The 57,671-nt window shown below is 40.3% G+C and carries 52 protein-coding genes, 1 tRNA gene and 1 pseudogene (1 of these 54 running past the window's edge); 20 read left to right on the top strand and 34 right to left on the bottom strand.

The window, feature by feature from the left end; genetic code table 11:
• The 6 genes from CLV48_RS16615 to CLV48_RS16590 all read left to right on the top strand — a co-directional run.
• Positions 1-390 carry the 3' portion of a VOC family protein gene (locus CLV48_RS16615; RefSeq protein WP_106568413.1) on the top strand. It extends 33 nt beyond the left edge of the window, so only the last 390 of its 423 coding nucleotides appear in the window; its start codon lies off the left edge, out of view; its stop codon occupies positions 388-390.
• Positions 391-671: 281 nt separating this feature from the next.
• The gene (locus tag CLV48_RS16610) at positions 672-1,484 is read left to right on the top strand and encodes an alpha/beta fold hydrolase (RefSeq protein ID WP_106568492.1); all 813 of its coding nucleotides are present in this window, start codon (positions 672-674) and stop codon (positions 1,482-1,484) included.
• A 3-nt stretch (positions 1,485-1,487) separates the two neighbouring features.
• Positions 1,488-2,585, top strand: a complete 1,098-nt coding sequence (locus CLV48_RS16605; RefSeq protein ID WP_106568412.1) for an efflux RND transporter periplasmic adaptor subunit — start codon at positions 1,488-1,490, stop codon at positions 2,583-2,585.
• A 2-nt stretch (positions 2,586-2,587) separates the two neighbouring features.
• Positions 2,588-5,650, top strand: a complete 3,063-nt coding sequence (locus CLV48_RS16600) for an efflux RND transporter permease subunit (protein WP_106568411.1) — start codon at positions 2,588-2,590, stop codon at positions 5,648-5,650.
• Positions 5,650-6,996 (top strand): TolC family protein, encoded by a 1,347-nt coding sequence (locus CLV48_RS16595; protein WP_106568410.1) that lies wholly within the window; start codon positions 5,650-5,652, stop codon positions 6,994-6,996. The genes CLV48_RS16600 and CLV48_RS16595 overlap by 1 nt, the downstream gene beginning before the upstream one ends.
• Before the next feature lie 157 nt (positions 6,997-7,153).
• On the top strand, positions 7,154-8,554 hold the full coding sequence (locus tag CLV48_RS16590; protein WP_106568409.1) for an MltF family protein: 1,401 nt from the start codon (positions 7,154-7,156) through the stop codon (positions 8,552-8,554).
• 48 nt (positions 8,555-8,602) lie between these two features.
• Here the strand turns inward: CLV48_RS16590 and CLV48_RS16585 are convergent, their stop codons facing one another.
• The 6 genes from CLV48_RS16585 to CLV48_RS16560 form a co-directional block, all read right to left on the bottom strand.
• Complete coding sequence (locus tag CLV48_RS16585; RefSeq protein WP_106568408.1) at positions 8,603-9,325, bottom strand: SAM-dependent methyltransferase; 723 nt, start codon at positions 9,323-9,325, stop codon at positions 8,603-8,605.
• Positions 9,326-9,349: 24 nt separating this feature from the next.
• A complete protein-coding gene (locus CLV48_RS16580; RefSeq protein WP_106568407.1) occupies positions 9,350-10,111 on the bottom strand; it encodes an alpha/beta fold hydrolase in 762 nt (253 codons plus the stop codon).
• Positions 10,112-10,342: 231 nt separating this feature from the next.
• Positions 10,343-11,101 carry a ThuA domain-containing protein gene (locus CLV48_RS16575; protein ID WP_106568406.1) on the bottom strand — a complete coding sequence of 253 codons (759 nt, stop codon included), beginning with the start codon at positions 11,099-11,101 and terminating at the stop codon, positions 10,343-10,345.
• Positions 11,102-11,142: 41 nt separating this feature from the next.
• Positions 11,143-11,913, bottom strand: a complete 771-nt coding sequence (locus CLV48_RS16570; RefSeq protein WP_106568405.1) for a M15 family metallopeptidase — start codon at positions 11,911-11,913, stop codon at positions 11,143-11,145.
• A 3-nt stretch (positions 11,914-11,916) separates the two neighbouring features.
• On the bottom strand, positions 11,917-12,678 hold the full coding sequence (locus tag CLV48_RS16565; RefSeq protein WP_106568404.1) for an SDR family NAD(P)-dependent oxidoreductase: 762 nt from the start codon (positions 12,676-12,678) through the stop codon (positions 11,917-11,919).
• Between the two features lie 39 nt (positions 12,679-12,717).
• On the bottom strand, positions 12,718-13,539 hold the full coding sequence (locus tag CLV48_RS16560; protein ID WP_106568403.1) for an NAD(P)-binding domain-containing protein: 822 nt from the start codon (positions 13,537-13,539) through the stop codon (positions 12,718-12,720).
• Positions 13,540-13,639: 100 nt separating this feature from the next.
• On the opposite strand from CLV48_RS16560, the gene CLV48_RS16555 reads away from it, so the two are divergent.
• Positions 13,640-14,059, top strand: a complete 420-nt coding sequence (locus CLV48_RS16555) for a hypothetical protein (RefSeq protein ID WP_106568402.1) — start codon at positions 13,640-13,642, stop codon at positions 14,057-14,059.
• A gap of 64 nt (positions 14,060-14,123) precedes the next feature.
• Here the strand turns inward: CLV48_RS16555 and CLV48_RS16550 are convergent, their stop codons facing one another.
• The 3 genes from CLV48_RS16550 to CLV48_RS16540 form a co-directional block, all read right to left on the bottom strand.
• Positions 14,124-14,768, bottom strand: coding sequence for a sterol desaturase family protein (locus CLV48_RS16550; RefSeq protein WP_106568401.1), 645 nt, complete (start codon positions 14,766-14,768; stop codon positions 14,124-14,126).
• Positions 14,769-14,914: 146 nt separating this feature from the next.
• A complete protein-coding gene (gene bshA / locus CLV48_RS16545) occupies positions 14,915-16,060 on the bottom strand; it encodes an N-acetyl-alpha-D-glucosaminyl L-malate synthase BshA (protein ID WP_106568491.1) in 1,146 nt (381 codons plus the stop codon).
• A gap of 96 nt (positions 16,061-16,156) precedes the next feature.
• The gene (locus CLV48_RS16540; RefSeq protein WP_106568400.1) at positions 16,157-19,135 is read right to left on the bottom strand and encodes a serine hydrolase domain-containing protein; all 2,979 of its coding nucleotides are present in this window, start codon (positions 19,133-19,135) and stop codon (positions 16,157-16,159) included.
• Positions 19,136-19,298: 163 nt separating this feature from the next.
• Between CLV48_RS16540 and CLV48_RS16535 the strand changes: the two genes are divergently transcribed.
• Genes CLV48_RS16535 through CLV48_RS16520 form a run of 4 tightly spaced genes read left to right on the top strand, consistent with a single transcriptional unit; the run spans position 19,299 to position 23,319 of the window.
• Entirely contained in the window at positions 19,299-19,709 is a 411-nt protein-coding gene (locus CLV48_RS16535; protein ID WP_106568399.1) for a hypothetical protein, read from the top strand.
• On the top strand, positions 19,706-21,586 hold the full coding sequence (gene mutL, locus CLV48_RS16530) for a DNA mismatch repair endonuclease MutL (protein ID WP_106568398.1): 1,881 nt from the start codon (positions 19,706-19,708) through the stop codon (positions 21,584-21,586). Before CLV48_RS16535 ends, mutL begins: the two co-directional genes overlap by 4 nt.
• A 3-nt stretch (positions 21,587-21,589) precedes the next feature.
• Positions 21,590-22,381 carry a rhomboid family intramembrane serine protease gene (locus CLV48_RS16525; RefSeq protein WP_106568397.1) on the top strand — a complete coding sequence of 264 codons (792 nt, stop codon included), beginning with the start codon at positions 21,590-21,592 and terminating at the stop codon, positions 22,379-22,381.
• Between the two features lie 5 nt (positions 22,382-22,386).
• Positions 22,387-23,319, top strand: a complete 933-nt coding sequence (locus CLV48_RS16520; protein WP_106568396.1) for a rhomboid family protein — start codon at positions 22,387-22,389, stop codon at positions 23,317-23,319.
• Between the two features lie 36 nt (positions 23,320-23,355).
• On the opposite strand, the gene CLV48_RS16515 is transcribed toward CLV48_RS16520, so the two are convergent.
• The 4 genes from CLV48_RS16515 to CLV48_RS16495 all read right to left on the bottom strand — a co-directional run bounded on the left by CLV48_RS16515 (position 23,356) and on the right by CLV48_RS16495 (position 29,031).
• Positions 23,356-23,832 carry a hypothetical protein gene (locus CLV48_RS16515; protein WP_106568395.1) on the bottom strand — a complete coding sequence of 159 codons (477 nt, stop codon included), beginning with the start codon at positions 23,830-23,832 and terminating at the stop codon, positions 23,356-23,358.
• A 64-nt stretch (positions 23,833-23,896) separates the two neighbouring features.
• Positions 23,897-26,611: a TonB-dependent receptor plug domain-containing protein gene (locus tag CLV48_RS16510; RefSeq protein WP_106568394.1), complete on the bottom strand. Its 2,715-nt coding sequence runs from the start codon at positions 26,609-26,611 to the stop codon at positions 23,897-23,899.
• Between the two features lie 222 nt (positions 26,612-26,833).
• Entirely contained in the window at positions 26,834-27,895 is a 1,062-nt protein-coding gene (rlmN, locus tag CLV48_RS16505; protein ID WP_106568393.1) for a dual-specificity RNA methyltransferase RlmN, read from the bottom strand.
• Between the two features lie 182 nt (positions 27,896-28,077).
• Positions 28,078-29,031, bottom strand: a complete 954-nt coding sequence (locus tag CLV48_RS16495; protein WP_106568391.1) for a sugar phosphate isomerase/epimerase family protein — start codon at positions 29,029-29,031, stop codon at positions 28,078-28,080.
• Between the two features lie 127 nt (positions 29,032-29,158).
• On the opposite strand from CLV48_RS16495, the gene CLV48_RS16490 reads away from it, so the two are divergent.
• On the top strand, positions 29,159-30,274 hold the full coding sequence (locus CLV48_RS16490) for an App1 family protein phosphatidate phosphatase (RefSeq protein WP_106568490.1): 1,116 nt from the start codon (positions 29,159-29,161) through the stop codon (positions 30,272-30,274).
• Here CLV48_RS16490 and CLV48_RS16485 read toward each other — a convergent pair.
• Both CLV48_RS16485 and CLV48_RS16480 read right to left on the bottom strand, forming a co-directional pair.
• Positions 30,250-31,389: an acyltransferase family protein gene (locus CLV48_RS16485; protein ID WP_245889590.1), complete on the bottom strand. Its 1,140-nt coding sequence runs from the start codon at positions 31,387-31,389 to the stop codon at positions 30,250-30,252. The two genes, CLV48_RS16490 and CLV48_RS16485, sit on opposite strands and share 25 nt — an antisense overlap.
• 92 nt (positions 31,390-31,481) lie before the next feature.
• On the bottom strand, positions 31,482-32,372 hold the full coding sequence (locus CLV48_RS16480; protein WP_106568390.1) for a LytR/AlgR family response regulator transcription factor: 891 nt from the start codon (positions 32,370-32,372) through the stop codon (positions 31,482-31,484).
• 59 nt (positions 32,373-32,431) lie between these two features.
• On the opposite strand from CLV48_RS16480, the gene CLV48_RS16475 reads away from it, so the two are divergent.
• Both CLV48_RS16475 and CLV48_RS16470 read left to right on the top strand, forming a co-directional pair.
• Entirely contained in the window at positions 32,432-33,364 is a 933-nt protein-coding gene (locus CLV48_RS16475) for a dihydrodipicolinate synthase family protein (RefSeq protein WP_106568389.1), read from the top strand.
• Between the two features lie 7 nt (positions 33,365-33,371).
• Positions 33,372-34,847: a sodium:solute symporter family protein gene (locus tag CLV48_RS16470; protein ID WP_106568388.1), complete on the top strand. Its 1,476-nt coding sequence runs from the start codon at positions 33,372-33,374 to the stop codon at positions 34,845-34,847.
• Here the strand turns inward: CLV48_RS16470 and CLV48_RS16465 are convergent.
• The 6 genes from CLV48_RS16465 to CLV48_RS16440 all read right to left on the bottom strand — a co-directional run bounded on the left by CLV48_RS16465 (position 34,844) and on the right by CLV48_RS16440 (position 43,157).
• Positions 34,844-36,079 (bottom strand): purple acid phosphatase family protein, encoded by a 1,236-nt coding sequence (locus tag CLV48_RS16465; RefSeq protein ID WP_106568387.1) that lies wholly within the window; start codon positions 36,077-36,079, stop codon positions 34,844-34,846. The genes CLV48_RS16470 and CLV48_RS16465 overlap by 4 nt on opposite strands.
• 234 nt (positions 36,080-36,313) lie before the next feature.
• Entirely contained in the window at positions 36,314-37,840 is a 1,527-nt protein-coding gene (gene treF / locus CLV48_RS16460) for an alpha,alpha-trehalase TreF (protein WP_106568386.1), read from the bottom strand.
• Positions 37,837-39,069 carry an MFS transporter gene (locus CLV48_RS16455; protein ID WP_106568385.1) on the bottom strand — a complete coding sequence of 411 codons (1,233 nt, stop codon included), beginning with the start codon at positions 39,067-39,069 and terminating at the stop codon, positions 37,837-37,839. The genes treF and CLV48_RS16455 overlap by 4 nt, the downstream gene beginning before the upstream one ends.
• Positions 39,070-39,282: 213 nt before the next feature.
• Positions 39,283-40,869: a M1 family metallopeptidase gene (locus CLV48_RS16450; protein ID WP_106568384.1), complete on the bottom strand. Its 1,587-nt coding sequence runs from the start codon at positions 40,867-40,869 to the stop codon at positions 39,283-39,285.
• A 63-nt stretch (positions 40,870-40,932) separates the two neighbouring features.
• The gene (locus CLV48_RS16445) at positions 40,933-42,135 is read right to left on the bottom strand and encodes a THUMP-like domain-containing protein (RefSeq protein WP_245889589.1); all 1,203 of its coding nucleotides are present in this window, start codon (positions 42,133-42,135) and stop codon (positions 40,933-40,935) included.
• Positions 42,136-42,167: 32 nt separating this feature from the next.
• Positions 42,168-43,157, bottom strand: a complete 990-nt coding sequence (locus CLV48_RS16440; RefSeq protein WP_106568487.1) for an aspartate-semialdehyde dehydrogenase — start codon at positions 43,155-43,157, stop codon at positions 42,168-42,170.
• Positions 43,158-43,338: 181 nt separating this feature from the next.
• On the opposite strand from CLV48_RS16440, the gene CLV48_RS16435 reads away from it, so the two are divergent.
• The 4 genes from CLV48_RS16435 (at position 43,339) to scpB (ending at position 47,971) form a co-directional block, all read left to right on the top strand.
• On the top strand, positions 43,339-46,677 hold the full coding sequence (locus CLV48_RS16435) for a lamin tail domain-containing protein (RefSeq protein ID WP_106568383.1): 3,339 nt from the start codon (positions 43,339-43,341) through the stop codon (positions 46,675-46,677).
• Positions 46,678-46,745: 68 nt separating this feature from the next.
• Entirely contained in the window at positions 46,746-46,895 is a 150-nt protein-coding gene (locus CLV48_RS20595) for a hypothetical protein (RefSeq protein ID WP_170069044.1), read from the top strand.
• 121 nt (positions 46,896-47,016) lie between these two features.
• Positions 47,017-47,400, top strand: coding sequence for a TraR/DksA family transcriptional regulator (locus CLV48_RS16430; RefSeq protein WP_106568486.1), 384 nt, complete (start codon positions 47,017-47,019; stop codon positions 47,398-47,400).
• A 1-nt stretch (position 47,401) separates the two neighbouring features.
• Positions 47,402-47,971 (top strand): SMC-Scp complex subunit ScpB, encoded by a 570-nt coding sequence (scpB, locus tag CLV48_RS16425; protein ID WP_106568485.1) that lies wholly within the window; start codon positions 47,402-47,404, stop codon positions 47,969-47,971.
• Here the strand turns inward: scpB and CLV48_RS16420 are convergent.
• The 4 genes from CLV48_RS16420 to era form a co-directional block, all read right to left on the bottom strand.
• The gene (locus CLV48_RS16420) at positions 47,968-48,591 is read right to left on the bottom strand and encodes a SprT-like domain-containing protein (RefSeq protein WP_106568382.1); all 624 of its coding nucleotides are present in this window, start codon (positions 48,589-48,591) and stop codon (positions 47,968-47,970) included. The two genes, scpB and CLV48_RS16420, sit on opposite strands and share 4 nt — an antisense overlap.
• Before the next feature lie 70 nt (positions 48,592-48,661).
• On the bottom strand, positions 48,662-48,850 hold the full coding sequence (locus tag CLV48_RS16415; protein ID WP_106568381.1) for a hypothetical protein: 189 nt from the start codon (positions 48,848-48,850) through the stop codon (positions 48,662-48,664).
• Positions 48,851-48,930: 80 nt separating this feature from the next.
• The gene (gene der, locus CLV48_RS16410) at positions 48,931-50,244 is read right to left on the bottom strand and encodes a ribosome biogenesis GTPase Der (RefSeq protein WP_106568380.1); all 1,314 of its coding nucleotides are present in this window, start codon (positions 50,242-50,244) and stop codon (positions 48,931-48,933) included.
• 12 nt (positions 50,245-50,256) lie between these two features.
• Positions 50,257-51,147, bottom strand: a complete 891-nt coding sequence (gene era / locus CLV48_RS16405; protein WP_106568484.1) for a GTPase Era — start codon at positions 51,145-51,147, stop codon at positions 50,257-50,259.
• A 307-nt stretch (positions 51,148-51,454) separates the two neighbouring features.
• Between era and CLV48_RS16400 the strand changes: the two genes are divergently transcribed.
• A tRNA-Met gene (locus tag CLV48_RS16400) sits at positions 51,455-51,527 on the top strand.
• A gap of 276 nt (positions 51,528-51,803) precedes the next feature.
• Here the strand turns inward: CLV48_RS16400 and CLV48_RS16390 are convergent.
• From CLV48_RS16390 to CLV48_RS16360, 8 genes are all read right to left on the bottom strand, one after another.
• A complete protein-coding gene (locus CLV48_RS16390; protein ID WP_106568378.1) occupies positions 51,804-52,106 on the bottom strand; it encodes a DUF5681 domain-containing protein in 303 nt (100 codons plus the stop codon).
• Between the two features lie 76 nt (positions 52,107-52,182).
• Positions 52,183-53,118 (bottom strand): phage/plasmid replication domain-containing protein, encoded by a 936-nt coding sequence (locus CLV48_RS16385; protein ID WP_106568377.1) that lies wholly within the window; start codon positions 53,116-53,118, stop codon positions 52,183-52,185.
• Between the two features lie 65 nt (positions 53,119-53,183).
• Positions 53,184-53,495, bottom strand: coding sequence for a hypothetical protein (locus CLV48_RS16380; RefSeq protein ID WP_106568376.1), 312 nt, complete (start codon positions 53,493-53,495; stop codon positions 53,184-53,186).
• Positions 53,492-53,662: a hypothetical protein gene (locus CLV48_RS20590; protein WP_170069043.1), complete on the bottom strand. Its 171-nt coding sequence runs from the start codon at positions 53,660-53,662 to the stop codon at positions 53,492-53,494. Before CLV48_RS20590 ends, CLV48_RS16380 begins: the two co-directional genes overlap by 4 nt.
• A 4-nt stretch (positions 53,663-53,666) precedes the next feature.
• On the bottom strand, positions 53,667-53,954 hold the full coding sequence (locus CLV48_RS16375) for a helix-turn-helix domain-containing protein (RefSeq protein ID WP_106568375.1): 288 nt from the start codon (positions 53,952-53,954) through the stop codon (positions 53,667-53,669).
• 74 nt (positions 53,955-54,028) lie between these two features.
• Positions 54,029-54,376, bottom strand: a complete 348-nt coding sequence (locus CLV48_RS20395; protein ID WP_146140114.1) for a hypothetical protein — start codon at positions 54,374-54,376, stop codon at positions 54,029-54,031.
• 427 nt (positions 54,377-54,803) lie between these two features.
• Entirely contained in the window at positions 54,804-56,099 is a 1,296-nt protein-coding gene (locus CLV48_RS16365; protein WP_146140113.1) for a site-specific integrase, read from the bottom strand.
• Between the two features lie 538 nt (positions 56,100-56,637).
• Positions 56,638-56,889, bottom strand: a complete 252-nt coding sequence (locus tag CLV48_RS16360; RefSeq protein ID WP_010608984.1) for a hypothetical protein — start codon at positions 56,887-56,889, stop codon at positions 56,638-56,640.
• A gap of 169 nt (positions 56,890-57,058) precedes the next feature.
• On the opposite strand from CLV48_RS16360, the gene CLV48_RS16355 reads away from it, so the two are divergent.
• Entirely contained in the window at positions 57,059-57,478 is a 420-nt protein-coding gene (locus CLV48_RS16355; protein WP_106568372.1) for a hypothetical protein, read from the top strand.
• 59 nt (positions 57,479-57,537) lie between these two features.
• Here the strand turns inward: CLV48_RS16355 and CLV48_RS20940 are convergent.
• Positions 57,538-57,671: pseudogene (locus CLV48_RS20940) on the bottom strand (IS256 family transposase); the annotation flags it as partial.

Genomic DNA, 57,671 nt, shown 5'->3' with positions numbered 1-57,671 from the left:
CCCATTCGGGATATAGAAGAAACCCGCGCTTTCTATGGAGACCTTTTAGGTTGCGAAATCGGCAGAAGTACTGACAAATGGATAGACTTCAATTTCTTTGGACATCAGTTATCCGCACATGTCAGACCCGAGGAGCTTAGCCTGGCAAAGGCCAATGAAGTGGACGGGAAAAATGTTCCTGTAAGACATTTTGGTGCTATCTTGCCTTGGGACGAATGGCATCTACTGGCTGACAAACTCACCCGTCATGGCATTGAATTTGTAATTGAACCCTATATCCGCTTCAAAGGAGAAGTGGGTGAACAGGCCACTATGTTTTTTCTGGATCCGGCCGGCAATGCCCTTGAATTCAAATCATTTCAGGATGAATCCCAGATTTTCGCAAAATAATTTCTCTTTTTCTATTGAGTGATTTGGGATTGAAACAGAGTAAAATAAAATATTCCAAACGTACATGCATTTTCATATTTGGCAAGCTCAAAAAACCTTTGTGTAAAAGCTACACAAAAAAGGTGGTTTTTTGTAAATAATGGCCCTACATATGACCACTAATAGCCCTTTAATGCCACCTATGTTTATTTCATTTCATAGGCGAACGAAAGGGCGTAGCTTTCGGTTGAATAACTATCTGCACAAGTTTGGGTTATATGCTAGGTAAACAAAAAAAAGGCATGTTGTACTATAAAACGTACCATCATCCTTCCAGTCTGGAATGGGTAGTATTCATCCATGGAGCTGGAGGATCGTCTGCGATCTGGCATAAACAAATCAGGGAGTTCAGAGAGGAATTCAATTTGTTATTGATCGACTTAAGAGGTCATGGAAAGTCTGCAGGCTCATTCAAAAATATTTGGAACGAAAAATACACCTTCGAGGCTGTGACCAAAGACATTATTGAAGTTTTGGATCACATTGGTTTACCACCAGCGCACTTTATGGGTGTTTCACTTGGTACCATTCTTACCCGTCAACTAGCGGAAATGGAACCACAGCGCGTAAAATCAATGGTTATGGCCGGTGCTGTCACCAAATTGAACATAACTTCAAGACTATTGGTGTTACTTGGGAACGCATTCAAGTCTTTGGTCCCATACATGTGGCTTTACAGCCTTTTTGCCTGGATCATCATGCCCCGAAAACATCATGCAGAATCCAGAAACCTTTTTATCAGAGAGGCAAAAAGACTTTGTCAAAAGGAATTCATCCGCTGGTTCAAACTTACTAAAGATGTTAATCCACTATTAAAATATTTCAAACAAAAGGATATTAAAATCCCTACCCTTTATGTTATGGGAGAAGAAGACATCATGTTTTTGGAACCGGTAAAAAAAATCGTACAGGAGCATAAACTATCCTTTTTGAAAATTGTCAAAGCTTGTGGGCATGTTGTCAATGTGGAGCAGCCTGAGGTCTTCAATCAGGTATCTCTTCAATTTCTAAGAAATCAAAATCAAACTTTATACATTAATTCTTTGGATTCATAAAGAATGAAAAAACAGACCAAAATTATTTTAACCTTGGTGATCGTTGCCGTGATTGCAGTGATTTTTATTTACCCAAGAAGGGATACTTTAATGGGGAAAAATAAGAATGCCCCTTCCCCGACTCAAAGCCAAGGACTGGGAGGGCCTGGACAAGGCCAAGCTTTACCTGTCAATGTGGTGGAATTAAAACCGGAGCGACTGGAAAATAACCTGAGCGTAACGGGTACAATCATCCCTAATGAAACTGTAAACCTAAGAACGGAAATTGCCGGATTGGTAAAAAATATCGCTTTCAGAGAAGGTGAATTTGTGAAGAAAGGCACTCCTTTGGTCTATCTCAACGATGACGAACTGAAAGCACAATACCAAAGGCTGGAATACACCAAAAAACTATTTGAAAGTCAAGAAAACAGGCAAAAACAATTGTTGGAGAAAGAGGCCATTTCCCAGGAAGAATATGACATCGTACTGAATCAGTTCAACACTAACTTGGCTGATCTGAGATTAGTTGAAGCTCAATTGAACAAAACGATCGTCAGGGCACCTTTTGACGGAGTCCTGGGCCTAAGGCAGATTTCAGAAGGAAGTGTAATCGGTACAGGAGACGTGATAGCCAGTATTGTTAATATCGACCCGATTAAGATTGAATTTTCCATCCCTGAAAGATATGCCAACATGGTGAAACTGGGTTCAAAGGTATATTTTTCCAATGAAGCAGGAGGGCAGGAAGTAGAAGGTACGGTTTATGCCTATGAACCCAACATTGATGCAGGAACAAGGACATTAAAACTAAGGGCTACAAGCCCCAATAAAGACAGAAGGTTTCTTCCAGGGATGTTTGTAAGGATAAAATACATCTTAGGGGTTGAAGAAAATGCCTTAATGGTTCCGTCTGAAGCAATTATTCCAGAACTTAATGGGTATAAGGTGTTCGTGGTCAACTCTGAAGGAAAAGTTGAAGAAAGACAGGTATCCATCGGCACACGTACAGATAGATATGTACAGATTGTCAATGGAGTGAGTGATGGTGATTTAGTATTGACCACCGGAGTATTGCAAGTACGCGCAGGTATGCCTGTCAACTACAATAAAATCAATTAACTATGGCGAGTCTTTCAACCATTAGTATCCGAAGACCGGTCTTGGCCATTGTAATGTCCCTGACCATTCTTCTATTTGGATCAATAGGTATATCCCTTTTGGGTGTAAGAGAATTTCCCAGTGTTGATCCACCCATCATCAATGTGCGGACTACTTACGTAGGAGCAAATGCAGATGTAATCGAGGCACAGATTACTGAGCCTTTGGAAGAAGCTATCAATGGGATTGCGGGGATCAAATCCCTGACTTCTGTAAGTAATGATGGTACAAGTAACATCACAGTCGAATTTGATGTAGGTGCTGATCTGGAAGCTGCTGCCAATGACGTCAGGGACAAAGTATCCGGAGCGCAAAGGAACCTTCCTCCGGACACCGAACCTCCTGTAGTCTCGAAGGCTGATTCTGACTCACAGCCTATTGTATTTTTGAACGTACAAAGTGACAGGAGAAACTTACTCGAGATTTCAGATATTGCCAACAATATCTTTAAAGAAAGACTTCAGACCATTCCAGGTGTTAGTACTGTCCAGATTTGGGGAGAAAAACGTTATGCCATCCGGTTGAGGATGGATCCCTTAAAAATGGCCTCCTATGGCATCACCCCTCTCGACGTACTCAATAAGGTTCAAAGTGAAAACGTGGAACTTCCTTCAGGAAGAATTGAAGGTTCGTCCATTGAACTATCCGTTAGGACCAAAAGCCGCTTGAGCACACCACAGGAATTCAACCAGCTGATCATTAAAGAAGATCAGAATAACATAGTAAGATTCCAGGATATAGGAAGGGCAGAATTGGCCGCCCTGAATGAAAGAACAGTACTGAAAAGGGATGGAATTCCTATGGTGGGCGTGGTTTTGGTACCCCTTCCTGGTTCAAATAATATAGAAATCGTAGATGAATTCTACAGAAGACTTGAGATCATCAAGAAAGATCTTCCTGAAGACATCAAGTTGGACATTGGATTCGATGCTACCAAATTTATCCGAAATTCCATCAAGGAAGTACAGGAAACCATCTTTATCGCATTTATTCTGGTCGTTAGTATTATCTTCCTCTTTTTGAGAGATTGGCGGACAACCTTTATTCCCGTACTGACGATACCTATTTCTTTAATTGGGGTATTCTTTGTCATGTACCTCATGGATTTCTCAATCAATGTACTCACATTGCTCGGTATAGTACTTTCAATTGGCTTGGTGGTGGATGATGCCATTGTGGTACTTGAAAATATTTACACCCGTATCGAAAAAGGAGAAAATCCCGATAATGCTGCTGAGAAAGGTGCAGAAGAAATCTTCTTTGCAGTTATTGCGACAACTGTGGCTTTGGCCGCGGTATTCCTACCTGTTATATTTTTAACAGGTACTACAGGAAGATTATTTAGGGAATTTGGTATTGTCGTGGCCGGAGCAGTGATCATTTCTTCCTTTGTTGCCTTGACAATGACCCCCATGCTCAGCTCCAAACTTTTGAAAAGGAGGGAAAAACAAAATGCCTTTTACAATTTGACCGAACCATTCTTTGTGTGGTTGAATGATAAATACAATATTGGTCTGGAAAAATTCATGAAGATCCGTTGGTCAGCTTTTGTGATCATAGCCCTCATGGGTTTTGGAATATATCAGTTATTCAACATCATTCCTACTGAGTTATCCCCAATAGAAGACAGAGGAGAGATGAGGGTCAATTTGACCGGACCTGAAGGAGCTACTTTCAGTTACATGGATAATGTTCTTGACGAAATGCTTTTGGACTTCCTGGATAAAATCCCTGATGAGGAAAGGGAAGGTATCATCACAGTAACCTCCCCTGGATTTGGTACAGCAAGCACTAACTCAGGTTTCTTAAGATTGATTTTGAAGGAATCCACTGAGAGAGAAAGAAGCCAACAACAAATTTTCGATCAGGTACAGGGTATGCTGAGAAACTATACCTCAGTGAGGGCATTTGCTACCCAGCCTCCCTCCATTGGTGACAGAAGAGGTGGCTTGCCTGTACAGTATGTCATTCAGGCTCCTACTTTGGACAAACTCAAAGAAGTAATTCCTGCTTTTCTGGAAAAGGCCAATCAAAGCCCTGTTTTCAGCTTTGCAGATGTAAACCTGAAATTTACAAAACCTGAAATTGAAGTAGAAATTGACAGGGAAAAAGCCAGAAACGTTGGCGTATCCGTTCAGGAAATTGCAAGAACCTTGCAGCTTTCTTACTCTGGCCAACGTTTTGCCTATTTTATCATGAACGGCAAACAATATCAGGTGGTAGGTGAAATGCAATTGGAAGACAGAAATGAACCTGTCAATTTACGAATGCTATATGTACGGGCTGACAATGGTCAATTGATCCAACTGGACAACTTGGTGACTATCAGAGAAAAAAGCACTCCTCCACAATTATACCGATTCAACCGATTTGTAAGTGCGACAGTATCGGCAGGTTTGGCTCCGGGATACACACTTGGAACAGGTCTTGATGAAATGGATAGGATTGCAGATGAGGTCCTTGACGAAACCTATAGCACTGATTTGGCAGGACTTTCCAAAGAGTTTCGTGATAGTTCCAACAGCTTGATCTTTGCTTTCCTCTTTGCACTGATCCTGATTTACTTGGTATTATCAGCACAATTTGAAAGTTTCAAAGATCCTCTGACCATTATGTTTACTGTACCTCTGGCCTTATTTGGTGCATTGCTATCTCTTTGGGCATTTGATTTTACCCTAAATATCTTTAGTCAAATTGGAATCATTATGCTCATAGGCTTAGTGACCAAAAATGGGATCCTGATTGTTGAATTTGCCAACCAAAGGAAAGCACAAGGCCTGACCGTAGATGAAGCCATCATAGGAGCAGCAAAAGCCAGGTTCAGACCAATTCTAATGACGAGCTTGTCCACTATCCTTGGTATATTACCTATTGCCCTTGCCCTAGGTGCCGGTGCTGAAAGCCGTGTACCTATGGGAGTAGCTGTAGTTGGCGGACTTGCATTCTCAACTATTTTGACATTATTTGTCATACCTGCAGTATATACTTATTTAACTTCTAAAAAAGGAAGATTAGCTAGAGTCTGATGAAAAAAATACTTTGTATGCTGGCCTTGGTCCTTCTAGGCCAGCCTATTGTTTTTGCACAGGAAGAAGAAAAGATAGATCTAGAAAAGGCCATCCTGTTGGGCCTGGACAGGAATTTTGGGGTAAAAATTGCCGCCAACAACCAGATCATTGCCGAAAGGGAAGTGAAAATTACTACAGGGAGTTTTTTGATGCCCATTATCGATGCCAATTTTTTGAGATCTTTCTCATTTGAAGACGTAACTCAGCAATTTCTTAATTCCCCTGAACCCAACAGAATAGATAATGCTAAAACCAATAATGAAAATTATTCTTTAGTTGGCGTTTACGGTTTAAGGCCTGAAGCCATTTACACCATGAAGGTAGTTGGTAAGCTTGCAGAACTTAGTGAATTGCAGGCAAAAGTTACCGTTGAAAATACAGTAGCTTCTATTGCATCTGCCTATTATAGGTTAGTTCTGGAATTACAGCGTCAGAAAGTACTGGAAACAACCTTAGAGCTTTCCCAATCCCGATTGGACATTGCACAGGCCAGGTATGAATTGGGTGGTGCAGGTAAAAGGGATTACTTGACAGCTCAAGTGGACTTTAATGCAGATCGCTCCATGCTGGTCAATCAGGAATTGGCTATCAAAAATGCCCAGATCAACCTAAATGAATTGCTTGCAATGCCACCTGATACCAAATTAAAGGTCAGAGATACAATAGTGGTGGAGAATAACCTCATTTTGAATGATTTACTGGAAAATGCCTATCTGAACAACAAAGATTTTCTCATTGCCCAAAGAAATGAGAACATCGCATTTCTAAGTTTAAAGGAAATCCAAGCTTCCAGATTACCTTCTGTTAATTTTAATGCGGCTTACAATAACAATACCCTCAATTCCGATGCGGGTTTCTTGCTTTTCAACCAAAGAGAAGGTTTTAACTATGGCTTGACAGCAAGCTTTAATGTATTCAACGGATTTGCCCTTAACAGAAGAATACAGAATGCCAAGGTCCAAAAGGTCAATGCTGAATATGCAGTTAAGCAATTTGAAATACAGCTGGCATCCGATATCCAAAGAGCATATAATACCTACAATACCAACATGCAACTATTGGATATTGAATTCGCAAATTATAAAGTCGCTATGGAAAGCGCAGATATAGCATTAGAAAGATTCAGGCTGGGTATAGCTGATTACCTTCAGTTCAGGGACGCCCAGGTCAACCTACTTACAGCAGAAAACAGGTTGATTACCGCGCTCTTCAATATCAAAGAAATGGAAATCGAACTCATGCGCCTATCCGGAAGAATCTTCTATCAGGGATCGGAAAACAGATTTTCTCTTGTTTTGAAGTAAGCCAAATTGTCAGGTTATAAAAAGCCGTCCTGATTATCAACAGGATGGCTTTTTTTATTTAAATGATTTTTTGTCATACCCCGAATAATATTTGGTATAAAATTTGTTATTTTTACCAATTGTGTTCACCATGTCCGACCATTCGGACCTTAAATGAATGAAAAAAGCCCTAGTCGGAGTTTTAGTTTTTTTTGTGATTTCATTTTTTGGGTTTCAATGTACTTTCATTGATAATAGAGAAACCCAAGAAAAATACTGGGAAAACCCAGTACAAATCGATCTTGATGAAATCGTCAAAAGAGGATACCTACGTGCCATTGTAGACAATTCTTCCACAAGTTATTATATCTACCGCGGCAGAAGAATGGGTTATGAGTTTGAATTACTCAAAAACCTTGCAAATGAATTGGGTGTCAGATTACATCTGATCATCAAATCTGATATTCAGGAAGCTTTCTACTTACTCAACAAAGGGAAAGCTGATGTCATTGCAATGAACCTGGAGATTACAGAACCAAGACAAAAACTTGCAAAGTTCTCTTATCCTCTCGGTCAGATGGGGACAGTCCTTGTCCAAAGGAAGGACAAAAAACCTTTGAATGACTTTTGGGAATTGCAGGACAAGGTCATACACATCCGAAAGGATGCAGTGTATAAAGCCCAACTGGACAATATTCAGGAAGCCTATGGCGTAAATTTCTCTATTCAGGAAGAAAAAGGAGACAATGAAAGTTTTATCCAAAAAGTAATCAATAAAGAAATAGACTATACTGTAGTCGACAGGGTGGAAGCCATGGTCAGCAGCACGTATTATGATAATTTGGACATCAACTTAGAAATCAGTCCAAAATCTGATGTTGCCTGGGCAGTTAGAAAAAATGCACCTCAACTGGAAGCAGCAATCAATGAATGGATTGAGAAGAAAAATAAAGCTGGTCTAATAAACACCCTTTTTGCCAAATATTTCCAAAATTCAAAAAACAGCTTTTTTAGAAATAACAGTCCTTTTTCTTCAGTAGCAGGAAATACCATCTCTCCTTATGATAATATTATCAAAAAGGGTGCAGAATCCCTTGGCTGGGACTGGAGACTTCTGGCATCCCTGGTTTACAAAGAATCAGGCTTTGATACCACAGCCACTTCCTATGCAGGTGCAGTCGGACTCTTGCAGTTGATGCCTGTGACTTTAGAGAGGTTTGGAGTCGAAAATCCCAATGATCCATTGGAAAGCCTAATGGGTGGTGTTAATTACCTGAAATACCTGGACAAATTCTGGAGGGAAAGAATTCCTGAAGCCAATGAACGAATTAAGGTAATGTTAGCATCTTATAATATTGGCCATGGACATGTGGAAGATGCCTGGAAACTCACCCTGAAATATGGAGGAAATCCTCAAAGTTGGGAAAGCATTGCAAGGTTCCTTCAATTAAAAAATGACCCTAAATACTTCCGTGACCCAGTAGTCAAGAGTGGCTATGCAAAAGGTCACCTGGCAGTTAATTACGTGGATGATATCCTGATTCTTTATGAATCCTACAGAGTCCTTATAGACCCTTAAAGCATATAAAAGCCCTCTTAGAATGAATTCTGGAGGGCCTTATTTTTTTTAAGCTGATAACACAAAAACTACAGGCAACTTATGCAGGTCCAGCTTAAACTTCTGCCAATCTCTGATTGGCCTGGTCTGGATAAACTCATCCGTACCTGTCAAGTTTTTGGCTATACATAGCTGGGTATTGGGATGTAAATTTTGCAACAGATCTTCTAACAGTTGATTGTTCCTGAAAGGGGTCTCCATGAAAATCTGGGTTCTCTTCTGCCTCAAAGACTCTGCTTCCAGGTTTTTTATTGCTTGAATCCTTTCTTTTTTGTCTATAGGCAAATACCCATGAAAGGCAAAAGACTGTCCATTGAAGCCTGATCCCATAAGGGCCAGAAACATAGAACTTGGTCCGCTCAGTGGAACTACTTCTATCCCTTTATTATGGGCATATGCCACTGCGATGGAGCCGGGATCTGCAATACCAGGGCATCCAGCTTCTGACATGACTCCCATATCATTTCCCTCTAAAATTGGCTGCATCATTTTTGCTAATTCAGCTTCCTTTGTCTTCTTATCCAAGACTTCAAAATAAAGCTCCTCAATATTCACCCCCAGCTTCAGGCTACTGATATACCTTCGGGCAGTACGAATATTTTCAACCAAAAAGTATTGGGTTTGGTGTATCACTTCCTTTACTTGGGGACTGATAATCTTTTGAGCTGTTCCTTCTGCAAGTACTGTGGGAATTAAAAATAATTTTCCTAATCTGGTTTTATCAGTTTTCATAAAGTAAAGATGGGAAAAAGGAAATCACTTCAAAAATGCCTTTACTGTCTCAATCACTGCTGCAGGCTGTTCGGCATGTAACCAATGCCCTGCATCTTTGATATAAACCAATCGACTATTTGGGAAAAACCGTTCGATATCCACCTTGTCCTTCTCTGTTATATAATCAGAATTGGCACCTCCTATAAACAAAGTAGGCTTTTCAAATGGCGCATCGGACTTCAGTTCTTCTCCTACATTTCCGATTTTTTCTGTAATCACAGGGAGATTAATTTTCCAGATAAATTTTCCATTATCATCCCTTCCCAAACTCTTCATAAGAAATTGCCTTATACCAGGGATTTTGATATATTCAGTAAGAATATCATCTGCTTCTTTCCTCGACTTCAGTTGATCCACTGGCACAGCATTCAATCCTTCTAGAATTTGTTGATGATGTAAAGGATAAAAACGGGGAGCTATGTCTGCAACGATCAATTTTTCAACCAAATCCGGATAATTCATGGCAAGTTTCATGACAGTTTTCCCCCCCATGGAGTGCCCCATGAAATAGGCTGAGTGGATCCTTTCATCCTCCATCAACTCCTTCAGGTCATCGGCCATTACCGTATAATTCCATTCCTCACTATGAGGGGAATCCCCATGGTTCCTTTGATCTACGAGGTATAATGTATAGTTTTTTTCAAGTTCCTTGGCTATACTGAACCAGTTGTCTGATGAACCAAACAGACCATGTACAATAATAAGGGGCTTTCCAGCCCCTGTTTTTTTAAAATGAAGTTTCATCAATACAATAAATTTTACCCATGTCAGAAACGAGCGTTAATCCTAACGAAATGAAGATTCTACCAAAGAAAGCTAAACCCTTAATACTCGGGATACCAATGACAGATTGCTTGAACCGTCATTTTATTCTATAAAATCTCCTAAATGTTAATTTCTCAGCTTCACGCGAAATGCTGCCATGATCATTTCTGAACTATTGCCTCAATTGTTGAATTTTCTAAATGTTTTCAATTATTCTATCGGATAACCTTTAGCCGCATACCAAATACCTCCATAAATATGTTGAAGGAAATTATCACTTAGAAATGCCCAATCTGTATGGCCCAAAGCAGTGTAGAAAATCCTTCCGCCATCGTATTCATGTGTCCAGGCCATAGGATGAAACTCACCCATTCCTTCTGCAGAACCAGTATCATAAGAGGTTTCATCTGCAGTGACTAAAACACGGACATTAGGATTAAAGTTCTTAAAAGCATAGAGCTCATCGGTCCATAGCCATTTTTCTGGTAAGTGGTAAGTTGATGGATGTTTTTTATCCACTACATTGAGCCTTACGGATTGAATGTGCGGATGGTTTTTGAATTGTGCACCGATCAGCTTGGTATACCAAGGCCATTCATATTCGGTATCGGTGGCGCTGTGGATGCCTACTACACCCTTTCCGCTTTGGACAAATCTCTGGAAAGCTGCTTTTTGTTCTTCATTGAAAATGGTACCTGTGGTACTCATCAAGATGATAACATCAAAACGTTTTAATCTCTCGTCGGTGAAAATATCCGCATCTTCTGTAGAAAACACCTCAAACTGATGGTCTCTTCCAAGTTTTTTGATGGCTACTACTCCATCTGGTATGGACTGGTGGCGAAAACCCTTGGTCTTGCTGAAAACCAGTGCTCTGAACTGATGATTTTGCGCTTCAGCTAAATTGGAAAACCCTAACAGCACTGCCAATAACAGGACAATGAAAGGGAAGGGGTGCTTTGAATTCATATTGTTTTGTTTAGGTTGTATTGTTAAATAGTGATTCTGATTTATTGTACCAAACCAAATTTTTCGGCAGCATCCTTTCGGGAATAGGCATTGAAATGCCACCACTCCGAGCCGATTCCTGAAAAACCGCCATGCTTCATCACTTTCCTGAGTATTTCACGGTTAGCAATTTGTTGTTTGGTTATTTTCCCTTCTCTCAACATCTGGCTTTCTCTATCTGGATAAGCCGGATAGCCAAAATAATCATAAGGAGTACCCATATCCAATGCTTCACCAGTATCGGAATCAGCCAATGTCAGGTCTACAGCTACACCATAATTATGAAGGCCTCCCACTTTGGGATCTGCCACATACAAGGGTTTGATGCTGTCCGGCTTGTCCAAATTATCCCAAAGGATTTGTTGTACACTCAAAGGACGTACCCCATCATAGACCAAAAAGGTCAGTCCAGGATGTTCCTGCTGGAGTTTTTGATGCGCTCTCTTTAGCATTAATGCCACTTCTGGCTGTAAATAACAACGTGTAAGGTCCCCATAGACATCCTGCCCAAAAAAATTATCCGTACTGGAGTATTTTAGGTCAACAAAGATTCCCGAAATCACTTCCTCTACATCTACCAATCCAGCATCAATCAGACTTTTTTCCAATTGACCTATCTCCTCAACGATTTCAAAATCTTCATCATCAATCACCCATTCCTCTGTGGCATCCCATAAGGCTTCTTGACTTTCTTCAACTTTGATATCTTGAGAATGGCAAGCAATTAAAATGGCTGAAATACAGATTATGAAAGATAGTGGTTTAGGAAACATGGTTCAGGAATTTTTTTTCACAAGAGTGGCCGAAGCTTGGGCTGTTGGCAATATCATAATATCAGCCAATACCACATGGGAAGGTCTGCTTACAGCAAAGGCAATGGTCTCTGCAATATCTTCTGCAGTAAGAGGCTGTAATCCCTTGTAAACAGATTTTGACCGATCTTCATCACCCTTGAAACGAACAAGTGAAAATTCAGTCTCCACCAATCCCGGATGCACACCAATAACTCTGATCCCATAGGGGTTTAGATCCATCCGCATTCCCTTAGTAAGGGCATCCACAGCATGCTTTGACGCACAGTAAACGTTCCCCATTGGATAAACTTCCTTTCCTGCTATGGATCCAATATTGACAATGGTACCTGAACTCCTTGCTACCATTCCTGGGATGATCTCTTTGGATACATACAACAAACCTTTTACATTGATATCAACCATGGCATCCCAGTCTTCCAGACTACCTGTCTGAATAGGATCCAGACCATGTGCATTTCCCGCATTATTGACCAATATTTCAATTTTCCTCCAACTATCAGGCAGCGTATTGATAGCTTCCTTTACTGCTTGTGGATCTCTAACATCAAAATTCAAAGTCAGCACATCCACCCCTTCTTTTGAAATTTCTTTCTGCAGGTCCTGAAGTTTTAATTGCCTTCTTCCAGTAGCGATAATATGGTATCCCAGCTGAGCAAGTGCCACTGCTGTAGCCCAGCCAATTCCTGAAGTGGCTCCTGTCACAAAAGCTATTTTCTTTTCCATGTCCTGAATTTAATTAATATGACCCGCTAAATAAAATAATTATTGAAGGCTGTAAGAAAAATCAAGGGGATCGGAAAATTTGAACCTAAATCCGGTAGTTAGGATCTTATCTGCTGCAATTTCCTTCCATGGACCAGAGCTTGAAGCATAGCTTTTTGGTGGTGGGAAACCCAAATCAGCTGCATTTTTTTCAAAAACCTCTTTCCGTGTTGGATGCAATGGAGCTACTGCATTAAAGGTCTCATTCCATAGCTGTTTCACAATTATCCAATATGCGACATTAACGGCATCTTCTTGATGAATGTAATTAACGGGCGCATTACCATCAACATTTTCCTTCCCTGAAAAATAACGTCCGGGAATCCGGTCTACACCCAACAAGCCTCCATACCTAATTATGCTAAGGTCATAAGTTCTATCTTTGGCCAACAGCTTTTCTGCTGCGAGTAATGATCTATTACCGGTATTGTCTTCATCCAGCACGTCTTCTTCTTTGGCAAGCTGGCAATGGTCAGGATATACAGAAGTAGATGATACATAAATAACTTTCTGCACCCTTGCCTGCACAATCAATTCCTTCAAAAATTTAATCTGTTCTGGATGAAAGGTCTCCGGCATAGTTCTTGACTTTGGTGGAATATTTACAAAAAGAATATCAGTATCAAAAAACAAAGCGTGATAGCCTAAACCCTGGGGATAAGGATTTAACTGAAACTGAAAAGCCTTAATTCCCTGGGATTGTAACACGGCAACTTTTTCAGGAGAAGTGCTGCTCCCTTTCACTTCAAAACCTTCTTTTTGAAGAATTGTGGCCAAAGGTTTACCAAGCCAGCCCAACCCTATAATGCTAACTCTAGTCATGTAAACGTAAATTATTGGAAAATTTGAGTATATTGATATTTGAAAGCTCCAATTTTTGGAACGATTTTGGTTTCCATCATCAAAAATTCATTGATTTGATATGAGGACAAAAATTTTCAGAATATTGTTCATTTTTATCCTTTTTGTTTCATGCAAAAAAGAAGAAAGCAAAAACGAGCTTTTAGGAAATTGGTATGGATTTGATTCGGATTCTATGTATTATGAACTTTACATTTCTGATACCCTAATCATTCTCAACCATGAAAACTTAGGAATTGCAGAATACACCTATTTAAGGGATGGTCAACGGCTTATCACCACCACCCCATTATTTTTTGAGAGAATTTGGGATTTGGAAAGCCTGAATGATTCCAGCTTTACAATAAAAGATACTTTAGAAACCCACCACTATAAAAGATTAAACATTCCTGCCGGTTTTTTTGAGAGCATGAATGACAGTACAGGATTTTTCACTTTCAAAGAAGGTTTTTTAGAAAGAACTCAAAGCCACAAGCAATAAATAATCCTTCATTGGAATGCAACCTGCAAAACAATGAAGGATTGATAAAATATAGTTTATGTGCTTATTTTTCTTTCTTCGGCATGGTTCCCAAAAGGTAATCCCATAAAGGTGAGCTAACTCCAAAAGCTGCATCTGGATCCTTGTAATGATGCACTGCATGGTTAACCCATAAAATCTTCAGGAAGTTTTTTGGGGGCTGAAAGGCATGCACGGCATAGTGGACTCCCAAATAGGCTGCATAACCAATCAGAAATCCGGGAAGAAAATACAGGGCATAATCACCCATGATAAGAGTAAACACTCCGTAAAATATCAATGCATAAGCCGCACTTACAAATGGGGGCATGGCTAAGCGATCTTTGTCTCTTGGATAGTCATGGTGTACTCCATGTACTGTATATTGTAACTTATCCTTAATTGGAGTATCTGGCTCCATATGGAAAAAATACTTGTGCATCATGTATTCCACATAGGAAAAAGCCAAAATACCCAAAACCAAAACAGGAACACCTATAAGCAACCCTATTTCAGTAGCAGTAACTGCATAGTAAAGTGATATCCCTGAAATGATGAAAAACAGAATGATAGGAATGCTGATATGAGTCCTGGACAATCTTTCCAAAACAGGATTATCAAACATTTTTGCGGAACCATTATTATCCGGTCTATCCAATCTCCCAATTTTTTTCAAAGTGGTCGTTGACATAATTATCCTAAATTTGTTAAAATAATATAGTTGGTTTTTAAAACGTATTACTGGTTTTCAATAAGAAAAGCAGTGAATTCGATACAAAATTAAAGCGAAGGCATTGAAATGCAACATTTTTCCTTGAAATTCCTATATGATTTTTATCATACACCCATCAACTTTTGATTGGCCTTTTGGACGGTATCTCTATAAAACACTTCGTATTTAGGTAATATATTGGTCACATCAAACTCCTTTGCACGGGCCAAAGCGTTGGCTTTGAATCTGGGAAGATTATTTTCGTCCAGTATTTCAAGTGCCCTTTGGGTCATTGTCGTTACATCTCCAATTTGGCTTACAAAACCTGTAATCCCATCTAGATTCAACTCCGGTATCCCTCCGGCATTGGAGGAAAGTACTGGTACTTCACAGGCCATAGCTTCCAATGCTGCAAGACCAAAGCTTTCTTTCTCTGAGGGCATCATGAACAAATCTGCTACCGACAATACCTCCTCTACAGCCTCCAGCTTACCCAAGAATCTGATATCGTCGCAAGTACCCAAGTCCCTGCATAAGCGCTCCATTCGATCCCTTTCAGGTCCATCACCTACTAAAAGCAATTTTGCAGGAATTTGTTTTCTTAGTTCATAAAATACTTTGATAACATCTTCAACGCGCTTAACTTTCCTAAAGTTGGATGTATGAACCAATAATTTTTCCCCTTGGGGGCAGATGGCCAATTTGAAGTGTTCCTTTTTCTGCTTTTTGAACCTTTCCAGGTCAATAAAATTTGGAATGACTTCAATATGATTTTTTACATCAAAGTGTTCGAAAGTATCCTTCCTAAGATCCTCTGAAACTGCCGTAACCCCATCAGATTGATTGATACTGAAGGTTACTACAGGTTCATAGCTAGGATCTTTTCCCACCAAGGTAATATCTGTTCCATGCAGGGTAGTGACCACAGGAATGTATATACCATCCTCCTTCAATATTTGTTTGGCCATATATGCCGCTGAAGCATGAGGAATGGCATAATGCACGTGAAGGAGATCCAGACCTTCATATTTCACCACATTGACCATTTTACTTGCCAATGCCAATTCATAGGGAGCAAATTCAAATAATGGATAACTTTTGATATCCACTTCATGGTAGTAAAGATTTTCACTGAAAAAATCCAAGCGGGTAGGTTGTCTGTAGGTGATAAAATGAACCTGATGCCCTTTTTTTGCCAGCGCTTTACCCAGCTCTGTTGCCACTACACCACTACCCCCGAAAGTTGGATAGCAGACTATGCCTATTTTCATATTTAACTTTTCTGGTTTTGCCTTTCCTAACAGTTGTATAAACATGAATTTGGCAGGAATTTGTTCAATATCCTGCCAAAATTCCTGTATCCTTTTTTATCCTTTTTTCATGGCCTGGTAAATAACATCATGAATTTGGGTTCTTACGCCATCTTTCAACAAAATATCATTGTTTGCATTGGGATGCACTCTATTGGATAAAAACACGTAGATAAGGTTATTTTCTGGATCAGCCCATACGCAAGTCCCTGTAAATCCTGTATGGCCAAAAGTGCTTTTTGGCGCTAATACACCGGCACTTCCTCCTTTGCCCCGCTCAGGTTCCGGCTTATCCCAGCCCCAGCCTCTCCTGCTTTGGTCAGATTGCCTTTTTGTAAAATCTCTGATAGTTTTTTGGTCAAGTATTTCTACATCTGCATATTTCCCGCCATTGAGCATTAACTGCATCATAACTGCCAGGTCATTGGCCGTACCAAACAGGCCGGCATGTCCTGCCACTCCTCCGTACATGGCTGCTCCAGGATCATGAACAAAGCCATGCACTGTCCTTTTTCGGAAAGTAATATCATCCTCAGTAGGCGCAATTCTATCCAAGGGCATCTTGAAGGCAGGATTGAATGTAAGGGAATTTAGGCCTAAAGGCTCATAGAAGTTTTGACTCACAAACTCGTCCAATGGCTGATTGGTGATTTTTTCCACAAGCTCCTGCAAAAGATACATGGTAAGATCAGAATACACATAACTGTGTTTTCTTCTTCCAGGATCCAATTTCCTAAGCTCTGACTTTACTGTCCAGTTCCAGAGACTGTCCCTAAGGGAATTGAGGCCATACATATCATTGGAAACTGGAAGCAAATAACCTGGTTCAGGCTTTTCTCTATAATATTCGCTTTTCCAAGATCCAGCCTCGACTGTCTTAGCATAATGGGGAATAAAAGCCACAAGACCTGCTTCATGGGCCAAAATATCATTCAGTATAAGCCCCCCTTTATTGGTTCTCCTCAATTCAGGGAGATAATGACCAATTGGCTTGTCCAAATCGATCATTTTACGACTTGCCAAAAACATAACAGCTTGGGTGGTGGCCATAACTTTGGTGATCGAAGCCAAATCATACACCGTATTGGTTCTCACTGGCCTGGTCTTGTTGTAATCCACATGGCCGTAAGCCTTTTCAAATATTACTTTTCCATCCTTTGCCACCAATACCACTCCTCCAGGAAATGCCCTTTTGGCTATGCTTATCTCCATGATTCTGTCAATTTCCGATAGTTTACGGCTATCAAGACCCTCACTTTCCGGAATGGTATAAGCTAGCCTTCCCAAGCCTTCCAGATATCCTCCTGTACCAATCCTCAAGTCTTCACTTACTGATACTGGAAGCATTCCATAGGCATTCCTAGCCCCAAATATAATCTCAGGCACCAGACTTTGGGTAAACTCATTATTCTCAAAGGCCATAATATGATTAGGGAAATCCGCCATGTCCTTTGCTCCATAGGCATTGCCAAAAAGCACCGTGATAACAGTTTTCTCCTGACTGATTTTGCGGATAAAATTGATATCCGTTCCATTGATACCAAATCCTTTGGATGGGTTATTGGTCACTCCCATAATACCTATCACTACTGTTGAATATCCGGCCAAATCTCTCTCTAAATTGGCTTGGGTTGCTGAGTCTGCATTCTTTGGTATATCAAAATGATCAAATTTGGCATATTTGGAAAGTTTGTCCTGAAACAGTTTGCCTTCACCACCTATGATCAGGGAAGCAAAATTGTGCAAATCCAAATGCCTAAGGGGCAGCACATTTTTTTTGTTAGAAGTCACCGTAATCGCTTCCGCATACAAATTTTCGACCAAAATCCTGGCTTCCGGACTATTTAACCTCTCCACCAAATTGGAGGTCTCAATTTTTTTCATTTGATTCAATCCTGCCCAATACTTTGCCTTGAGAACTTTCCTGACACGCATATCCACTTCTTCCCGGCTGATTTTCCCTTCATCTATTGCCTGCATGATCATGGCTTTGGCTTTGGGCACATCCTGGGAATAAACCAGAATATCATTTCCAGCCAATAGGGCCATGAGGTCCACTTCACCTGGTTTGTAATAATTGGCAACCCCTTTCATGTTCAAAGCATCGGTAAAGACCAGCCCATTGAAATTCATTTGAGTTTTGAGCAGGTCTGAAACTATATATTTGGAAAGTGTACTGGCTTTGTTGCGCTCTGAGTCCATACTGGGAATATGGAGATGGGCCACCATTACACTCATCAGGTCTTGATCGATCAATTCCCTGTATGGATACAGGTCCACATCTTTTATCCTGTTTTCAGAATGTTTAATTACAGGAAGAGTGTAATGTGAATCAGTTTCAGTATCTCCATGACCGGGAAAATGTTTGGCATTGGCCATAACACCATGGTCCTGAAGTCCTTTCATATAGGCCAGGGATTTTTTGGCGACCAATCTTTTCTCCTCTCCAAAAGCCCTGAAACCAATTACAGGATTGTTTGGGTTGGAATTGACATCAACAACAGGGGCGAAGTTGATGTGCATTCCCAACTCCTTGAACTGCTTGGCAATTTCTTTGCCCATATCATAGATCAGGTCTTCCCTGTGAAGGGCCCCTAAAGTCATCGCCCTTGGAAAGGTAATGACGGAATCCAAACGCATATTGATCCCCCATTCTGCATCCATGGCAATGAAAAGCGGGATTTTGGAAATTGATTGGTAATAATTGGTGAGGTTTGCCTGCCTAACAGGGCCTCCCTGAAAAAAAATCAGCCCTCCCAAGCTCTGTTCCTGGATGAGACGGGCAATTTCATCTATATGCCTAGTATCTTTATTGGAATAGGCAGCCACCATAAAAAGCTGACCTAACCTTTCGTCAAAGCTCGTATTTCTGAAAATACTGTCTACCCAAGCCTGCTGTTTGAGCTGGTCTTTAACAGACAGGGGATCCCGTTCTTCCCGCTTTCTGTCTTCATTGGCCTTTTCCCAACCCAACACTGCATCGGCCTGAAAAATGACCACCGCTGCCAACAAAAACCCCCAAAGTTTGATCCGCATATCCCAGTTTAATTTTTATTGCTTGATTTTTAAAATAACTTTGTATGAATATACATCGATTTGTACAAACTTACACGAATTTATTATCCCTAAGGATCAATTTTGATCAACGGGACAAGTTTTGTACTTAACGTCAGAAGTACCATTTGAATTGAGCATAACCATGAAATTTCCTCAGATTTTCCGAACAGCCCAGCCAATGAGGTTTGATATCAAACCGAGGTATTATGACCCGGTCAAAGAAGAAATCGAACAAAGGACTGCTCGCATCAAAAGAGAGTTGCAGGCAGAAGGGAAAATACCTTACGACGGAGACCACACTATGGAAGGTACAGGATTTCACGGATCATCAATTCGTGGTGCATTTACATCAGGAGGACAGATTAAAGGACGGCATACTTCTCCATTACAAAGTGCAGGAATGCTCCGATTGGTCATATTTGTTCTGTTGATTGGAAGTTTGTTCGGTTATATTTATTATGGCCCGGAAGCCATCTACACCATACTTTACATAGTAGCAGGCATTTCATTGTTGTTCCTATTTTTTAGATTAAGAAGAAAACAACGCAAATGAGTGATATCATCCAACTTCTTCCTGATGCCATCGCCAATCAGATTGCTGCAGGTGAAGTAGTACAACGTCCTGCATCTGCACTGAAAGAATTGATGGAAAATGCCATTGATGCCGGGGCAAGCCAGGTACAGGTTTTGGTAAAAGAAGCAGGAAAAATGCTGATCCAGGTCATCGACAATGGGAAGGGAATGACCATGACCGATGCAAGAATGAGTTTCGAAAGACATGCAACTTCCAAAATCCGGTCTTCAGCGGATCTTTTTGCTATCCGGACTTTTGGATTCAGGGGTGAGGCATTGGCTTCTATAGCTGCAGTAGCCCAGGTGGAAATGAAAACCAGGGAAAAAGGAGCCGAGTTGGGCACACTTATACAAATTGAAGGTTCGGAAATTAAGAAACAGGAACTTGTATCCTGCCAGGAAGGCACAAGCATTTCGGTTAAGAATCTTTTTTTTAATGTCCCGGCCCGAAGAAATTTTCTGAAGTCCAATCCGGTAGAAATGAAGCATCTTGTGGATGAATTCCAAAGGGTCGCACTTGCTTATCCTGAAATCGGATTCAACTTTATTCAAAATGACATGGAGCTTTATAACCTCCAACCTGGAAAGCTAAGCCAAAGGATTGTTGGGCTCTTCGGCAAAAACTATCAGGGACAATTGGTGGCCTGCAAAGAAGAAACACCTCATCTGAATGTCAGAGGCTATGTAGGCAAACCCGAAAACTCCAAAAAAACAAGGGGGGAACAGTTTTTCTTCGTCAATAACCGCTTTATCAAAAGCAATTACCTTCACCATGCTGTGGCCAATGCCTATGAAGGACTAATGCCTTCGGATATGCATCCTTTTTATGTGCTATTCCTTGAAATCGATCCAAGCCATATAGACATCAATGTCCACCCTACCAAAACTGAAATCAAATTTGATGATGAAAGAACTGTATATGCAGTGATTCGCTCAGCTGTAAAACAGGCACTTGGCGCACACAATGTGGTTCCGACTTTGGATTTCTCACTGGATGTCAATTTTACAGAAAACTGGAAATATGACAGCGGTAAAAGACAGGAGATCAATTTAGAAAATACCTTAGTGCCGGATGACCTGGCCAAAGAGAAATCTTACAAGTCCTTTCAGAACCCTTCTTTCAAAAAACAATCGGTATCAGGTTGGGAAAAGCTATTTGAAGGTGGTACTGGACTTTCTGAATATAGCCAAAAAATAACAAGGGAAGATGAAAAGGATTTTCTGACATTTCCATCCAAAGCCAACGAAGAGCTTTCAAGGCCCTCTTTGGATTTCGGAAAGCTAGAAGAAAGTACTGGGACGACTTTCCAGGTAGAGCTCAATTATATCATCGGCCAAATGTCAACCGGCCTTCTGATCATTGACCAACAAGCCGCACATGAGCGGATCTTGTATGAGCGCTATTCGAGACAGCTTTCCCAAGCTTCCGGCGCCTCGCAACAATGTCTTTTCCCCCCACATGTTCAGTTGGCTCCAGGAGATTTTGCATTGGTTATGGACATCAAAGACGAACTCCACAGTCTGGGGTTTGTGCTAGTGGAATTTGGAAAGGACACTCTTCTTATCCAAGGTGTGCCTGCAGACGTACAGGTCACCAATGAAAAAGCACTCTTTGAGGGACTATTGGAGCAATACAAACATTTCAAATCCGAGCTTTCCTTAGATAAAAGAGAAAATCTGGCAAGATCTTTGGCAAAAAAATCTTCAATAAAAAGAGGAATAAAGCTCAACACTCAAGAAATGGAAACGATTGTTGCACAATTATTTTCCTGTCAAAACCCAAATTATGGGCTTTCGGGGAACAAAACCTTCGTCAAACTCGATATACAAAAGATACAAGCCTTTTTTAACAGATAATTTATGTTCAGAAACTTAACACCTGTCGTAAAAAATTTATTGCTGATCACCATTGGTGTCTATGTGGTAGCTTCCTTTTTCATGCCACAGTTGAAAGCTTTTTTCGCGCTTTATTATGTTCACAGCAACAGGTTTATACCTACCCAGTTCTTGACCTACATGTTCATGCATGCAGATGGTTGGCACCTGTTTAGCAACATGTTTGGCCTGTTTATATTTGGGCCCCTCCTGGAGCAGTTTCTAGGTCCTAAAAAAATACTCAGCTTATGGATGATCTGTGGAGTTGGTTCAGGTCTACTCTACTCTGGATATACAGCCTACAGGATGAACCAAATGGATAACAGTATTTCGGCCTTTTACAGCAATCCAAACCCTGATAACTTTAGAGAATTTGTGAATAATAATCCCGGTTTTTTCAAACCGGGGGTTTATGATTTTATTGATGCTTACGACAGGAATCCTGACAATGCCAATTTGATCCAGCGAGCCAAAGACAACCTGATGTCTGTAAGAGAAATGCAGGCCAATGTACCAATGGTGGGAGCTTCAGGAGCTTTATTTGGTGTCCTAATTGCCTTTGCCATGCTTTTTCCAAACACTCAGTTGTTTTTGTTGTTTCCTCCTATGCCGGTAAAAGCCAAATATTTAGTCCTATTCTATGGCCTTTACACAGTTTATAACGTAATTTACAATAATCCATTGGATAATGTGGCTCATTTTGCCCATCTCAGTGGATTGGTAATCGGCGCAGCACTAGTCTGGTATTGGAAAAAAGATAGGCGTAACTTTTATTGAAAGCAATGTACGGAGGATTCTGGGACAATTTGAGAAATGCGTTCAGGCAAAACAATAACAGCCTGTACAAGATTTTGGCCATCAATTTGATCGTGTTTTTTGCCATGGTCATATTCCGGGTGGTTTTCACTTTGTCCGGAGCTGGAAATATTTATGAAGGTTTCAGGGCCTACATGATGATGCCGGCAGACCTTTCTGTCTTTATGAGGCAGCCATGGTCCCTATTTTCCTACATGTTTTTTCATGAAGGGCTCTTCCATATCCTTTTCAATTTACTTTTCTTATATTGGTTTGGCCTATTGGTCCACGAATATTTGGGCAGCCGCAAATTGGCAAATTTGTACATTTTAGGAGGTATCGCAGGAGCCATGTTTTACGTCCTTATGTACAATATATCACCTTATTTTTCAGACGTACTCCCTATGGCCAAAATGCTTGGAGCAAGTGCCGGAGTATATGCCATTGTAGTCGGAGCCGCCACCCTTACGCCCAACACAACCTTTCACCTGATCTTATTGGGACCCGTAAAAATTAAATATATTGCCATCTTTTATGTCATCATAGCATTTGTCAATTCTGCCGGAAGTAATGCTGGGGGTGAATTGGCACATTTGGGTGGAGCTGCCTTAGGCTTTTTTTATATCAACCAACTTAGAAAAGGAAACGATTGGGGAAGACCAGTACAGGCTGTGGGTCAGTTTTTTGAGAGATTATTTACCAAAAAGCCAAAAGTCAAAGTCTCTTATCGAAAAAAATCCTATTCCACTTCAGAAAGTTATACTTCAGGATCGACCAACCTCAAATCCACACCCTATTCAGGTGCCAATTTACCTACTCAAGAAGAAATCGATCAGATTCTGGATAAAATAGCAGAAAAAGGCTATGATGGATTAAGTAAAGAAGAGAAGCGTAAACTCTTCGAATACAGCAAAAAATAATCCGACTTTAAATCTTATTTCTCCTGGATTTTTTTCTCAATTGGATCCCAATTTAAACACCATCCCAACCCTCAAAACTGGCTGACGTGTGTTTTGGCTTTGCATCTTGAATTCCGTAACTACCCCGAATTGATCCAAAAGATCCAAAAAAGCGCCAACTCCAAAATTAGCACCTGCCCTGGATAGCACTTGACCAGGTTCTCCAGGTTGAAAATTGAGCCAAAGATTATTGTAGCCTCCAACAAGGTAAACCTGGGAAATCCCCTCTGTGAGATAGTACCTGAGATCTGCGTTGAGGCTATAGCTCCTCCCTATATCCGGAAACCAATAGGTAAAACTAGGGGCGAAGGAAAATTTGTCAGCGAATAGGTACTCAAAACCAGCATTTCCGCCTAAATCATTGATCTGCAGCTTATAATCCCCTGCAACCTGTATCCTAAAATCCCCTTGCTCCTGAGCTGTGACAGTCGAGCAATATATCAGTAAAACAATTACAAAAATTAATTTTTTCATGCCCTAAATATAAGGAAAATCAAAAAAGCCCCAAGAAAGGGGCCCTTTTCATTCAATTTTTAAGTCAATTCCTGTTCAGATTGATCTCTTGTTCCAAGTATGATAACCTTCCCATATTATCCATTCCCTGTACTACAACCTTGAATTTTTGTACCACATCGTTGTTGAAAAACTCGATATCAGCACTGTTGCCATTCAGGGTCAATTTGGGATTCCAATATAAGGTAGACCTGAAATCCGGCGCAGGGGAGCTTTCCTTATCATATCGTGGCATATAAAACTCCCGGGTGACTGAATAACCAGGGAACCTTAAATTGAACACCCCATTACCCAGATCTCCAATTCCTGCTCCTCTCTTGGTGTAAAGGGCAATCACACCACTTCCACCTGTAGCACCGAAAACGGCCAAAGAAGCAGCATCCTTGAACACTTCTACTGAAGCCAAGTCCCTCGGACTGATGGAAGAGGCAAAACTGATATCAACTGGCACATTATCCAATAATATCAAAGGTGGACCTCCTGCCTGAAGTGAGCCTACACCTCTGATGGTTATACTAGGCATTCCCATGGGGTCAGGTGTAACCCTAACTCCGGCAAATCTACCTTGAAGCAATTGGAAAATATCCCGAAAACCCTCAAATCCACTGATATCCTCAGGTCTAAGAGAAGCATCTCCCTTTCCATACATTCTGACAATTTGCTCCTCATTGGGATCAATTTTCTCAGATTTTATTACAAATTCATCCAACTTAATTTCCTGAACTTCTCCAAAAGCCGCTTCAGAAGCCCTCCTTTTCTCTGCCTGAAGCAGGTACTCCCGCACCACAGGTGAAATATGAAAATTACCCACTTTGGGCTTAAAACCTTCCCATGAAACATACTTGGACAAAGGCGGATCCATCTCAAGGTTTACAAATTCCTTTTGCCTTTTATCAGAGGCAGAAATGGTCAGCAGGGTAGTATCTTGAAAATCCAGGTCATCGAGAATGAATTTTCCGTTTTCACCGAATTCCACAGCGAAGAATTCTTCTTCCTTACCTTTTGAAAAAACATTGAGCACCCCTCCGGAAAGTCCCCTTCTTCCTCCATTTTTTGGACTGACAGTTCCGGTGACATTGATGCCCTGTTCGATAAAGTTTTTATTCTCCATTTTTCCTGCCAAAACCTTTTCCCAATTGAATCTTCTCCAGCCATGGGTCAGCATCACCAGATCAATTCCCTGATCATCTCTGCTTTCACCAAAAAATTGCTTGGGGTTATGGATGATACCCTTCAACTCAGATTCCATCTTGAGATAGGAAATTATATGGGATTGGTTACTATATGGACTTTCATTAGCATCTGTAATGGAAACAGAATAATTCCCCCCTTCAAAGGCTTCCCCCTCCAACAGCAATTTCCATTTATTTTTTCCCCTTGGCTGACTATTGACTTGATTTGCCTCGAGTTTCAAAGAAACTTCCTTTTCCACGGGGATAAATATCAATCGCTCAGCCAAGGGTGTTCCTCCCGGCTCAAATATGGTAACCTGATTGATCCCCTCGGGAAGCTGGGTTTTGTTGACCCTGGCACCGGTAACCCCATTTTGAAGATTGATCATCTGCATGTGACCTATCCTGCCCCGTGCATGAATTACAAGTAGTCCTTCACCTGTAGGCGAGATCTCTGTAAAATTATTGGATTGAATCAGGATATTCACGAGGTTTTCATTAGTGTTGTCCACAGAAAGGTTTACTCCTTTGGTTTTGACCTGACCAACGGATTTATTTAATTTTCCAGAATCTGTCACCAATTCAGTTGTGATATTTTGTCCAGCCTGAGGGGTTATATTAAATGCAGCCAGACCGGATTCATTGGTGCTGAATTCCACCTCCTGTGAACCAGAGACTACTTTACCTTGTAACTTTACCGGAGAACCATCAGGATATACCGCCCGGACTGCCACCTTATTGTTGAAACCTGCTATCAGGTCTCCTCCTTCAGGTAAAAACTGAACATCAATAGAGAAACTGGGAAAGGGTAAAACAAATCTCCTGGAAATAGCAAAATCCTCGTTTTCAACTTGTTTCAATTCTAGTGCTGTCACCTGATTCAATGATGCTGCAGGAAGGTCAAAAGAGAATTCATATTGACCGTTTTGGTCTAAAATAAATATACCCTTCTGAATCGTCTTGTCCCTATTCACCAGTTCATAATGCAAGGAATCACCGGAAAGGGGCTTTAGTGAATTATCCACAGCAGAAATCTTGGCCAGGTAATTTACCTGATTACCATTTTCCTTCTTGTCAAAAGTCACGGAAGGTTGGAATTTCAAGTTGTAAGGATCCAATACCTGAATACTCGTCTGAAAAACCGCATCCTCCCCAAATCCCTTCAACCAATAGGAGTAGGCCTTGATATGATACAGACCCTCTTGTGTAAAGAGATCCAGTTTTAAATCTCCATATCCATGGCCATCTTCCATCTTTACAGTCCTCTGCTGCAACAGGCGTCCCTCATTGTCAAGCAAATCCACATAAACCACCTTGCTGAGCGGGGACGGAACATCTGGACTCCCCGCGGTCATGTAAACGGAAAACCAGATATTATCTCCCGCTGCATAGAGATTCTTATCCAAATGCAGAAAAACTTTTTCCTCGGGAATTTCATCGACATAAAATTCCATCATGGAAATGATTTTTTCTGTCAGTTCTGAGATACCAGGCTTTTCTTTGAAAGCCGTAAAAATGTAAATGGCCGGAATCAATAAAAACGGAATGAGGTACTTGATTTTTTTCATAGAAAATAAGTTTTACAACAATCAAACAATTCAAATAGCCTGAAGACAATGGACTAGCCAAAACCTCCGAGTTACCTTTGTTACGAAATATTTTATTCGGCGGTTTTATTTTTTGCAAATAAAACTAAAAAAATAAAATATTCAAAAACCACTGCTAAAAATAACTTTATTGATACCCCTTGGTGTAAATGGAACAAAAACAAGCAAAACTAGCCATGTAATCTACTGAAGCTGAGCCACCTCATTCTTATTGGCCAACTGACCACAGGCTGCATCAATGTCCTGTCCTCTGGACTTTCTGACCTTGGCCACTATGCCATTTTCTTCCAAAATCCTCACATACATATCCACTGCCTCCTGGGAAGCCTGGCGGAATTCTCCCTCATCTATTGGATTATATTGGATGATATTCACTTTGGAAGGAATGATTTTGCAGAATTTTGCCAAAGCTTTGGCATGACGATCATCATCATTTACCCCTTCCCAGATCACATATTCATAGGTAACTTTTCTTTTGGTCTTTTGGTACCAATATTTTAAAGACTCAGACAGATCTTCCAATGGATTGACCTCATTGATCGGCATCAGGCGACTACGGGTCTCATTGATGGCAGAGTGTAAGGAAATCGCCAAATTGAATTTAACCCCATCATCAGCCATTTTCTTGATCATCTTAGGAATCCCAACAGTGGAAAGTGTAATTCTTCTAGGTGCCATTCCCAATCCTTCAGGAGAGGTAATCTTGTCAATGGCCTCGATGACATTGGTGTAATTCAACAGGGGTTCGCCCATACCCATAAACACAATATTGGTCAGCGGGCGGTTGAAATAGGTTTCTGCTTCCTCCTTGATGGCGACTACCTGGTCATAAATTTCATCAGGATTGAGGTTGCGCATTCTTTTCAATCTTGCCGTAGCACAAAAGTTACAGTCTAGACTACATCCTACCTGGGAAGATACACAGGCAGTAATTCTCTTTGTTGTTGGGATCAGTACCGACTCCACAATTTTATCATCAAAAAGCTTAACCGCATTCTTAATGGTTCCATCGGTTGAATGCTGCATGAGGTCCACATGGATGTGGTTGATGGAAAAATTCGCTTTCAACATCTCCCTGGTCTCCTTGGAAATGTTGGTCATGTCATCAAAATTCTTGAGTGACTTATTCCAAAGCCAGTCGTAAACCTGCTTGGCGCGGAATTTTTTGTCCCCTTGGGCAACAAAAAACTCCTCCAATTGGGCCAATGTGAATTTTCTGATGTCTTTTTTAGCGGTATTTTCCATGATGCAAAGGTAGGGATTTTTTATCCCTCCATAAGGGCAAAAACCCAAAATGCTCCTCGCTTGGTTCCCTTTTCAGAAAATATCTATGTACAGGAGACCTTTCATACCTGCTTTAGCTTCCCCATTTTTCTGAAAGCAAATGGACAAAGCCTAATGAGAAGTATCTTTAAATGTCTTTCCGTTTACAACTTTTTTTGAAGGTCTTCCAAAATTTCCCTGATCTCTACGATACTTGCCCATTCCCTGTCACGGTCTCCATGTTCGATACCGACATGGCCATGGTACCCATGAGAAAGTACTATTTTCATCATCCGTTCATAATCCAAAGGAGTCTGATTTCCATGGTCATCAAAGGCTGTAGGTTTTAGGCTGACCCCTTTCGCCATTGTCATCAATTCATCTACCCCACGGTAAGAATCATAGGATACCTCCCTGTTTTCATCCCTGAAAATCCTGAAATTTCCAAAATCCGGCAAACTCCCTGCTCTGGGATGTGCTGTTTGCTGCAGCATACCTACCAACCACTTGGCATCACTGGAATAACCGCCGTGATTCTCAATGAGGATATTGATATCAAAATCATCCGCAAATTCACACAAAGACCGCATCCCATCTGCACATAATTTCATAGCCTCCGCTGCATCATTTGGATCAGCGGACCATGGAATCTCTGTGTAGGCATTGATCCTGATGGAATGACAACCCAAAAATTGAGCAGCCTCCACCCATTTTTTATGGTTTTCCACTGTTTGCTGTCTATCCGTGGCTGATTTTGCCCCCAGCATACCTTCCCTATCACACATGATCAGGACCTGCTCAATACCTTCGTTTTTGCATCGGGTATTCATTTCGCCGAGATAGGCTTTATCCTTTGCCTTGTCCATGAAAAACTGGTTCACATATTCCACCGCATGGATGCCATGCTTCTTGGTTTCCAGAGGAAAATCCAGGTGGTCCAGCTTTCCCTGAAAAATCAGTCTGTTGACCGACCATTCCGCCAAAGAAATTTTAAAGGGCAGGGCTTTGTTTGTTTTGGCCAATCCTGGAAGCGGGATGGAGAAAAAGCCTAAAGCTAAGCTAGCCAAGCTGGCTGTCTTAATAAATTCTCTTCTTTGGGAATCTTGGGAATGTTTCATGTTTTCTTATTAAGGTCTTTGGGTTATTGGTTAAGTGAGAAATTTACCCATACAGGGCATGGATTACAAAATTTTGGGAAAATGTTTTTCACTAAATTTACCGAAAGACCAAAATGAACTATTTCAGATGCCAATCAAGAAAATCAGCCTTACAACCCTATATTTTATCAAAAGCAACTTTTCAAAAGGGCTACTATGGATAGGTCTTAAAACCGGGCTCATTGACAAGGTAATGATTTTGCCCTTTAAAGGATTCGGGAATGAAAATGAAATCTACTTTTTGGGAAGGGTACTTAAAGAAAGGGGAATAGTAAATTCTAGCCTGGAAGATGGACCATGGAAAAATTTTAAAAAAATGTACAAGCGTTTTATGTCATGGGAAATTCCAGGTGTAAAAATAAAAGCAAGCTTTCAGCATATCGAGCAAACGGTGATTACAGATGAGGAAGGTTACTTCTGTGTGCATCTAAAATCTCCCCATCCATTCTCAATAGATGCTCCTTGGCAAGAAATACGGTTGGAGTTATTGGATCCGGTAGTGAAAAATCAGGAACAAGTTACCGCGGTCAACAAGGTCTTCATTCCCTACAAAAATGTGGAGTATGGTGTAATATCTGACATCGATGACACCATCGTACCCACAGGAGCCACCAGACTTCTCACCATGCTGAAGACTACTTTTCTGGGCAATGCCCATACCCGTTTGCCCTTCCCCGGAGTAGCGGATTTTTACCAGGCTTTGGCCAAAGGCAATGACGGCATTGAGAGCAACCCCTTCTTCTATGTCTCCAGTTCTCCATGGAACCTATATGATTTTTTGGTAGAATTTTTAGAAGTACACAGTATCCCCAAGGGTCCTTTGATGTTGCGGGATTTAGGTTTATCAAGGGAACAGTTTATTGCCGGAAGTCATTGGGAACACAAGCTCAGGCAGGTAGAAAAAATATTTGAGATTGAAAAAAATCTCCAGTTTATCCTTATCGGCGACTCGGGTCAACATGACCCCGAAATCTATCTTCAGGTAGTCAAGGACTTTCCTGAAAGGGTGAAAATAATCTATATCCGGGATATCAAAACCTCTAGACAAACAAAGTTGCTTGCAATCGAAAAGGAATTGAAAAATCTAGGTGTGCCAATGCTATTAATTAAAGATACTGGGGAGGCGGCCGCCCATGCAGCTGCTCAAGGTTGGATTCCTGAAGCGGCAATAGGCCAGGTTCAGGCAGCCGCAGAAGAACCCTGATGACGGTTTTTCAAACCGAACAAAGGCCTGATCCAAGTCCACCTTCTGATACCTGCTTCATAGATCAACCAAGAAAAGCCAAAAGTGCCAACTACCATGATCAGGAATTTTGGCCAAAACCCCCAGTCCAAGTCCATTATATAAAATCCGATGGCGATGGTGATGGTCTGATGAAGAATATAAAATGGATAGACTGCCTCATTTGCGTAGGCCAAAGTAGGGCTGGAACGATTAAGATAAGCCGATGCATATCCGAAAATTGCCAAAATCCAAGCCCAATAATTCACCACTTTAATAAAAGCCTCTATAAAATGGATCAATGTAGAATCCTCCCAAATCAATCTTAATCCTATCATTGAACTAAACCCTATGACACCTAAATACAGGTATTTTTTGCGATTTGATGCTACAGTTTTCCAAAAAACATCCCCCACCGAAATCATCAGGAACCCATAAAAGAAAAGCGTGAGGTAATTGACCATATTAAACCAATCTCCCCAAAAAGCATGGGTAGAAGGAAAGAAGGGCTCCAGAAATGCCTCCCAGAAATACAAAGGCACAAGCAACCAAAACAAACCCATGGGTCTTTCCGCCAATCGCCTCATTCGTCTGATCAAGCCGGTTTGGGGATTATTCCTCAGGTATAAAAAGCAGGGGATCAACATCAAGGAAAAAACCAAAAGGTAGGGCAAAAACCACAAGTGATGCCAAGAGAAATTGCCTTCCGGATAAACCCCGATAAATGCCTGGGCAGGCCAATAGTCAAAAAAACTGCCTTCAAACTGGTCTTTGGACAATCTCTCGAAATACACCTGGGGAGGAACAATAAATAAAATCCCAGCCACTAAAGGTAGAAATAAGCGCTTCATCCGCTCTAAGGCAAACTGTTCTCCACTCCTTTTAGATAAGGCATAATAAGTTCCCATACCAGAAATCACAAAAAGAATGGAGAGGCGCCATTGATTGACAAACAACATGGGCCATTTGATGGCTTCATAGATGACATTGTTCTTAATATGAAAACCCCAGGGAACAAAAAACATCCCCACATGATAGAAAATTAATAAAGCAAATACTATTACCCTTAGCCAATCCAGATCATATCTTCTCATCATAAATCAAGTTTTTGCCCAAAGGTAAATTGATTTCAAATGCTTAGGACAAGACAGTGATGGCTATCAAGAAAATGGGATGAAATACAAGAATTTCAATTCGCATATTGTTCTTCAAACTTTGAGATCATTCCTCTGGAAACAGGGACCTCTTCATTCACCCCCTTTAATTGCAGAAAATAGCCTTGGGCATTGCCCTTTACATGAATTACTTTTTGAAGGTTGACCAAATAAGACCGATGGGTTTTCAAAAATGCAGGGAAAGGTTCCAGCTGCTGCTCCAGTTCCTTTAAAGTCATCCTCTTGATCAATTTTGAAGCTGTTTCTTCACTTTCTAAAAAAAACTCCAAATAATTGCCATCTGCTTTGGCATAAAGAAATCGGGTAATGTCCATTTCAAAATCATCACTTTTTTGCTGTGTGATGATGGAAATTACGGATGAGCTTTCTGGGGTTTGAACCTGCAAAGATTGAGCATTGATAGACTGGGCTGTTATCAAATTTGCCTTGAGCAACCTGAGGTAATTAAGCGGTTCCAAAATAATGACAAACAAAATACCAACTAAAAAGGTATTGCGTATTTCCTCTAATAAGTATCTCAAAGACCAATTATCAGGATTATCGTATATCAAATCTCTTGTTAAAAACTGACATATTCCAATCATCAGAAGCATCAAGCCTATCAAACCAATTTCCTTCCCCACTGTCCAACAGTCTTCATTTATTTTTCTACTTTTTATGAACAAAATCACAAAAACTACCAAAAAGGCATTGAAGGAATGGACCATAGAAATCCAGAAGTAATCAAATTTATGTTCCGGCCTGTACACTACAAAAGGTTCAAAAAGATAATTGAAAAGTAAACTCATTATTAAAACAATTCCGGCTACGAATAAAAAACCAGTACCTGTGTAATAGAAAGGATAAGGCTGGCGAAAAACTTCCAAAACCTCACCCCATCTTTTTTTATTAATATTCAAAGACATCCTATTAGCAATTTTTTAAAACAGGTCGGTGACCTTAAAATATTTTTTAAATTACATCAATGAAAGCAACAAACCTATTACCAAAGATAGAAGGAATCATAGTACCGACAGTGACGCCTTTACTAGAGTCAGGTAAACTGGACCTAAAGGGAATTGAAACCATTACAAGACACCTGATAGATGGGGGTGTACATGGTATTTTTATTTTGGGAACTACCGGAGAAACACCAAGTTTGAAGGTAGACCTGAGAAAGAATTTAATCAAAAACACCTGCCAATATGCCAATAATGAAAAACCTGTAATGGTAGGCATCAGTGATCCCTGCATGGATGTAAGTTTAGAATTGGCCCAGATAGCCAGGTCCGAAGGAGCTACTGCTGTGGTTGCATTGTCTCCCTTCTTTTTCCATTTGGATCAGGAAGATTTATACAACTATTTCTCCCTTTTGGCAGATCAATGCGAGTTACCCCTATTCTTGTATAATTACCCGAACATGACCAAATGTCATCTGGAAGTAGGAACTGTGAAAGCCTTGGCAGCACATCCCAACATCATCGGCATCAAAGACAGTTCAGGAAATGGGGTATATCTTGAGAAGCTTTTGGAAATCAAATCTGAAAAACCGGAATTTTCTGTATTACCAGGACCAGAAGAAATCATGGTCCAATCAGTAATTGCAGGTGCTGATGGCGGAGTCAATGGAGGTGCTAATTTATTTCCCGAATTATATGTCCGTCTTTATGAAGCAGCAAAGGCGAAAGACTGGGACACGATTCAAGTGATTCAGCCTATTATCATGGAAATTTCCAGTAAGATTTATGGAGCCGGAAAAAAGAGTTACAGTTATTTTCAGGGAATGAAGCAGGCTTTGAGTTTCCTGGGAATTTGCCAACCCCATTTGTCCAGACCACTTTTAGCTGCACCGGCCACCGTTCAGATGGCCATACAGCAAGACATGCAGTCCATCATTCGAAAGATCAAAGCTATCTGAAATCTACATGCAACTTCCCTTCCTAGACCTTCTCATTTTCTTCATCTATTTATCGGGAATATTAGGTTTTGGGATTTCATTCTACTTCAAAAAAAGAACCAGTCTGGAATATATCACCGGGAAGGGTAGATTGCCATCATGGACTTTGGGGATGTCAATTTTTGCAACTTATGTAAGCAGCATCAGTTTCTTGGCCCTTCCTGGAAATGCTTACCAAGGCAATTGGAACTCCTTTGTTTTCAGCTTATCCATTCCTATTGCTACCGTTTTTGCTTTGCTATTTTTTGTTCCACTTTACAGAAAACTCCAGAGCCCATCAGCTTATTCCTATTTTGAAGAGCGCTTTGGGCTTTGGGCAAGGATCTACGCCTCTGTTTGCTATCTCCTCACCCAATTGGCAAGGATGGGTGCCATCTTGTACCTTCTGGCCTTGCCCATGCACGTACTTCTTGGCTGGAGCATCCCTGTTATTATCGTAGCTACCGGATTTGGAGTGATGGTCTATGCCGTAGCAGGGGGCATTGAAGCGGTAGTCTGGACGGATGCGGTGCAGGGCATAGTATTAATTGCAGGTGCTTTGCTTTGTTTTTTCGTGATCCTATCAGACTTGCCCCAAGGTCTGCCTCAATATTTAGAAGAAGGAAGTAAACAAGGTAAATTTTCTCTAGGCCCTTATGCTTGGAACTGGACAGAAAGCAGCTTTTGGATGGTGTTGTTATATGGATTATTTATCAACCTACAGAATTTTGGTGTAGATCAAAGTTATATCCAAAGGTACTTGGGTGCAAAAAATACACTGGAAGCGCAAAAATCCGCCGCCTTTGGGGCTTTGCTATATATTCCAGTTTCCCTTCTATTTTTTATGATAGGCACTGGACTATTTGTTTTTTACCAGGAGAATGCCGGAAGCCTTCCTTTGGAAATTGCCAAAGAAGGAGATAAGGTTTTTCCTTATTTCATTGTTCATTCACTTCCCCAAGGAATCACCGGACTATTGGTAGCAGCCCTTTTTGCTGCCGGGATGAGTACCCTTTCCACCTCCATCAATAGTTCTGCCACTGTGATTTTGGAGGACCATGTGAAGAAATATGTGAACCCAAAAATCACAGATAAAGCCGCAGTCAAAGTACTCTACCTGAGTTCTACTTTAGTTGGGTTGATCAGTATTGGGGTAGCTTTGGCCTTTAATGGGGTGGAAAGCGCCCTTGATGCCTGGTGGGCCTTGGCCTCCATTTTCAGTGGAGGAATTCTGGGACTGTTTCTTTTGAGTTTTTTCAATTTTTCTGCTCCTCGAGGGCCCGCCATTTTCGGCGTTATTCTTGGTTTAATGGTTATTAGCTGGATCAGTCTTTGCGAATTTTTCCCAAATATTCCATTACCTCGGCTACATAAAAATTTAGCCATTATCCTAGGAACAATGGCTATTGTTTTAAGTGGTTTTTTTGCAGGATTATTAATGAGTACTAAAAGTACTCAATCTTAATGACTTCGATAAGGGAGCGGGCTTTCTGGATAAGAGTCAATAATCCTCCCATTTTCATCCACAGAAATCAAATTGAACTGTGGCCCTTCCAAGGTCAACAGGGTAAAAGCTTTTACGGATTGGGCTCTTTTCAAATACCAAGTATTTTCCACATCATGGATTGGTCTTTCTCCGACCCCCCAAGAACCATCACCCACATAAATGACGCCGGATTGGTCCCTTTGCAGGTTACGGATAGGGTATGTCCTTTTATAGGCATGGTCATGGTTTTCAAATGCTATTCTGACCCCGCTTTTCTCAAACAGTGGCACCCAATGTTCCCTGACCATAGTCTGGGTAATGTCTTCATAATTTCTCACTGAAGGAAATCCCGGAACATGATAAATTGGGATACGGTGCAATACATGTGTTCTCTCTTCAAGCGTTTTTGCCAGCCATTGGGTCTGTACACCAGGAATAGGATTGGAATGCTCTGTATCCAAAATAATCAAACTGAGGTAATCCCCAAAGTCAAGGACATTGTATCCTGGCTGCCCGGGAAAGGCAAATAAACCATAAAAATAAGGGGCTATTCTCTTTCTAAAGGAGTTGTTTTGTTCATAACCTGGATTTCTGCTGTAGTATCCACCTACTACTTCGTGATTGCCTATGGCTACGACACAGGGTAGAATCCGATTGTCAGCCGTTATTAAGGTATTGGAATAACCTTCAAACCAGTCATATATCCTTTGAATATTTTCAGCTATGCCATTTTCATAAGCCATATCTCCACCAATGATCACGAAGTCCGGTTCAAAAAAGGACACAACTCTATTGGTCTTTTCAAACCATTCTTTACGGTGCATTGCATCTCCGCCAATAGCAATTTTAATGGACTTTTCATTCAGGTTGGAAGGCATTGTGCTGAAATAGTACACTTCATTGGAACCTGGAAACTGAATTTCATAGGCGGTATCTGGTCTCAAATTCAATAATGATACCCTGTGTACCACCCTTTCTGAAAAAGGATAAGGAAGCACGTCACTTTCCATCTGACTCCAATTCGCTGTGCCTTTCCTCCTGATATTCAGCTGCTGTGACTGCAAACCGTCCGAATGCCAATCCACCACCATCGAGGTAGTAGGGTCTTGATTCCAGGTAAGGTAAAAGGCATAGGGGGCATTTTGTGCCTGGCTTACTGCCGTAAAAACAAAGAATATAAGGGTGAAACTGCTTAGGATAAGTTTATTCATAATGAGATTTTCTTTTATTACCAATTGACAGATTACTTTGCTGAACTCGTCACCCTGAGCAATTCGAGGGTTCTCCTAAAATAGAGGAAATGCTTCTCCACCTATAGCGAATCAGCATGACGCGTAATTTTGTCATTATCATTTCTGTACAATTTCCTCAATTATTAAGTACTCATGTTGACGGTTTTGGAAACTTGTTTTGTATTGAACAGGGTCAATGGTTTAAAACGAAATTTATGACTTTGAGTTTGACTTCAATTTTTCTTTAAGAGCCAAATACACGCCATTTGTCCAACCAAAACCATCCTGAACTGGGTACTCCCCTCCTCCTGCTTCTAGACTCAGGTCCTCCACATTATATTTTTCCATCATCTTCCCTGTCCTTTCATAAACTTTTTCATTTAAGCCAGTCCATCTATTGGCAAGTTCCAAAGCCAGATCCCTTCTTCCATAATTCCAAAAAGCTTCGAAACCTATCCACTGTAGGGGCGCCCAACCATTGGGTGCATCCCATTGTTGTCCGGAATTGTAATTCGTAGTGACCAAACCTCCGGGCTTGAGGAGCTTTTGTTCTACATATTTGATTACTTTTCCTGCCTGATGCGCATCTGCTGTTCCTGCCCATAATGGAAACAACATTGCCAAAGAAGGGCGGTCTACAAATTCTTTGAATTTGATGTGAAAATCCAGATAAATGCCTTTTTTCTCATCCCAACAGTACCTGTTGATCCCTTCAATCCTGTTTCTCCTGTTTTTTTCCAGATTGGAAGCCAATTTTTCATTTCCCACCATCTTATTGGCATAAATCAAAATCCGCTCTGTTTCGGAGAGCAATACATTCAAATCCACGGGAATAATGGCTGTAGTCTGGATTGTCCGCAGGTCTAAGGGGTCATAGCACCATCTTGAACTGAAATCCCAACCGGACTCGCATGCTGCCCGTAGATTCCTGTATACTTTATACGGAAAGCGGGTGGTTCTTTGGGCCAGGTGAATATCTTCTTGAAATGACTCTGGACGAGGCGTATCTTCATCATCAAAATACCTGTTTAAAAAGGCATCCTCATCCAGTCTTACCACTCTTTTGTACCTTTTTCCAGGTAAATACAATTCCGTATCCCCTTCCACCCAAAACAGGTATTCCATGAGCATTTCTGGAATATACTTTTCCAAAATTCCCTCATCCTGCTTCGACTCAGCCAGCAATTCGACCATTTTGGCAAAAAAAGGAGGTTGTGACCTGGAAAGGAAATAGGTCCTGTTGCCATTAGGGATATGCCCCACGGTATTGATCAGGTGGGCAAAATTAGCCACCATGGACTCAATTAGATATGTTTTTCCTGAGACCTTCAGTCCCAACATAGTAAAATAGCTGTCCCAATAATAAATTTCCCTGAACCTACCTCCTGGTACAATATAAGGATGGGGTAAGGCCAAAAGGCTAGAATCCTGGATTTCAGGGTCCGGATCTCTTCTGAGCAACTCCCATTGAAGATGAAGCCTTTCTTCTAAAGGAAGGTTTTGGGGTATATCTAAAGGCTTTGGATCTGGAGGCAGGTGAAAATTGGCTTTTACAAACTCCAGCAGATCAAATGCCTTCACTTTGGATTCCTCATAATAATCCAACAAAATATCTTTGGCCGGCCTTTTTGGTATGCAATCAACAAATGTTTTGGAATCAGGAAAAATCCCGCTCATCTGCACGGCATCAAATAGTTCCCAATACAGTTCTTCCGGAGGAGTAAATTGATGTAAACTCATGATAGCTTAACCTGTCTGTTTAACAATACCAAAACCAAGCAGAGCAGGGCAATGGGCAATAAAGAGAAATAGAATGCATTGGTACCTCCATAAGCCTCAAAGATATGGCCTGTGATGATGGATCCCGTAGTGCCGCCCAAAGCCGAAAATACCACAATCAGTCCGGACATGGAACTTTGCATATATTTCGGCAAAGCACTTAAGACTACCGAATTGATCGTAGGATAAATCGGCGCCAGAAATATCCCCAAAATCGGAAATAAGTACACAACAAATGGCGCATTGAACCAGGTAATGGTCTCCACTGACTCGGGGAGACTGTTTGTCAATGGCAGGGTTAGAAGTACACAGACACCTACCAAAATGGTACAAATCAGGGTGAAGGTCAACCAATGTACCCGCTTGAGTACTATCCCCGCCAATAAACGTCCTACTGCTAAAGCTCCTGCTAAAACAGCCCCTGCCTGAATGCTCATACTGGCAGGAACCATCAGTACATCCTGATAAAAAGTAGGTGTCCAGGTCATAAAGCTTTGCTCAATCAGAACAAATAGAAAAGCCGAAGCTGCAAAGACCAAAACAAGAGGCCTGATGACCAATTTAAGCATTTCCAAAAATTCCTCCCAAGTGTTGGTTTCCTCCCTTTTGGACTCAGATTCATTGATTTTGGCAAAGAACAGTAGAAGGGCCGCTGCCAAACTCATTGCTCCAAGATACCAATAAACGTTCAGCCAATCTCTAGAACCCGGGTCAATATCACTGACAAAAAGGGAAAAGAAAATATTGCCCAACAGCACCCCCACCATAAAGAATCCTTCTATGGTACTCATCAGGCTGCTGTGCTCTTTGGCATTGGAAGTCACTAAACCTATCATGGCGAAAACCGAAACCTTGATCACCGCAAAAGAAATCCCTACTGCGGCAAACAGCATCTTGAAATACCAGAATTGGTCAGCTGTCAAAGGCATGATAAAGCAAATGGCTGCAACCAAAAATAACACAGCCAACATCCCTCTTTTTAGCCCGATCTTGGGCAACATGGAGGCTACTATAAAAGAAAAAACAGCAATGGGAAGATCTTTGAATCCTTCAAGAACCGAAGCTTCTGCCTTGCTGACATCAAAGCTGCGCTGTACCTGGAGGATCACAGCTCCCACTGAATTGAGCAACACCGCAAAAACCATGTAATTGACAATCAATGAAAGCCTTATCAATGCTCTTGAAGTCATCTGAAGTTTAATTGTTATGAAATCTTAAAAACAACTGGAATTCAATTTGGCCAATAATTTAAAAATTGCCAAATCCAATCCTTCTATTCCCTACATTGTATTAATGGATAATCTATCTGACTTGTGTTTTACTTCCTACTTCAAGAAAGAGGCAATAAGCGGATTGAACCCTTTTGGCTGAAACTTCACACTTTTCAACACTCGGCTTCCCAATCATTTCTTAACCATTAAATACCAGCCACGCGGGTCAACCTCTATAGGCCCTTCACTCTTTACCAAGATAGGTTTGGAAGAAATAACATGGCGTTCATACCCATTGGATGTTCTGATTTCAACTGGCATATTGAATGAAATGTTAGTAGCACTTACCTGATATCCTTTTTTTCCTTTTTTCTTCACTTTAACATTCGGAAGCCTAACAGTTTTAAGGTATAGGTCAAAAAAGCCCTGTAGGTCAATATCGGTAAAGTCCTGCGCAAAACTTGTAAAATCACTTGTTTCCACTAGATTTTCATAGGTAAATCTTTCATCAGAAACAAAAGCTTTCAACATAGGGAAAAAGAGTTCATCCCCAACATAATACCTGAGGGAATGAATGATAAATGCCCCCTTGGTGTAAATCTCAGGGTGATAAGCAAAATCTGAATTGGAATTCCGAGGGGACACTACCGGCCTGAGGTTTCTTATATTTGATTTTACTGAGGCTACTTTATCGAGATAGGCCTCCTCTCCTCCATGTTTCAGGTAAAAAAGCCAATCTCCATAGGCAGTCAAACCTTCATGGATCCAAAAATCCGCCCAGTCTTTAACAGAAATTTTATTTCCGAACCATTCATGTCCCAATTCATGATGCAAGAGCCAATCAAAAGTTGTGTTTCCAATTTTCTCAAATTGGAAATTATTGCCGTAAGCATTGATAGTCTGATGTTCCATCCCAAGATAAGGGGTTTCCACCACTGCAATTTTGTCATCAGGAAAAGGATATGGACCAAAATAATATTCAAGGGTTGCCGTAGAAGTTTTCAATACCTCAAGTAATTCCAAAGCTTTACTCTTGTTTTGCTGAAGCACCCATACATGCATCGGGATTTCTTTTCCGTCAACACTTTTAAAACTTGTTGACTCCTCGTGGAATACACCTAGTGTAAAATTGATATTATAATTATTGATTGGGTATCGGGTACTCCAATGGTAGGTTATTTTTCCATTTCGCTCCTGGGTACTGACCAACCTGCCATTAGAAGCTACGAAATATGGTTGAGTTGCTGTAAAAATCAGGTCAACACCCTTGAGAGGCTCACTTGAAGGATGGTCGAGGCAAGGCATAAATATTTTAGCTCCCTCATTCTGAGAAGACAACCCCATCCAATGATTCCCGAGTTCATCCAATTCCCAAGTAAAACCTCCGGTCCAGGGAGGCCTAATGGCAATGGGCGTTTTCCCACCGTAATACACCTCCACTTCCTCACAAGTGCAATCTGCAGGGTAAATATCCAAAATATCTCCCTTATGGCTAAAGGCCACTTCCTCTCCGTTCATGATTACTTTCAGGACTTGGTATTCCTCTATGAGGTTAAGTCTTAAGGTGTCCAGCTTTTCTTCCGTCTGAAAAGTGATTCTATTCTTTCCATGGATTTCCTGCTCTTCCGGAAATAACTCCAGCTCCAATTGATAATGCATTACCTGGTATTTTTGCTGAAGAGGGTCAAGTGGACCTCCCCAGTTCCAGTTTTTTTGGATTTGAGCAAAGCCCTGAAAGGAAGCAAGAAATGTCAATAAAAGGATCAGTGTTCTCTTCATCGTACCGGAAAGCATGGTAAAACTTTGAAAAGATAAGCAATTCCTTCTTACTTGCAGAGAAGTCTAAAGCATTTTTCGGCAATGAAAAAAGCGGTATTTCTCCCCAACTTTGGTGCAGATCAAAAAGTCATTTCCTCCATCTTTGAGCCTAAATTTATTTTTGATTTCTTCGGCAGAAAGGGCAAAGTTCCTGGCAATTACATTTACCTGACCTTTAGGGAAAAGTGATTTGAGTTCTTTTTTAGGCTGATGCAATTCACTGATCAGCTCGAAAACCCTTCCCGGAATCCCCTCCAAATAACCGTCTGTAGTGTAAAGGTGACTGTTGGGATGTAATTTTTTAAGGCCATATTCCTGCCCAAAATATTTGAAACCACCTGCCTTCAATATACCGGCCATGGGTTCAATGATATAAGACTTCACTTCTGAAAAAGTACTTTCAGCAGAGGCCTCTTTTTCAAATGAAAAATCAAATTCCTGTCTTCCTTCCGGTCGTAGGTCCACACAATGGATTGCTATTTCATCTATTTTCTTATCTTTTTCCCAAAAAAGTAACACTTCCTTCACTTCATTTTTGACAGAAACGACCCAAACTTGTTGTATATCCGGTAATTCCTGAAGGGACTGTTTGATATCCATCATGGGTGAGGCCTTTACCAACACTGATCTAGTTTTTGATCGGATGAGCTCCCAATTAGCCACTATATCAGGTTCGCAATCTGAAAGTTTATAAAGCTTTTGATTTTGGCCACCCCTTCGGGCCGGATCAACAAAAATGAGGTCAAAAATTTCCGAGGTTCCCCTAAGAATCTCAATTCCATCCCCTTGCTGAATCCGGAACTTATGTTCATCTAGGACCTCCATATTGTACCTGAATATATCCACCAGCTCTTCATTACGCTCACAATAAGTGGCTTTTTTGAAATTCCTGGAGAGAAAATAAGTGTCCACCCCAAATCCTCCTGTAAGGTCATTCATGGTTTCACCTTTTACCAATTCCGATTTGAATTCGGCTGTTTCCTCAGATGATGCCTGTTCGACGGAAAGTCCAGAAGGAAAAAAAAGGTCAAAATTTCCGGACCAATTGGGAAGTTTTTTAAGGGCTTTTCTTCTGGCCTCTATTTGATTGATGGCCAGACTTAAGTCAAAATTCACTTTATCCCTAAGCCGCATAAAAAGGAGTGCAGGATCCCCTTCAAGGTGATCCTGCACAAATTGTTTGAATGTATCGGTATTGATTTTAGCAATATCCAATTTTGTATTCACGTTTTACTTTGCAAAGGGCTAATTTTGACAATTTAAACCAACCTGTGCTCTACCAAATATTCAGCAATCTGCACGGCATTGGTTGCTGCTCCTTTTCTCAAGTTATCGGCCACAATCCACATGTTCAGGGTATTTGGCTGGGATTCATCCCTTCTCAACCTACCTACAAATACCTCATCCTTTTTATGGGCCGTAAGTGGCATAGGATAAACATTGTTGGCAGGATCATCCTGCAAGACTACACCTGGTGTCTCAGAAAGGATTTTTCTTACTTCTTCTAAGTCAAAGTCCTGCTTAAATTCTACGTTGGCTGATTCAGAATGACCTCCAATGGTTGGTACCCTTACTGTGGTAGCTGTCACCTGAATGCTATCATCACCAAAAATCTTTTTGGTCTCATTGATCATTTTCATTTCCTCCTTGGTATAACCATTGGGTTGGAAAACATCAATATGAGGAAGTATATTCAAATCGATTTTGTGAGGATATACCATATCTGCTGGTTGTCCTGCCCTTTCAGCCATCATCTGATCCACTGCTGCCTTTCCGGTACCGGTCACAGATTGATAGGTAGAAACAACAATCCTTTTGATACCATATCTCTCACGGAGTTTATTCAATGCCAAAACCATTTGAATGGTAGAACAATTTGGATTGGCTATGATCTTGTCTTCACCCTTTAATTCTTTAGCATTGATTTCCGGTACAACCAGTTTTTTGGTGGGATCCATTCTCCAAGCTGAGGAGTTATCGATAACAACGGTGCCCACTTCAGCAAACTGCGGCGCCCACTCCAGAGAAGTACTTCCTCCAGCAGAGAAAATAGCGATGTCCGGCTTCTCAGAAACAGCCTGTTTCAATCCTATCACTGTGTATTCCTTACCCTTGAAAGTCATCTTTTTACCTGCAGACCTTTCACTGGCTACCAAGAGTAATTCATCAAATGGAAAGTTGTGCTCATCCAGCACTTCGAGGATTTCTGAGCCTACCAATCCGGTAGCTCCTACAACGGCTAGTTTCATTATACTGTTTTTTTTAGAATTGAACCGCAAAGGTAAGGCAAGAATTCCCAAAAAAGATACTCTTAACACATTTAATTACTTAATTTTCAAATAGGTGGTCATTTTTTTGAAAAGATTTGAAAAAAAATCGGTTAAACGGATAAAATCCGAATAACGGATGGCTCATGCTTAAATTAAAAGCATGTTTGGCGTTTTTTTAAAAAAGATTTGCATTGCTATTGGCTTGCTGGTATTGCTTTACCAAAATAAGGCTTTTGGCCAAGTCCAGGACTTTGAAAGCAGTTTTAGGATTGTGGACCATCCTCAGGAGTTTTTACCGGATTGGTCCGCAAATGAAGTCAGGAGTACGGCCGCAAGGGTATTTCAGTCCAATTCAGAAGGAAGGTTTGGCTCCAGGTCACTGGGAGTGCAGGCAATAAGTTCTTTTGCTGGGGAAATTTATACGCATTTTCATCCACAGAACTTTATTTCCCCAAAAATTGCATTTTTTGCAAAAACCAGCCAAAATGGAACCGGATCTAGACCAGCTTTAGTTAATATATCCTTTTCAAAGTCTGGATTTGAGCAATGGGATTATACTTTGCCTGTTGGAGAGGCATCAAGTTTTCCCAACCAAAATACTGAATACAGACTATATGAAATCCCTTTACCGCTTACTCTCCATGAGGAAGAAAAGGTTTTTATAAGAATACAGGTCCTTTATGGGCCAGGAACTGGTTCGGCGGCCAGGTTTTTTATGGATGACTTCGGGATTTACAATGGAGAAGAGGTTGTCGACCCAGTGGCTATACGGTCAGCTTACCTTATGGATCCATACCGATTGGCATTGCATTTGGATAAAGGCATTTTTCCTCCTGAACAATCCCAAATCAGGATTCAAGGATCTAATAATATTGAGCTGGTTTTTCCCGCTGACACTTTACTCTTTTTACACTCCAATGAACCATTTCCGAAAGGGATCCTTTCCGTCCAATTAGAAAATCTGAGAGACAAAAATGGGACTGTCACACCCATCATCACAGTTCAGGTTGATAATTCAAAGATCGATATTGGAGCGTTATTAATTGTCCGTCCTGACCAACTCCTGGTCAGTTTCAGCCAGGAATTTTTGGAATCATCAGTGAGCCAAACGGGCAATTTTCTTCTTGGAAATCAATCGCCGATCTCCATAGATGTTTTGGAAAACGGATATCAGGTCCTTTTGACTTTTTCGAATGAATTTAACCTGAACACACTTTTGGTGTTTGAGACAAAAGGCATAATTGATAAGGAACTAAATAGCGGGGAAGTCCCAATGCGGAGATCCTTTTTCTACCGTGATTTTATTGATGATCTATTTCTTATAGAGCAGGACAGAATTGAGATCATACATGAAATTGACATTGACCCCAATTCAGTTTTGGCTGATGGTTTCAAAATTGAAGATGTAGAAGAGCTATCCTTTGAAGTTCAATTTCCCATTTCCTCAAGGATTCAATTGATTTTTAAAGTACCATTTGAAGAAGGTCCTGTGTACAACCTTTTACTTCCCCATAGAAAAAGTGCAAGGGGATTTCCCATACACGCTTCCAAAAGGGAATTCTTTTGGGACAGGACAGCTCCTGAACTGGTACAAGTACAACCCGTGGACAGAAATAAATTGCTTGCAGTATTTTCGGAGCCACTTGATCCTGCTTTTATGGTGGTTCCCGAAAACTACCTGATCGATGAAAGTAATCCCAACCAAATAATCTTACAGAACAACAATAGTTCCGCTTTGCTCAGCTTCCCTTTCGAATTTGAAAATGGCAGGAACTATACTCTTAGAGTAAAAAAAGCTGTGGACCTTTCAGGAAACTATTCCGAAGACTTAGACTTTGCTTTTGAATTTGAAATAAGTCAAGGACTAGGTTTTAAAGAAATTGTCATCAATGAAGTCATGCCTGCTCCAAGGGCAGGTAACCCCCTACCCAACGTAGAATATGTGGAACTTTACAACACTACTGACAAAAGTATTTATCTGGGGGGCTTGCAACTGGCCAACTCCCGTAGAACCACAACCTTACCTTCCGCAGTAATTGGACCTAAATCCTATCTGCTACTATGTCCTAGGGCAAGGATATCCGATTTAGCTCCTTTTGGAGAAGTTGTGGGCCTGACCAACTGGCCTACCCTTCTCAATTCAGCTGATCAAGTAAAGCTCCTAAACAGTCAAGGGCTGGTGCTGGATAGTCTCAATTACACCACAGCATCCTTTGGAGGAAGCTCCTTTGCACAGGGAGGATTTAGTCTGGAAATTGTCAATCCTTATCTCTCCTGCAATCTACCAGGTAACATTAAATCATCACAACATGAGAAAAGAGGAACACCCGGTAAAAAAAATTCAGTTTACGCCACCGTATCTGACCTCAGCGGTCCAAAATTTGTTAAAAGCAGTTGGCTTGGGAACAGGCAAGTACTTTTAACTTTTTCAAAAATCCTCAATCCTAATACTATTAACTTTCCTGTTGAAGTTGTTCCCCGGCTGGAAATTTCAAGGATGTCACCGGGACCTTCGCCTGATCAGTTATGGATAGAGTTCAATGAGGAACTTCAGGAAGGGAAAAAGTATAACCTGAAGTTTAAAAATTTGAGGGATTGCCTTGGCAATTTGATAGGCGAAGGAGAAATAGTTTGGGTGGTCAGACCAAGCGTTGCCACAGCAGGCGACTTAGTTATCAATGAGGTGCTTTTTAATGCCAGGGTCAATGCACCAAAATTTGTAGAGGTGTACAACAGGTCTGACAAATTCCTCAATCTGAAAGACTGGAAACTTGCGAACCATAACAGCTCTCAGCAAATAGCCAATAGGCGGATCCTTTTTTCTGATGATTTTATCATCGAACCTTACAGTTTTTTGGTTTTCACAACCGATTCAGAAAAACTTCACCAAGAATACCCCAAAGGAAACAGGAGCAGTTTTATCCAATATAGCAGTTTGCCAAGTTATCCCATTACCAGTGGCAATGTGGTGCTTCTCAACCCTACAGAGGATATCATTGAAACTTTCTCATATCATGAGCGCATGCATCATCCTCTGTTAAGAGAAAGGAGGGGTGTATCTTTGGAAAGGTTATCGCCTTTTAAGGCTGTGAATGATCCTAACAACTGGCAATCTGCCTCCGCATCATCAGGATTTGCAACTCCCGGAACAAGAAATTCACAAGCCTTTGAAGGGCATCAAGGACTAGGAATTTCCATCCACCCAAAAGTATTTGCACCTGACATACCAGGACAATCAGCATTTGTGACCATCAGCTATAAAATGGAAAACGGGGGAAAGACTGCCAACATCCGAATCTATGCTGTTAACGGTTCATTAATCAGAGAAATATGTCAGAATGCTGTATTGGGGGAAGAAGGATTTTTTCTCTGGGATGGAACAGACATACAAGGAAGAAAAGTAAGACCGGGCCATTACATTGTTTTGGCCGAAATTTATGACCTGGACGGAACAATTATGAGGATTAAAAATACAGCCGTTGTCGGAACAAATTTATGACAGACCAAACATAATATGCAGATTTTTAGTATATTGTACTACATCCTCATGATTAAACCCTTATTCCTATGTCCAAAGACCTGATCACCCAGACCCTGAAAACCTATTTCATTGAAAAAGGAAAAGATCTTAAAGTCATCCAACGCTATCTAAGTATCAAGCATAAGCTAATATTGGATGAAAAATTACTTCTCAAAAGATTGAACAGCATCAGCTAACAGAAAAAAACCGCTCTCCAGGCGGTTTTTTATTTTTGCAAATTAAAATGCTACCCTTATTTTAGGGAACTTTTCAATCAGTCGAATGGATTGGAGGATTTTAACCTTAAAAATTATTGTCATGAGCCAAGAAGAAAAAACTGCTTATTCCCCAGAGGAATTAAAGGAATTCGAAGAAATTATCCTTCAAAAACTGGCTGTTGCCAAACAAGAACTCACTTCACTTAAAGAAACACTTAGTAAGAAAAACGATAGCGGAACAGACTTTACGGCCTCAACCTCTAAGCTTTTGGAAGACGGTGCAGATACACTGGAAAGGGAGAGTTTGAGCCAGTTAGCTGCAAGACAGCAGAAATTTATCATCAACTTGGAGAATGCGCTCATCAGGATCAAAAATGGTACTTATGGCGTTTGTGTAGATACCGGCAAATTGATCGCCAAAGATCGCTTAAAGGCTGTGCCCCATACCATGCATTCCATAGAAGCTAAACTTGCAAAGAAATAAATTGGAATTTCTACACAAACACATTGAAGCTTTAATTTTCTGTTCACCGTCTCCGTTAGGTCTGGATGAGATCCAAAAATGCCTGACGGAGATGTTTGAATCTGAGGTGCCAAAAGAGCATATTCTCGATGCAATTTTAGCGCTTCAGGAAAAATACGGTCATGACGATTTTTCATTTGCACTGGAACATTTGGGAGGAGGATATCAGTTTTTGACCAAGCCAGCTTTTCAGAGCAGTATTTCTATACTTTTGAGGCAGCAGTCACAGAAAAGGCTTTCCACTGCCCAACTGGAGACACTTTCTATAATTGCCTATAAACAGCCTGTAACCAAAACTGAAGTCGAACAGATCCGGGGTGTAAGCTGCGATTATTCTATCCAAAAATTATTGGAAAAAGAGCTGATAGTAATCAAAGGCAAATCTGACAGTGTGGGGAAACCCATGTTGTATGGAACCAGCGACAAGTTCATGGAGTATTTTGGTATCAACAACCTTGGGGATCTTCCACAACCAAAGGACTTTAGTTCTGAGACCAATCAAATAGGAGAAGAAAAAGACCAGCTTTCTTAATATGCTTTTTTAACTTCAGCATGGGCAGAGATGAGGTACTTTTTTCCTGTAGAAATCTCTTCGCAAAGGACCCTTGTCCTTCTCACATGGTCTTTTCTGAATTTTCTACCTTGAAGGATAAAAAGTTCCCCCAATGACAAATCCAGCAAAAGTGAAGTATCGGTTGTGGATTTGGCATCATAAGTCTTCAATGTTTTAGCCAAAAATAGATCTCCTCCGGTACTGGCCTTAGGGTTTTTCATATGTAGCAATAATGCCAGGTAAATATCTTTGGGAAATACTTTATCTGAAAGGACAGGTAGCATCAATTCCCGAAAGGTCTTCTTCCATTCAGCACCATGGGGCTTGATTCTTAGTCCATATTTCTCAAAAGCCCTGTAATGGGCTACCTCATGGATATAGGTGATCAAAAACTGATAGGAGCTAAGGTTAAAATTGATCGTTATGGTCTGAATTTTCCTGTCCTGTCGGTATCGGAAATCTCCCAACTTCGAAGCCCTGCTTTTAGTAATAAAGAAATTGAAAGGCTGTTGCTTCCAAAGCTGATAACAATACATCACAGCCTCTTCAGGCAGGTGTTTCTTGAAAGCATTTAAAAACTGTTCTTCTTGATGGCTCATTCCTGCCACAAATTAAAAAAAAAGAGGCTGACCAATTATGGACAGCCTCAATTTTTTTAAGAAGTTAGGATTAACCTTCAACTACTTCTTCAACTTCTTCAGTTTCCTCGATAACTTCTTCAGTCTCGTCTGTAACTTCTTCAGTTTCTTCGATGATCACTTCGATTTCTTCAGTAGCTTCTTCAGATACTTCTTTGTTTCCGCAAGCAGATGCGAACAACATACCAGTGATAGCGAATAATGCAAATACCTTTTTCATGATGTTTGGTTTGTTTCTTAAATTAAGCGTGCAAAATTAAACAGAATTTTATTCTTGTCAAGGGGTTACGTTGATTTTTTTTACTTTTTCTTGTAAGTAATTTTTATCGGTACTCCCTCAAAATCAAAGTTTTCCCTCAGCCTGTTCTCCAGAAACCTAGTGTAAGGCTCTTTAATATATTGTGGCAAGTTACAGAAGAACGCAAAAACCGGGTTTTTGGTCGGTAATTGGGTAATATATTTGATTTTAATGTACTTCCCTTTGTTTGCCGGAGGAGGATAATTTTCAATTTCCGGAAGAATCAGCTCATTGAGTTTGGAGGTAGGCACTTTTCTGGTTTTGTTTTCAAATACCCTCACTGCCAGTTCAATGGCCTGGAAAATCCGCTGTTTGGTAAGCACTGAGGTAAAGATGATGGGAATCCATCTGTTTTCACCCAACTTCTCCAGCATGTCTTTCTTGATAGTATCCATGGTCTTGTGATCTTTTTCAATCAAATCCCATTTATTGACCATGATCATAATGCCCTTGTTATTTTTGATGCCCAGATTGATGAGGTTCATGTCCTGGGATTCAAATCCTCTGGTTGCGTCCACCATGATGATCAGTACATCGGAGTCCTCTAGGGTTCTCAATGAACGCATGACGGAATAGAATTCAATATCTTCCTTGACCTTGGCCTTCTTTCGGATTCCCGCCGTATCGGTAATGATAAAATCTTTGCCGTAAAGTTTGTATCTGGTATGGATAGCATCCCTGGTGGTACCAGCCTCATCGGTAACGATTAATCTCTCTTTACCCAGTAGGGCGTTCAAAAATGAGGATTTTCCTACATTTGGTCTTCCCAAGATGGCTATTTTTGGGATTCCCTCATCCGGATCTTCTTCACCTGAATCCGGGAAATGCTTGATGACTTCATCCAACAGGTCTCCTGTTCCGCTTCCACTAACAGCTGCGATAGGAAACACTTCATTATCCCCTAAACCTAAACCATAAAATTCAGCTGATAAAAGAGCCTTTTCTGGGCTATCTGCCTTGTTGGCTACGATAAATATCGGTTTTTTGGTACTGCGGAGCTCATTGGCAAATTCTTTGTCCAGGTCTGTCAGACCGTCCAAACAATCCACTACAAAAAGAATCACACTGGCCTCTTCAATGGCCAGTTTTACCTGCTTGCGGATTTCCGCCTCAAACACATCATCAGAACCCGTAACATAACCCCCGGTATCAACTACTGAGAAAAACTTACCTCCCCATTGGGCATGTCCATAATGACGGTCACGGGTTACACCGGACACGTTGTCCTCGATTGCTTTTCTCTCTTCAATCAATCTATTGAAAAAGGTAGATTTCCCCACGTTGGGCCTACCTACTATTGCCACTATATTTGCCATTGTACACTTGTCTTATTGGTCGTAACCAAATTTTTTCAACTTGTTTTTGTCTTTTCTCCAATCATCCGCCACTTTCACGAAAGTTTCCAAAAAGATTTTCTTTCCGAAAAACTTCTCCATTTCTTCCCTGGACTGGATTCCTACCCGCTTAAGGGCTTTGCCTCCTTCCCCGATGATGATACCCTTTTGGCTATTGCGTTCCACATAGATCACTGCACGGATCCGGATGATTTTCTCCTCCTCATAAAAATCCTCGATCGCTACTTCGGTGCTGTAAGGGATTTCTTTTTTGTAATTGAGGAAGATTTTTTCACGGACTATCTCAGAGGCGAAGAAACGCTCAGGCCTGTCAGTGAGTTCTTCTTTATCATAAAATGGGGGATGTTCGGGAAGCCTGTCCAGGATTTCCTGAAGAATGCGTTGGGTGTTGAAACTTTCGGTTGCAGAGATTGGGATCACCGTATCGGCTTTGATACGCTGCGTCCAATAAGCTGTCACTTCTTCCAATTGATTCTCCTTGGACAGGTCAATTTTGTTGATGACCAAGAGTACAGGAACACCTGATTGGTTGATCTTTTCAATTACGTCTTCTATTTCCGCGTCGGTTTCAAACAGATCGGTTACGAAAAGGATCACATCTGCATCCTCCAGAGCCATATGCACAAAGCCCATCATGTTTTTATGAAGCTCATATTTGGGTTTCAACATGCCCGGGGTATCAGAAAACACAATCTGATAGTCCTCGTCATTGATGATTCCCATGATGCGGTGCCTTGTGGTCTGCGCTTTGGAGGAGATGATCGAAAGTCTCTCACCGATCAACACATTCATAAGCGTGGATTTGCCCACATTGGGTTTGCCAATGATGTTGACGAATCCTGCTTTGTGTATTTTATCGGTCATGACTACAATTTTTTTGTGCAAAGGTACTTGATTTTTTCCACAGACAATGCTTAAAGATGAAAACAAACCAAATAAACTTTGGAAAACAACTGAAAAAATGGCCTTAAAACAGATTTTAATAGTTTTGTGAAGCCAAAAAAATATTTTCAATAAATACCTAATTTTCAGCCCATACCAACAAAACAGTACATTTTCAAAAAAATTATATTCAACCCAGATTTGTTTTATATCCAAAAACACCCTACTTTTGTACCACGAATTCAGCAAAGGCTGTCAGATTTAGAAAATCATTTGATTAATAATATATCGCGGGATGGAGCAGTTGGTAGCTCGTCGGGCTCATAACCCGAAGGTCACAGGTTCGAGTCCTGTTCCCGCTACTTAGAACCCCTTATACGTTAAGTATTTGGGGTTTTTTCTTTTTGGGGGACAGTTTGGGGGACACTTTGCATCAGATTGATTGGTTTTTTGAAACAATGTTTACCAAAATGATTTCAACCCCAATCTTTTGGAATAGGTCAATTTGCCTTTTTTCGGTTTCATTTTTTGGGGTTCTGTCATTCAGTATAAAAAGGGGGATGCTATCAAATGTCAGGCATTCTTTCAGTTCCTCCACCGTTAATTTACCCTGTTTAAAAGCAATCAATAATTTTATTTTAGCTGTCTTTGTCATCGGAATACCTGTTTAACAGTTGGTCAAGTTTATCCTCTGGGATGTTTTCCCAATCAATTTCATTCGTGTATGTGGTACTTTGAAGCTTTGGCACTAAATAAGGCATTAAATCAGTCAAAAATTTCAATCTATCCTTAGGGTCAAGCTTTTCAATGTCAGTTTGGATTTTGTCAAAATTTCCTTCAAACAAACATTGGATTTTATCCCTTATGGCTTCATTAGCTTTGTTTTTTGAGCCTTTAGGTCTCCCATTAGGATTGTTGGTTTGTCCTTTCTTTAAACCCATGGTTTTGTAAATTTTTGTTTTTTACAAATTACGAAATTCCAAATACTGATCTAATGCCTCCACATTCTTTGCAAGATTAGCCATAAGGGGAACTTATTACCTGTCTTACTTTCTCATCCAGTTCTAAAATCAACTCGGTTGATTTGGTTTGTTCAGGCATTTTACAAATTTCCCTTATTTCTTTTTTCAACCTTGAATAGTATTCAGGTTTGTCAAATGTTCCTTTCTCTCTCATTTCCTCCACCATTTCCAGTACTTTTTGCTGTCCAATTTCCTTGATTTTCATTAATGCCAATTGTTTGATAAAATCTTTCGGGCTGTTCATCGCATCAAAGTTTAAATTGATTTCATTGAGTTTATGAATAGAATTGTATTCCTGTATCCAATGGATTACCATTCGCTTATAAAACCTCTCATCTGACAAGGTACTTGCAAAGATTTCAGGTTGTCTTAGGTTCTCACATAGCCTTTTGGTATATCTCATTTCATACCTCAGAACATTTTTTTGTTTCCAATCTCCTGAAATTCTTTCCCCTTTCGTTTTGGCCTCTAGTACTTTATTGTAAACTAGCTTAGTCCTGTTTTTATTAGTCCAATAGACTGAATTTGGTTGGGCAATCCGTTTGAAGTATTGACAATCCCCTAAATAGGGGTAATAAATTTCAGGCCTGTATTTCATTTCGAAATTATGGGCAAAGTCAATCCTGCTAACTTTAGCCCGATTTACAAGCAAACCAAGTTCATCCCCCAATTTTTCAAAGGCTGTCTTACTTTCAGACCTTTTTAAGGTTTGGAAATTGTCCGACAAAAGAAACTTTGCCAAACTACCTTTCAAAGAAATTCCCTGTTCTGAAATATAAACCTTAAAGCTGTTCCCCAATTGCCCACTTTTGTACCTTTCACCATCATTTTTTTGATGTTCTGTGAATGATTTTAAATGATTTGATACCCTGTCCAAATCAATTCCACAAACTTGGTCTTTTGGTATCCATAAATGAACTGTATCATACACGGCAATTGACTTTTTTTATCAATAAAAGCACCTTACTATAAAGCATTCCTTTCTTACTTGCCATGTCAGAATAATTTTTGTTGCGGGTCATCATTCATGTCTTTGGCATAGTATTTTTTCACCTTGTTTTTTGAAAACTCATGGTGTCCTTTTACAAAACCTACTTGATTGGTTTTTTGAAGCCTAACAAGGGGCTGGCTTAGGGTGGTGTCCTCTATACCTATCAATGATTCCAGTTCCTTTGCGCTGTATTCATTTGGCCTGTTTTCCATCAAAAAGGAATAAACCCTTTCAGCAACATTGGGGATTAATTGCCCTCTTTGAATGGCTTTCCATGATAGATACTGAGTTTCGGAGGTATTTCTTTTCCCTTTCATAGGTTGCAAGCCTCCACCCCTGCAAAAAGTAAGATTTCAAGATTAGGCTGGGATAGGTATTCCAAAAATTGAGTACATTTGAATACTGCTTTTGATTGGATACCATAAGCGGGAATGGCATTAATTGGATTCGTTCCGATTAGTGCCGTTTGTTTTTGGGCTGTCATCGGATTAGAATTTTACAGTCTTGACTTGATTTAGTGATTTTTCAATTTCACTTTCTTTGTACAAAACACGGCCTCCAATAATGTAGGATGTTAGCATTCCCCTTTTTGTCCAGTCATTGAGGGTGACAAGCGAAATTTTAAGCTTTTCAGCCGTTTCTTTCCTTGATAAAAGCTTTTCTCCTGTCTTTTCCTGTGGGGCGGTCTGAATTGATTTTACGGCCTCTTTCACGGCTGTATTGATGATCCCTGTCAGTTCCTCGGGGCTGTAAGTTGATAAGATTAAATTGTCCATGATAACTTTGTTTAGTTTGGACAATTATAGTTGGGGGGTTAAAGTGGGGGCATGGTAAAAACCCCACTATTTTTTCACATTTTCCTTTTTTTTTTTAATTCGCTCAAAAAGTCATCAATTTCCGATTTCTTTTTAGGGTCAAATTCTGTTTTTCGATTCAATAAATCTTTGCAATCCCTTGAATTGTATCCTAAAACTTTTGATAACAAATCAGCCCTTTCATTCAGGGATAATTTATCATTAAAAAAGATGCCCTTTGGGTCAATCATTCCCAATTCCTTCATAATGTAAAACCTGTATTTTGGTTCTAAGTCAACCCTTGTTTTTTGAGAATGGTTTTTAATGATTTCATTATGTGGAGGTAAGTTGTTTTCAACCCAATCATTAATTACCTCAGGGGTTATTTCGGGAAATTGATTCAAAGAAATTTCATCTTGATTTTGGGTATTTGCCCAATCAAAAAAAATGTCTGTCCATTGGGCTGGGATCGGTTTGTTCCCACCTTTTAGAACATGCTTAATTCTTTTCATTGAGGTTTTAAAATCATTTTCCTGTTTACCTATCCATCCAGCCATGATCTTGAAAACCTTATTTTTCACCTCCACAATTCCCAAATCTTGTCTTGATTTGATTATTGGTTTTTCAGTTTCAATTTTCCAATAATGGCCTTTTTGATAAAACCAGCTTTTCTTTAAAGTCCCCCAATCCCAAAAAATGATTTCGGGCTGTTCTTTTTCATCGGTTGATTTTGTGCCAATTGAATACTTGAATTTGGTCTTTTCTAAATCTTTAAGGTTGATTGAAAATTCAAAATCAATCCTCCTAAGGGTCAAAAATTCCTGTTCCATTTTAGCTAACCTTTAAAACCGATTTATTCCAATGTTCCAAAAGCTTTTGGGCGTTTTCCTCAGGTGTTACTTTGATGTATAGTAAAAATGCCTTTTCAGTCTTATGGCCTGTGATTTTCATTAAACTGATTGCGGGAAAACCACTTTTGTAAACGTTGGTGGCAAAGGATCGGCGGGCGGTGTGGGTGGTAACAAGTTCCCATTTTTGCTTAATGGTATTCACTTTCAAGCCTCCCTTTATTCCTTCAACCTCCACCCCTGTTTTAAGGCTGTCCACCTGTTTTGCAATGTCCTTTAGGTAGGCATTCATTTTTTGGTTTGCTATGGCTGGGGGCAAACTGTTTGGATACCTGTCTTTGTATTTTGCCATGATTTCTTTTACAGTCCTGTGAATGGGGATAATTACCTTTTCACCTGTTTTGTATGTAGTGATTTTCAAAAAATCCCCTTCAATGTTTTTGGGCTGTATGTTGGTAAAATCTGAAAATCTTAATCCAGTCCAGCAACCCACTATAAAAAGGTCTCTAACCCGCTCCAAATGGGGTGTACTGCTTAAATCCAGTTCGTAAAGGTCATTCACTTCATTTTCATTTAGGTAAATGGAAAAACCCGCTACTTTGTGGGCTTTAAACTGCCTTGATTGAAAAAACATGTTAGTATTGTAGCCGTTTTCTGTGGCATAGGTCAAAAAGGTCTTGATTACCTGTATGTACTTTCCAACATTGTTTAGGGAATACTTTTCCTTGTTTAGGTAATTGACAAACTTGGTGTAAAAATTTTGGTCAATGGTTTCAAAGGTCAAATGATACCTTTTCCCGAACTGTTCCAATTTATCATAGACTGTATTGTATTTTTGGATAGACCTTTTATCAAACCTTTTCCCGCTTGCTGTAAGCCTTAAACCCTGTTCGGATTCATGGATAAACCTTTTGAATAACCCCATGAATGTGGGCTTATTTTCGGGGTCTGTGGAGGTGTTTTGGTGGAGGTCTTTTAATTCCCTGTCAAGTTCTGTTTTTATTTCAGTCGGGAAAGGATTTCTTTCCAGTCTAAAAGTCAAATCCTCAAAAATTTTAAAAGCCGTATCCTGAATAAATTTCAGGTTGCTGTTAAAAATCTTTGCCGTTGGAAAGTCTTTAACCTGTCTCGCTTGCTGGGTTTCTTCATTCCAAAATTTGGGATGGATAGTCTTACCTGTTGGGTATTTTACTCTTTGACCATTGAAACTGATAAATAATAAAATTGGGGTTTCGCTATCCTTTTTCTTTTCCCTCAGGTAAAAGTTAAATTTTGCCATGATTTCTGTCTTTTGATTGGATACCCAAATATACACAAAAGAAAATCGGGGGACAGTTTGGGGGACACTTTTATTTAATTTACTCTTATTTCTTTTATCCTTACTTAATTAGTAAAATTCATATAAAACTGATTTTCAATGTATTTAAATTAAATAAAGTTAGTTTAAAAAACGGGGTGTTTAGCCCTGTTCCCGCTACTGCAAAGGATACTGGAAACGGTATCCTTTTTTGTTTTTCATCAATGCCATGGAGGGCTCATATCCGCCACCGCGGATACAGTTCGAGTCCCCCGCCCATACCGATTGGTACAGTCCGGCGGGTGTTCCAGCTACTACGAAGGATACCGGTAACGGTGTTTTTTTTAATTAATTCTCACGAAAAACAAATGCCAAATTCCTCCATATTTAACCATAATGTATACCTAAATAGAAACTACAATTAACCTAGGATTAGAATTTCCATTTTTTTCTTTCCGAATCTTTCCACACAATACCATGGAACAAGTTTTAATAAAAATTAATGCTCTTGGCTATCTTATCATTTGATTTTATCCTTTACCAAAGCATGCATTTTTTCAGCCTCTTTTTTTAACCTCAAAAGTTCTTGCACTTGGGCTTCTTCATCATCCCACTCTTCGTTTAGGAGTGAAAAGATTTGCGCATGGTTCTCCGCCCATTTTCTGAGAACTAACTTTAACAATTCCCTTGCTTCTTCTACAGTATGATTGTTGGTTGAACCAAATTTTGGGTTAACGAATTGATTGTTGATAATAAATACAGGAGGACACATAGTTATTGAGAATAAGTTGAAAATAATTATAGATGCTTGAATTTATTGAAGCCCTTCATTTAATTGATATGATTGTTATCCGTCTTTATTTATCTATATTGAGTAATGATATTTGAAATATATAGATTTTAATCTAAAAAATGAAATTAAATTTAGAATTTTATTGACCATGTCGACTATTATTGACAGAATTGGAGAGTTTGCTAGCAAATGCAGACTAAGTATTCGGAAAATAGAACAAAAAATAGGGGCAGGAAATGGCACAATCTCAAAAGCTATAGGAAGGGATAAAGACATTCAAACCAAATGGGTGGAGTTATTTGTTTCGCATTATCCTGAGGTTAACCCCATTTGGTTGATGACAGGCAAAGGAGAAATGCTATTAAATACGTCGGTCAATGAGGAAAAAAAATCACTTCTTGAAGAAGATTCTTCACCGTATGGCTTTATAGAAAAAGATCAACACCAAGAAATAGTAGATTCATTAAAACTTGTGATTGCTACCCTTGAAAGGCAACTCAACGAAAAAGAAAGGATTATTTCCCTGAAAGACCGAATCATAAAGGACTTGGAAGATAAATTGAAATAGGGCTGATTATTTTGACACTATCCCGATAAGTGTGTAAACTTTAAATTATGATTTTATGGTCAGGTTTCAAGAAGCCTGACCCTATCACCAAATATAAGCAGGAAACTGTTAAGGATAGTACCCCAGTCTCGAATGGGCATAGTCCATTTTTTCGATGCTTCCCTTGAAGCGAGGAAAACAGACTTCATAACAG

This window comes from Cecembia rubra (assembly GCF_003014575.1).
Taxonomy (GTDB): Bacteria; Bacteroidota; Bacteroidia; order Cytophagales; family Cyclobacteriaceae; genus Cecembia_A; species Cecembia_A rubra.
Note: the sequence above shows the minus strand (reverse complement) of the source record. Positions and strands in the feature narration are given on the sequence as shown.

Bases quoted from the DNA above. Each gene is read 5' to 3' on its own strand.
- CLV48_RS16610 (WP_106568492.1), top strand. From the start codon at position 672: ATGTTGTACTATAAAACGTACCATCATCCTTCCAGTCTGGAATGGGTA.
- CLV48_RS16605 (WP_106568412.1), top strand. From the start codon at position 1,488: ATGAAAAAACAGACCAAAATTATTTTAACCTTGGTGATCGTTGCCGTG.
- CLV48_RS16600 (WP_106568411.1), top strand. From the start codon at position 2,588: ATGGCGAGTCTTTCAACCATTAGTATCCGAAGACCGGTCTTGGCCATT.
- CLV48_RS16595 (WP_106568410.1), top strand. From the start codon at position 5,650: ATGAAAAAAATACTTTGTATGCTGGCCTTGGTCCTTCTAGGCCAGCCT.
- CLV48_RS16590 (WP_106568409.1), top strand. From the start codon at position 7,154: ATGAAAAAAGCCCTAGTCGGAGTTTTAGTTTTTTTTGTGATTTCATTT.
- CLV48_RS16585 (WP_106568408.1), bottom strand. From the start codon at position 9,325: ATGAAAACTGATAAAACCAGATTAGGAAAATTATTTTTAATTCCCACA.
- CLV48_RS16580 (WP_106568407.1), bottom strand. From the start codon at position 10,111: ATGAAACTTCATTTTAAAAAAACAGGGGCTGGAAAGCCCCTTATTATT.
- CLV48_RS16575 (WP_106568406.1), bottom strand. From the start codon at position 11,101: ATGAATTCAAAGCACCCCTTCCCTTTCATTGTCCTGTTATTGGCAGTG.
- CLV48_RS16570 (WP_106568405.1), bottom strand. From the start codon at position 11,913: ATGTTTCCTAAACCACTATCTTTCATAATCTGTATTTCAGCCATTTTA.
- CLV48_RS16565 (WP_106568404.1), bottom strand. From the start codon at position 12,678: ATGGAAAAGAAAATAGCTTTTGTGACAGGAGCCACTTCAGGAATTGGC.
- CLV48_RS16560 (WP_106568403.1), bottom strand. From the start codon at position 13,539: ATGACTAGAGTTAGCATTATAGGGTTGGGCTGGCTTGGTAAACCTTTG.
- CLV48_RS16555 (WP_106568402.1), top strand. From the start codon at position 13,640: ATGAGGACAAAAATTTTCAGAATATTGTTCATTTTTATCCTTTTTGTT.
- CLV48_RS16550 (WP_106568401.1), bottom strand. From the start codon at position 14,768: ATGTCAACGACCACTTTGAAAAAAATTGGGAGATTGGATAGACCGGAT.
- bshA (WP_106568491.1), bottom strand. From the start codon at position 16,060: ATGAAAATAGGCATAGTCTGCTATCCAACTTTCGGGGGTAGTGGTGTA.
- CLV48_RS16540 (WP_106568400.1), bottom strand. From the start codon at position 19,135: ATGCGGATCAAACTTTGGGGGTTTTTGTTGGCAGCGGTGGTCATTTTT.
- CLV48_RS16535 (WP_106568399.1), top strand. From the start codon at position 19,299: ATGAAATTTCCTCAGATTTTCCGAACAGCCCAGCCAATGAGGTTTGAT.
- mutL (WP_106568398.1), top strand. From the start codon at position 19,706: ATGAGTGATATCATCCAACTTCTTCCTGATGCCATCGCCAATCAGATT.
- CLV48_RS16525 (WP_106568397.1), top strand. From the start codon at position 21,590: ATGTTCAGAAACTTAACACCTGTCGTAAAAAATTTATTGCTGATCACC.
- CLV48_RS16520 (WP_106568396.1), top strand. From the start codon at position 22,387: ATGTACGGAGGATTCTGGGACAATTTGAGAAATGCGTTCAGGCAAAAC.
- CLV48_RS16515 (WP_106568395.1), bottom strand. From the start codon at position 23,832: ATGAAAAAATTAATTTTTGTAATTGTTTTACTGATATATTGCTCGACT.
- CLV48_RS16510 (WP_106568394.1), bottom strand. From the start codon at position 26,611: ATGAAAAAAATCAAGTACCTCATTCCGTTTTTATTGATTCCGGCCATT.
- rlmN (WP_106568393.1), bottom strand. From the start codon at position 27,895: ATGGAAAATACCGCTAAAAAAGACATCAGAAAATTCACATTGGCCCAA.
- CLV48_RS16495 (WP_106568391.1), bottom strand. From the start codon at position 29,031: ATGAAACATTCCCAAGATTCCCAAAGAAGAGAATTTATTAAGACAGCC.
- CLV48_RS16490 (WP_106568490.1), top strand. From the start codon at position 29,159: ATGCCAATCAAGAAAATCAGCCTTACAACCCTATATTTTATCAAAAGC.
- CLV48_RS16485 (WP_245889590.1), bottom strand. From the start codon at position 31,389: ATGATGAGAAGATATGATCTGGATTGGCTAAGGGTAATAGTATTTGCT.
- CLV48_RS16480 (WP_106568390.1), bottom strand. From the start codon at position 32,372: ATGTCTTTGAATATTAATAAAAAAAGATGGGGTGAGGTTTTGGAAGTT.
- CLV48_RS16475 (WP_106568389.1), top strand. From the start codon at position 32,432: ATGAAAGCAACAAACCTATTACCAAAGATAGAAGGAATCATAGTACCG.
- CLV48_RS16470 (WP_106568388.1), top strand. From the start codon at position 33,372: ATGCAACTTCCCTTCCTAGACCTTCTCATTTTCTTCATCTATTTATCG.
- CLV48_RS16465 (WP_106568387.1), bottom strand. From the start codon at position 36,079: ATGAATAAACTTATCCTAAGCAGTTTCACCCTTATATTCTTTGTTTTT.
- treF (WP_106568386.1), bottom strand. From the start codon at position 37,840: ATGAGTTTACATCAATTTACTCCTCCGGAAGAACTGTATTGGGAACTA.
- CLV48_RS16455 (WP_106568385.1), bottom strand. From the start codon at position 39,069: ATGACTTCAAGAGCATTGATAAGGCTTTCATTGATTGTCAATTACATG.
- CLV48_RS16450 (WP_106568384.1), bottom strand. From the start codon at position 40,869: ATGAAGAGAACACTGATCCTTTTATTGACATTTCTTGCTTCCTTTCAG.
- CLV48_RS16440 (WP_106568487.1), bottom strand. From the start codon at position 43,157: ATGAAACTAGCCGTTGTAGGAGCTACCGGATTGGTAGGCTCAGAAATC.
- CLV48_RS16435 (WP_106568383.1), top strand. From the start codon at position 43,339: ATGTTTGGCGTTTTTTTAAAAAAGATTTGCATTGCTATTGGCTTGCTG.
- CLV48_RS20595 (WP_170069044.1), top strand. From the start codon at position 46,746: ATGTCCAAAGACCTGATCACCCAGACCCTGAAAACCTATTTCATTGAA.
- CLV48_RS16430 (WP_106568486.1), top strand. From the start codon at position 47,017: ATGAGCCAAGAAGAAAAAACTGCTTATTCCCCAGAGGAATTAAAGGAA.
- CLV48_RS16420 (WP_106568382.1), bottom strand. From the start codon at position 48,591: ATGAGCCATCAAGAAGAACAGTTTTTAAATGCTTTCAAGAAACACCTG.
- CLV48_RS16415 (WP_106568381.1), bottom strand. From the start codon at position 48,850: ATGAAAAAGGTATTTGCATTATTCGCTATCACTGGTATGTTGTTCGCA.
- der (WP_106568380.1), bottom strand. From the start codon at position 50,244: ATGGCAAATATAGTGGCAATAGTAGGTAGGCCCAACGTGGGGAAATCT.
- era (WP_106568484.1), bottom strand. From the start codon at position 51,147: ATGACCGATAAAATACACAAAGCAGGATTCGTCAACATCATTGGCAAA.
- CLV48_RS16390 (WP_106568378.1), bottom strand. From the start codon at position 52,106: ATGGGTTTAAAGAAAGGACAAACCAACAATCCTAATGGGAGACCTAAA.
- CLV48_RS16380 (WP_106568376.1), bottom strand. From the start codon at position 53,495: ATGAAAGGGAAAAGAAATACCTCCGAAACTCAGTATCTATCATGGAAA.
- CLV48_RS20590 (WP_170069043.1), bottom strand. From the start codon at position 53,662: ATGACAGCCCAAAAACAAACGGCACTAATCGGAACGAATCCAATTAAT.
- CLV48_RS16375 (WP_106568375.1), bottom strand. From the start codon at position 53,954: ATGGACAATTTAATCTTATCAACTTACAGCCCCGAGGAACTGACAGGG.
- CLV48_RS16365 (WP_146140113.1), bottom strand. From the start codon at position 56,099: ATGGCAAAATTTAACTTTTACCTGAGGGAAAAGAAAAAGGATAGCGAA.
- CLV48_RS16360 (WP_010608984.1), bottom strand. From the start codon at position 56,889: ATGTGTCCTCCTGTATTTATTATCAACAATCAATTCGTTAACCCAAAA.
- CLV48_RS16355 (WP_106568372.1), top strand. From the start codon at position 57,059: ATGTCGACTATTATTGACAGAATTGGAGAGTTTGCTAGCAAATGCAGA.